Consider the following 57,671-nt stretch of genomic DNA (forward strand, 5'->3'; position numbering starts at 1 on the left):
CGATGCCTTGATAGTCGAAGGCTTTTTCCAGGTCGGTGGTGTCGACGCCGGCGCGCTTTTTCGCCTGGATATCGCGCCAGATGACGATGCGCTGGCGCGGGCTAAGGGTCAGGCCTTTCGAGGGGCAGACCGGTTCGCAGAAACCGCACTCGATGCACTTGTCCACAATCTCGTCCGCCGCTGGCAGCGGTTTCAGGTGCTTGAGGTGGATCTGCGGATCTTCGCTGAGCACCACGTCCGGATTGAGAATGCCGTTGGGGTCGAGCAGGCGTTTGAGCTGCCACATCAGTTGATAGGCGTCGCTGCCCCATTCCAGTTCCACGAACGGCGCCATGTTGCGGCCGGTGCCGTGTTCGGCTTTCAGCGAGCCGCCGAATTCCACCGCGACCAGTTGCGCGACGTCGTCCATGAACGCTTGGTAGCGTGCGATTTCTTCCGGGCTGTTGAAGCCTTGGGTGAAGACGAAGTGCAGATTGCCTTCCAGTGCGTGTCCGAAAAGGATCGCTTCGTCGTAGGCATGTTTGTCGAACAGCTCGATCAGGCGATTGACGCCGATGGCCAGTTGTTCGACCGGGAAGGTCACGTCTTCGATGATTACTGTGGTGCCGGTTTTGCGCACGGCGCCGACGGCGGGGAAGGTGTCTTTGCGGATGGCCCAGAGTCGGGCGTTTTCCACCGGGTCTTCGGTGAAGTCGACCTGCTTCTCTACGGGGAAATCGCGCAGGGACGCCATGATTTGCCCCAGTTGTTCCTGCAGCAATGTCGACGAAGCGGCGCGGGATTCGATGAGCAGCGCGCAGGCATTTTCCGACAGCCGCTGTACGAAAGCGGGCATGCCTTTTTTGTCCTGCACCGAGCGCAGACTGCGTCGATCAAGTAACTCCACCGCTGATACCGGTTGGCTTTTCAGCACGGTGACCGCGTTGCAGCAAGTCTCGACATCGGGGAACACGATCAGCGCCGAGGCCTTGTTCGGGTGATCGATGACGGTGTCGTAAGTCACCGCACTGATAAAGCCGAGGGTGCCCTCGGAGCCGACCAGCAGGTGGATCAGGATATCCACAGGCTCGTCAAAATCGACCAGGGCGTTGAGCGACAGGCCGGTGGTATTTTTCAGACGGTATTTGTGGCGGATTCTTGCGGCCAGTTCGGCGTTGGCGCGGGTCTCGCGGCCTAATGTCGCCAAGCGTTCGAGCAGGTCGCCGTGGCTGGAGCGAAATGCCGCGACGCTGGCAGGGTCTTCGGTATCGAGGCGCGTGCCGTCGGCCAGCACCAGCCGAATTCCGGCCAATGTGTGATAGGTATTCTGCGCAGTGCCGCAGCACATGCCGCTGGCGTTGTTAGCGACGATGCCGCCGATCTTGCAGGCATTGATCGACGCCGGATCCGGGCCGATCTTGCGTCCGAACGGTGCCAACCAGGCGTTGGCCTGCGCGCCGATCACTCCCGGTTGCAGGCGGATTTGCGCGCCCTGGCCGCGGATCTCACGGGCGTTCCAGTTATCCCCAAGCACGATCAGCACGGAGTCGCTGATCGCCTGCCCGGACAGGCTGGTGCCGGCAGCGCGGAAGGTCACCGGCACCTTGTCGCGCTGGGCCAGTTGCAGCAGCGCCACGACTTCGTCCTCAGACTCGACGCGAATCACCAGTTTCGGGATCAGTCGATAGAAACTGGCGTCGGTGCCGAGGGCCAGAGTCGACAGCGGGTCGTCGAAACGCCGGTCTGCTGGAATCAGTCGCTCGGCATCACGCAGGAAAGCAGCAGGAAGACTCATTGATCCTCCAGAATCAGCACGACCAGATCTTTCGGGCCATGCGCACCATACGCCAGCACCTGTTCAATATCGGCAGTCTTCGACGGGCCGGACACCAGCAGCGCGTTGGTCGGCATGCCTTGCGCCCATTCGAACTCCTGTTGCACCTGATAGAAGTTGTCGCGGATTTCGCTGGCCTTGAGTAGGGCAAAATGCACCGGCGGCACCAGGCTCATCAAACGCGGTTCTTCACGGGTTGGCCAGAGAATCAGGCTGCCGGTCGCGGCGATGGCACCGAGGGTGCCGGTAAGGCTGGCCGGGGTGTCGTTGAACAGCTCGGCTTTCCACTCTTCCATTGGCCGGTCGTAGGACTTCAGTTCTGGCAGCTCGAGATTGTTCGCCCAGTGCTGTGTGATGCGTTGCCCATGCGGTGTGGTCGGTGCGATCAGCAGGCTCGGCAATTGGCGGTCGCGCAGCAGTTGCGCCAGTAATTCCGGCCACTCGGCGCCCGAGGTCAGGTGGATTTCGGTGTGCACCGCCTCCATCAGTTTGCGCAGTTGCGGGATGCGTTGCTCAGCGCTGTAGGTGTAGGGCTGGGTGACCAGATCGACATCGAAGTTGTCGGCAATTGGCGTGGTGCCGGTCAGACTTTTCCGCAGCTTGCCGAGGATATTTTGCTTGGCGCTCATCGACGCTCTCCCTGTTTGGCCAGATGCTCGCGGGCCATGTCATGCAGCGAACGCGCGGCCGGTTTTGGCGCGCTGTGGTTTTGCGTCCATGGGCCGACATTGCTCGGCGTAAGGGCGCGCAGGCGCGTGGCGAAAAAAGCGAACAAGCGGTACAGCGTCGGCGAGCTATTGAGTCTGGCCCAGGCGTTCCAGATGAAAAGTTCCTTGCGCGAATACTTGCTGCCCTGACCGCGCATCACCTGATTCGGTGCGTCCGGAGCTTTGACGTTTTCCTCACGCAGACGGCGCAGGATCGCCGGGATCGGAATCTTCACCGGGCAGACTTCACCGCAGGCGCCGCACAGTGAGGACGCGCTCGGGTGGTCCGGAACCTTGGCCAGGCCGACCATATGCGGGGTGATGATCTTGCCGATCGGGCCTGGGTAGACCTCGCCATAGGTGTGGCCGCCGACGCGGGTGTACACCGGGCAATGATTCATGCAGGCGCCGCAGCGGATGCAGTTCAGGGTCTGGCGCAATTCACTGTCGGCGAAGGCCTGGCTGCGACCGTTATCGAGCAGCACCAGATGCACTTCCTGCGGGCCATCGAGTTCGTGTTCCTTGCGCGGGCCGGAGATCATGTTGACGTAAGTGGTGATCGGAATGCCCAGCGCCGAGCGCGTCAGCAATGACAGCAGCGGCACCACGTCGCGCAGGTTTTCCACGACTTTTTCGATGCCGGTAACGGCGATATGCACCGGGGGAACGGTGGTGGTCATGCGCCCGTTGCCTTCGTTTTCCACCAGCAGCAGGGTGCCGGTTTCGGCCACGGCGAAGTTGACGCCGGAGACGCCGATGTCGGCTTCGAAGAATTTCTGCCGCAGGACCCTGCGACCGATCTGAATGAGTTGGTCAACGTCCTTGGTGTATTCCACGCCAAGTTTGTCGTGGAACAAGGACGCGACCTGACCGGCATTCTTGTGGATCGCCGGCATAATGATGTGTGAAGGCTTCTCGTGGTCGAGCTGGACGATGTACTCCCCCATGTCGGACTCCAGACATTCAATGTCCCGAGCCTCGAGGAAATGGTTCATCTCCATCTCTTCGCTGACCATCGATTTGCCCTTGATCACTTGCCGCGCCTCGTGAGCGCGGATGATCGATAAGACGATGCCATTGGCCTCGTCCACCGTTTCCGCCCAGTGCACTGTCACACCGTTGCGGGTCAGGTTCTGTTCCAGTTGCTCGAGCAGGTCGGGCAACTTGGACAGCGCGCGGGCCTTGATCGAATTGCCCAGTGCGCGCAAGTGTTCTCTTTCGTGGGCATCGCTGAAAGCCGCTGCCCGTTTGGTCATCAGTGAATCCATAGCAGTGCGGAAGTTGTTCCGCAGCTGCTGATCACCCAAGGCATTGTGTGCCCGGGTGCGGAAATCTTCTTCTACGGCGACCGTAGGAATAATCGTTGAGGTGCTCATTGTGCACCTCCGGTTCGCTGCCAGAGGAAGCTCGCCAGATGTTGCCCGCGTAACGCGTCCTGCTGTTTCTCCAGCGCGCCGTTGATGTTCATCAAACAGCCGCAGTCGGCACTCAGTACCTTGTGGGCGCCGGACTCTTTCAACGCACGGGTCTTGTCAGCCACCATCGCGCCGGAAATGTCTGGCATACGGACGCTGAATGTCCCGCCGAAGCCACAGCATTCGCTTTCGTGGTCGTGATTGACCCGCTCCACATTGCTCAACTGCGCCAACAACTCGCGGCCGTGCAGGTGGGTGTTCATTTCGCGGCGTGCCGAACACGAGGTGTGCAGCGCGACTTTCACCGGTTCGCCGCTGTCCTTGAGCTGCACCTTGCAGACGAACAGCAGAAACTCGGCCAGTTCATAAGTGCGAGCCGCAAGGGCCTGCACCTGTTTCAACGTTTCCGGCTCGTCCTTGAACAAGTCGGCGTAATGCTCGCGCAGCATGCCGGCGCATGAACCCGACGGCACTACCACCGGATAATCCCCGGCAAACAGCGCCAGTTGTGAGCGCGCTACCGCCCGCGCCTGCTCGGTGTAACCCGAGGTGTAGGCCGGTTGGCCGCAGCAGCTCTGCCCTTGCGGATACTCGACCCGGATCCCTTCACGCTCCAGCAGATGGATCGCGTCCATCCCGGCTTCGGGGTAGAACAGGTCGACCACACACGTGCCGAACAGGTAGACCCGCGACGGTTTCTCGCTGGGGTATTGCCGAGGTTCGGGCAGTGGCGGTGCCACGCGGGTCGCGTTCGGCACAGCGTTGTAAAAAAGCTCGCTCATCAGGCGTGTCTCCGGGTAGGCCCGGTTATCCGTCTGCTGCGGCTGCCGAATATAAAGCGCATTGCTTTCAGCAGCCTTACAGACCCGGTGGTGAATTGCTGACGCCGGATCACGGGCCGGCGTCGGTTATTTCCGTCTTTCTTGTAGGTTTAGTGCACCAGCATGCCGGTGAACCAGTAGGCCTGAGCCAGGGTGATCAAACCGACAATCGTTGCAAAGAATAGGCTGTGCTTGAGGGTGAAGCGGAACAGATCCGATTCCTTGCCGACCAGACCGGTCGCGGCGCAGGCCACGGCGATCGATTGCGGCGAGATCATCTTGCCGGTCACGCCGCCGCTGGTATTGGCCGCCACCAGCAAGGTGTCGTTGACGCCGATCTGGTGGGCGGTGGTCGCTTGCAACGAACTGAACAGCGCGTTCGACGACGTATCCGAACCGGTGAGGAACACGCCCAGCCAACCGAGGAACGGCGAGAAGAACGGGAACGCGGCGCCAGTACCCGCCAGCACCAGGGCCATGGTTGAGGACATGCCGGAGTAGTTGGTGACAAAGGCGAACGCCAGCACCATGCCGATCGAGAGGATTGGCCAGCGCAGTTCGTAGAAGGTCTCTTTCAAAGTGGTCAGACCAGTTTTGAAATTGATCTTCAGTACCAGCATCGAAATCAGCGCGGAGAAGAAAATCGCCGTGCCGGTGGCGGAAATCGGGTCGAGTTTGAATACCGCTGGAATGGCGGTCGGGTTGGCCACGATTGGCGCAGTCTTGATCACCAGTTGATCAAGGTGCGGAATCGCGAAGTTGAACACCCAGCTGTACATCGAGCCGCCGGCAGCGAACATGGCTTTGAAAGGCTTCAGCGTCCAGATCGTCACCAGCACAGTGAGGATCAGGAACGGCGACCACGCCTTGAAAATTTCCCCGAGGCTGTAGGGCGAAGCCACGGTGGTGCGCTTCTGGCCGAAACCGCCGACGCTGGCGCTGACCACCGAAGCGGATACGGCACCAACGATGTGCTGGCCGGCGGCGCGACGTGGTTGCCAGACCTTGAGGAACAGGGTCAGGGAAATCAGGCTGGCCAGTGCCGAGGTGATGTCCGGCAGTTCCGGGCCGATGAAGTTGGAGGTGAAGTATTGGGTGATGGCGAAACTCAGACCTGCCACCAGCGCGGCCGGCCAGGTTTCGCGCACACCGCGCAGGCCGTCCATCATGAACACCAGCCAGAACGGCACGAACAGCGACAGCAGTGGCAGCTGGCGACCGGTCATCGCGCCGATCTTGAAGGCGTCGATGCCAGTGACCTGGCCTGCAACGATGATCGGAATCCCCAGCGCGCCGAACGCCACCGGAGCGGTGTTGGCGATCAGACACAGGCCGGCGGCGTACAGCGGGTTGAAGCCCAGTCCTACAAGGAGTGCGGCAGTAATCGCGACCGGCGCGCCGAAACCGGCGGCACCTTCCAGAAATGCGCCGAAGCAGAAACCGATCAGCAACACCTGCAAGCGTTGGTCATCGGTGATCGACAGGACTGAGCTGCGGATGACCTCGAACTGACCGCTCTTCACCGTCAGCTTGTAGAGGAACACCGCCGCGACAATGATCCAGGCAATCGGCCACAGACCATAAGCGAAACCATAACCAGCGGCGGCGAAGGCCATGTCCACTGGCATCTGGAAGGCGAAAATCGCCACGGCAATCGAAAGCGCGAGGGTGATGCTGCCGGCCACATGGCCTTTGAGACGGAACACCGCCAGGGCGAGAAAGAAGAACACGATGGGAATGACGGCCGCGAGAGCGGAGACGCCGAGACTGCCGAGCGGACTGTAGAGCTGTTGCCAGGTTTGCATGGTGGGGTGGCCCCTAATTGTTGTTGGTCAGGCACTGTGAGCAATCTTGGATAATTGGTAAGACCAATTTACAAGCGCTGTCGGCTAGGGTAAAAGCCTTGATGTCGGTGTGTCAATTTGCCGCTCTGAAACTTTCGTCGAAGATACGGTGCAGAGAGCAACTGATCCGCTTTGGCGAAGTGGTGTCTGGCAGGTGTCGGCGGCGCGCGGATAGGCCAGAATAGACACCCCGGCGAGCGGTCGGGATCGTGGAGAAATGAGTTATGGGCTTTGATCAGATACGTCAGCGCCGTTTGTCTGACGATATTGTCGAGCGCCTCGAGGGGATGATCCTTGAGGGCACGCTGAAGTCGGGCGAACGTCTGCCGGCCGAGCGCACGCTGGCCGAACAATTTGGCGTATCACGCCCGTCCTTGCGCGAGGCGATTCAGAAACTGGCAGCCAAAGGCTTGTTGGTCAGTCGCCAGGGCGGCGGCAATTATGTGGTGGAGGGCCTGGGTTCGACGTTCAGCGATCCGCTGCTGCAATTGCTTGAAAGCAATCCCGAAGCGCAACGTGATTTGCTCGAATTCCGGCACACCTTGGAGGCATCGTGCGCCTACTACGCCGCATTGCGCGCCACCGATGTCGATCGTGAGCGCCTGACCGCTGCGTTCGAAGAGCTGCAGGATTGCTACTCGCGTCACGAAGAAGTCAGCCGGGCGGAAGAGGGCGCGGCGGATGCCAAGTTTCATCTGGCGATTGCCGAGGCCAGCCATAACGCGGTGTTGCTGCATACGATTCGCGGACTATTCGATCTGCTCAAGCGCAACGTCGTGACCAACATCGGCGGCATGTACAAGCAGCGCACGGAAACCCGCGACATGCTGATCTCGCAGCATCGGGAATTGTATCTGGCGATTATCGAAGGGCGTGCCGAGCAGGCGCGAGAAGTGTCCAGCCGACATATTTTGTATGTGCAGGAGGTGCTGGAAGAGGTGCGTCAGGAGGTGCAGCGCATGGCTCGGGCGGAGCGGCGCAAGGGGATGTGATCAGGTGTGTTTGTGTTGATGCTGAAATAGCTTTCGCGAGCAGGCTCGCTCCCACCTTTGAAATGCATTCCAAGGTGGGAGCGAGCCTGCTCGCGAATTGGCGCTAAAGGAGGAAGATCAGTCTTCCTTGCCCTTGTTGCGCACCGCACGCTGCAATTCACGACCGGCATCGCGCTCGCGCTCGGTGTCACGCTTGTCGTATTCCTTCTTGCCCTTGCCCAGAGCGATCTCGCACTTGACCATGTGCTTGCTCCAGTACCAGGACAGGCAGACGCAGGCATAACCCTTCTGCTGCACGGCGGCGGCGAGCTTGTCCAGCTCGCGGCGGTTGAGCAGCAGTTTGCGCGTGCGCACCGGGTCGGCGATGACGTGAGTGCTAGCGGTCATCAACGGCGTGATGTGGCTGCCAAGCAACCATGCTTCGCCGTCCTTGAGCAGCACATAGCTGTCGACCAGCTGCAACTTGCTCGCCCGCAGACTTTTTACTTCCCAGCCGGCCAGGACCAGACCAGCCTCGAACTTGTGCTCGATGAAGTAATCGTGTCGCGCCTTTTTGTTCTGCGCGATGGTCCCTGTTGGGTGTTTCTTCTGTTTAGCCATAGGGGCGGCATTATATGGAGTTGTTCGGCTGTCGGCTACGGTGTTGCTGCGTGCTTGAGCAGGTTGAGTGAATCCCGGACAATGCGGCCTCTTTTTCTAACGCTTGGGCGTGATAAACGATGTCGACAGACAAGGTTTCTGTCCACGGCAGTTGGGCTAGCCGCTGGGTATTCATACTCGCCGCGACCGGTTCGGCCGTGGGACTGGGTAGTATCTGGAAGTTCCCCTACATGGTCGGGGTCTACGGCGGCGGTGCCTTTGTGCTGATGTTCCTGGCGTGCATCGCGCTTATCGGTGTCCCGGTCATGCTCGCGGAAACCCTGATCGGCCGGCGCGCCCGGCAAAGTCCGGCGAATGCCCTGAAGGTGCTGGCACTGGAAGCCGGGCACTCGGCCAAATGGTCGTGGGGCGCGTTCGCCGGGATGATCACGGCCCTGCTGATCCTGTCTTTCTACAGTGTGGTCGGCGGCTGGTCCCTGGACTACATCGTCGACATGGGCCGTGGCGATTTCCAGGGCGCGACGGCTGATCAGGTCGGCGCCTATTTCGGCAATGTCATCTCCAATCCATGGCGCCTGACACTTTGGCACACGATTTTCATGCTGCTGTCGGCCTTCGTGATCGCCAAAGGCGTGGTCGCCGGGCTTGAACGCAGCCTGCGGATCATGATGCCGCTGCTGTTCGTGATGATTCTGGTGCTGCTGGGTTACAGCATGACCACCGGGCATTTCATGGAAGGCGTGCATTTCATGTTCGACTTCCACCCGGAAAAAGTCCTCGACGGCCTGCTGCCAGCGATGGGGCACGCGTTCTTCTCGCTGAGCGTCGGTGTCGGTTCGATCATGATCTACGGCGCCTACATGCCAAAGAACACCTCGTTGTCGGGCACGGTGGTCGGTGTCGCGCTGCTGGATACTTTTGTATCGCTGGTCGCCGGTCTGGCGCTGTTTCCGATTGTGTTCGCTGCTGGCCTGAACCCAAGCGAAGGTCCGGGACTGATGTTCGTCAGCCTGCCATTTGCTTTTGGTAATGTATTTTTCGGCCAGTTGATGGGCGTGGTGTTCTTTGTGCTGGTCGCGGTGGCGGCGTGGAGTTCGGCGATTTCGCTGCTTGAGCCAATGGTGGCTTACCTGGTTGAACGCACTAAAATCAGCCGCATCTGGGTCACGTTCTGGCTGGCGTTCACCTGCTGGTTCGTTGGTCTGGGCACGGTGTTTTCTTTCAATATCTGGAAGGAAGCCAAGTTTTTCGTGAACGAAGGCGGGGCGTTCAGCCTCTATCAATGGGGTGCGCAGAGCGGTCTCGACTTCTTCGGCGTGATCGATTTCTTCACCTCGCGGATCATGTTGCCCCTCGGTGGCTTGTGTTTCGTGCTGTTCGCGGGATGGGTGATGGGGCGTGAAGCGGTGCGGGATGAATTGTCCATCCGTAACCCGGTTCTATTTGCTCTGTCCCTGTTCTTGATGCGCTACGTGGCGCCTATCGGCATTCTTGTAGTCTTTGCCGCTCAGCTCTGGAAGTAACGCTTACATGACGACACATATCCAACGATCCGCGCTCCTGCCGTACCCGGCGCAGTTTCTCTACGACCTGGTCAACGACGTCGCGCGTTACCCGGAGTTTCTGCCGTGGTGCTCGGAGGCTGAAGTGCTGGAAAGCTCCCCAGAACACATGCGCGCCAGTGTCGGCGTAGCGAAGGGCGGCCTCAGTCAGCATTTCGTCACGCGCAATACGCTGGTGCCGGGGCAGTCGATCGAGATGAATCTTGAGGAAGGCCCGTTCACTCAGTTGCACGGCATCTGGGTATTCAAGGCGCTGAACGAAAAGGCCTGCAAGATCAGTCTGGATCTGTCGTTCGATTATGCCGGGCCGTTGGTGCGCGCAACTCTGGGGCCGTTGTTCAATCAGGCGGCTAACCAGCTGGTGGATGCTTTCTGCCAGCGCGCCAAGCAGATGCATGGTTAAGCCGGTGATCGAGATAGAAGTCGTGTACGCAGCGGTTGATCGGCAGGTTATGCGTGCGATCAGCGTGGCTGAAGGCGTTAGCGTTCGTGCTGCGGTGCACGCATCGGGCATCGCGGCCGAGTTTCCTGAGCTGAATCTGGCGCAGTGCCCGCTGGGGATTTTTGGCAAGGTCGTGGCTGACGCGGATTCTCGCCCTGTTCAGGCGGGCGACCGGATCGAAATATATCGACCGCTGCTGGCTGATCCCAAAGAGGTTCGACGTTTGCGTGCGGCCAAGGCTGCCGAGGCCAAAGCACGCAATTCTTGATCAGGCCAAACGGCAGGCAATAAAAAACCCGGAATGTCCGGGTTTTTTATTGCCTCGCCTATTACTGCGGCGAGGTGTCCAGCGGCTCTGGTGTCGGAACCGGTACGGTTTCCACACCATCGACGTCCTTCTGAATCTGATCCAGCAAGGAGCCTGGTTTGGCTGGTTTTTCAGCTTCTGGCTTGTCGGCGTTTTCAGCAGGCGCGGTCACGGTAGTACCGCTGTCCTTGCCGAGAATGGCTTCGTCACGGCTCACGCCGGGCATGAAGTCACCGGACAGGCTGACAAGCTGGTCATTGGAGTTGAAGATAACGCTGATTCGTTCCTGCTGGCGTTCACCGCCACCCGGTTGCAGGCTGTACAGATAATCCCAGCGATCGGCATGGAACGTGTCGGCAAGCAGAGGGTTGCCCATGATAAACCGTACTTGCGGCCGGGTCATTCCCGGGCGTAACTGGTCTATCATGTCCTGCGTGACGACATTGCCCTGCTGGATGTCGATTTTGTAAACCCCGGGGAATGAACAACCGGCGAGTGCGAGCAGTCCCACAAAGGTGAAACTGGTTAGCAAGAGCTTGGTGTTTTGCATCGGTGGGCGACTTCCACTATCTTGGCTGGGACAACGTAAACGCCGATCATACCCGCATTAAGAGAAGCTGCGAAGCAGCATCGCGAGAAAGCTGACCATGGTTGAAAATAGCGAACTACGCAAAGCCGGCCTCAAAGTGACCCTGCCACGGGTCAAGATCCTGCAAATGCTCGACTCTACCGAGCAGCGCCACATGAGTGCCGAGGACGTCTACAAGGCGTTGATGGAAGCTGGTGAGGACGTTGGTCTGGCCACGGTTTACCGTGTACTGACCCAGTTCGAAGCGGCCGGCCTCGTGGTCCGCCACAACTTCGACGGCGGCCACGCGGTCTTCGAACTGGCTGACGGTGGCCACCACGACCATATGGTCAACGTGGAATCGGGTGAAGTGATCGAATTCTTCGACGAAGAAATCGAAAAACTTCAGAAATCGATCGTCGAGAAGCATGGCTTCGAGATGGTTGATCACAACCTGGTGCTGTACGTACGCAAGAAAAAGTAAGCATGTCGCGCGAATTTCACATTCGCTAAACGAACGAAGGCGACCCAAGGGTCGCCTTCGTGCTTTCTACTATTTATTACGCCTTGGCGGTCACCACCATTTTTTTCGCGTGAGCCAGGGATTCCTTGGTCAGATCGATGCCGCCGAGCATGCGCGCGACTTCTTCGATGCGCTCGTTCTTTGTCAGCTTCGCTACAGCGGTGTGAGTCGCCTTCTCGTCGCGAACCTTGTGCACGAACAGATGTTGATGCCCTTGCGCCGCCACTTGCGGCAAGTGCGTCACGGTCAGGACCTGGCCGCGATCACCGAGACGGCGCAGTAACTGGCCGACAATCTCGGCAGTCGGACCGCCAATACCTACGTCCACTTCGTCGAACACCAGCGTCGGCACGCGGGAGGTCTGGGCGGTAATGACCTGAATCGCCAGACTGATCCGCGACAGCTCACCACCGGAGGCGACTTTTGCCAGTGCCTTGAGCGGTTGGCCGGGGTTGGCGCTGACCAGCAGTTCGACCTGTTCCAGCCCGTTCGGCAGCAACTCATCGCTGCTGTTGGCTTTCAGTTCGATGGTAAAGCGGCCGCCGGGCATGCCCAGGCGCTGGATTTCCTGCTCCACTGCACTGGCGAGGCTACCGGCAGCTTGATGACGAAGGTCGCTCAGCTCGCGGGCTTTCTCTTGGTAGTGGCGGGCGTAGGACGCCAGTTCTTCACCCAGGCGTTCGATGGATTCATCGTTGGCGTTGAGGGTTTCGATTTCATCGAGCAGCTTTTGCTGCATCTCGCCGACTTCGGTCGGTTGAATCCGGTGTTTGCGCGCCAAGGTGTAGATCGCGTCGAGGCGCTCTTCGAGGTATTGCAGACGAGCCGGGTCGGCATCGAAGTTGTCGAGGAAGCGATTGAGCTCGCCGACTGCTTCTTCTACCTGAATCTGTGCGCTGGTCAGCAGACTGCTGGCTTCACCCAGCGCCCCCACCGAACTGTTCACGCTGGAAAGTCGATTGAGGCTGGCGGTCAGCGCATTCAGCACATTGCCGGAGTCGCTTTCGCTGCATTGCTCGACCACTTGCCGGCAAATGCCCAGCAAGGTTTCGGCGTTGGTCAGGTTCTTGTGTTCCTGCTCCAGCTGCTCCAGTTCATTTTCGCCGAGGCCGAGGTTTTCCAGTTCTTCGAGCTGATAGCTGAGCAGTTGGTGGCGTGCGCGCTGTTCGTCGCCGGAGTTGGACAGCCGCTCCAGTTCTTGGCGGGTCTGACGCCAGCGTTGCGCGGCAAGCTGCACCTGACGCGCCAGGTCGGTGGCGCCGGCGTACTCGTCGAGCAGGCGGCGATGAGTATCAGTTTTCAGCAGCGATTGATGTTCATGCTGGCTGTGGATATCGATCAGCAGCTCGCCGAGGGCTTTGAGGTCGCCAAGCGGGCAGGGCGTGCCGTTGATATAACCGCGCGAACGACCTTCCGAGGTGATGACCCGGCGCAGGATGCACGGCCCGTCGTTTTCCAGATCGCGCTCGGCCAGCCAGGCGCTGGCTTCAGGGATATCAGCGAGATCGAAGGTGGCGAGAATGTCGGCTTTATCAGCGCCCGGGCGAACCACGCCGCTGTCGGCGCGATCACCCAGGGTGAGGCCCAGGGCATCGAGCATGATCGACTTGCCGGCGCCTGTTTCCCCTGTGATCACGCTCATCCCGCGATCAAGTTCGAGATCGAGATGTTCGACGATGGCGTAGTTATGTACGGACAGGTGCACCAGCATAAAGGCAGCTCCCAGGCTTGAGGTCTGGTTATTTATACAGTGTTTTGTTCAGGCCTGACAATGCCCTCGCTTAGCTCGATTTGCTTGATCGCAAAGTTTTCTTAGCGCATTCAAGAATGACTATTCAGCACTTTTTTGTAAGGACAATCGATTGCAGCCCTTGAAGCCTGATTTTGCGGCCCCATATATCGGGGCAGAAGCGCGAGTCAGGCTCGCGGACGAAATTGAAAGGAGAATTCTATGGCTGACGAACAGACAGTAGATACGCAAAACCCAGAAGCCAATCAGGCGCCCGAAGGTTCGGGTGACGACCTGGCGACCCGTGTGCAAGTGCTCGAAGAGCAATTGGCCGCCGCGCAGGATCAGTCTCTGCGTGTTGCTGCCGATCTGCAGAACGTTCGCCGCCGTGCCGAGCAGGACGTCGAGAAGGCGCACAAGTTTGCCCTGGAAAAATTCGCCAGCGACCTGCTGCCGATCGTCGACAGCCTGGAGCGCGGCCTCGAGCTGTCGAGCCCGGACGACGAAAGCATCCGCCCGATGCGCGAAGGCATCGAGCTGACCCTGAAAATGTTCCACGACACCCTCAAGCGCTACCAGCTTGAAGCGATCGATCCGCATGGCGAACCGTTCAACGCCGTTCACCATCAGGCGATGGCCATGCAGGAAAGTGCCGACGTCGAGCCGAACAGCGTGTTGAAGGTTTTCCAGAAGGGCTACCAGCTCAATGGTCGCCTGCTGCGCCCGGCGATGGTCGTGGTCAGCAAGGCGCCGGCACCGGTTTCGCCTTCGATTGACGAGCAGGCTTGAAATTAGCCGCAAGGCCCCCATTTAGAAGTCAAGCGTTTAAGTGCTACCGCAGTCAGCCACCACTGCTGCGGCAACAAAATCCAAAGTTTCGGGAGAGTGAACATGGGCAAAATTATCGGTATCGACCTGGGGACTACCAACTCCTGCGTCTCCGTGCTGGAAAACGGCAAAGCCAAAGTTATTGAAAACGCTGAAGGCGCGCGTACCACGCCGTCGATCATCGCTTACGCCAACGATGGCGAAATTCTGGTAGGTCAGTCGGCCAAGCGTCAGGCTGTAACCAACCCGCACAACACCCTGTACGCGGTAAAGCGTCTGATCGGTCGTCGTTTTGACGAAGAAGTTGTGCAGAAAGATATCCAGATGGTCCCTTACAAGATCGTCAAGGCTGACAACAATGACGCCTGGGTAGAAGTGAACGGCCAGAAAATGGCGCCGCCACAAATCTCGGCTGAAATTCTGAAGAAGATGAAGAAGACCGCCGAAGACTACCTCGGCGAAGCAGTGACCGAAGCGGTGATTACCGTTCCGGCCTACTTCAACGACAGCCAGCGTCAAGCCACCAAAGACGCCGGCCGCATCGCTGGTCTGGACGTAAAACGCATCATCAACGAACCAACCGCAGCCGCTCTGGCTTACGGTATGGACAAGGCCAAGGGCGATCACACCGTGATCGTTTATGACCTGGGTGGCGGTACCTTCGACGTTTCCGTGATCGAAATCGCTGAGGTTGACGGTGAGCACCAGTTCGAAGTGTTGGCCACCAACGGTGACACTTTCCTCGGCGGTGAAGACTTCGACATTCGTCTGATCGACTACCTCGTTGACGAATTCAAGAAAGAAAGCGGCATGAACCTCAAAGGTGACCCGCTGGCCATGCAGCGCCTGAAAGAAGCCGCTGAGAAAGCCAAGATCGAGCTGTCGTCCGCTCAGTCGACCGACGTCAACCTGCCGTACATCACTGCAGACGCGACCGGTCCTAAGCACCTGAACGTGAAAATCTCCCGTGCCAAGCTCGAAGCACTGGTTGAAGACCTGGTTCAGCGCACCATCGAACCTTGCCGCATTGCCATGAAAGACGCCGGTATCGACGTCAGCGCGATCAACGACGTGATTCTGGTCGGTGGTCAGACTCGTATGCCGCTGGTGCAGAAGCTGGTTACCGATTTCTTCGGTAAAGAAGCGCGTAAAGACGTCAACCCGGACGAAGCCGTTGCCATGGGTGCTGCGATTCAGGGCGCTGTTCTGGCCGGTGACGTTAAAGACGTGCTGCTGCTCGACGTCAGCCCGCTGACCCTGGGTATCGAAACCATGGGTGGCGTGATGACCGCGCTGATCGAGAAAAACACCACGATTCCTACCAAGAAATCGCAAGTGTTCTCGACTGCCGACGACAACCAGGGTGCTGTGACCATTCACGTTCTGCAGGGCGAGCGCAAGCAAGCTGCACAGAACAAATCGCTGGGCAAGTTCGACCTGGCCGACATTCCACCAGCTCCACGTGGCGTGCCGCAGATCGAAGTGACCTTCGACATCGACGCCAACGGCATCCTGCACGTCGGCGCGAAAGACAAGGCTACCGGCAAGACCCAGTCGATCGTGATCAAGGCCAACTCCGGTCTGTCCGACGAAGAAATCGAGCGCATGGTGCGTGACGCCGAGGCGAATGCCGAGGAAGACCGCAAGTTCGAAGAACTGGCTGCTGCCCGTAACCAGGGTGACGCACTGGTGCACTCGACTCGCAAGATGGTCGCTGACGCAGGCGACAAGGTCACCGCTGAAGAGAAGACTGCAATCGAAGCTGCAGTGGTTGCGCTGGAAGCCGCCGTCAAAGGCGACGACAAGGCTGCCATCGAAGCCAAGGTTGAAGAGCTGTCGAAAGTCTCCGCTCCGGTTGCTCAGAAGATGTACGCCGAACAGGCTCAGCCAGCTGATGGCGCAGCCCCGCAAGGCGAATCGGCTGAGAAGGCTGACGACGTTGTCGACGCCGAGTTCGAAGAAGTCAAAGACCACAAGTAAGTTGTTGGTCGCCCGGTTGACTGCCTTGCGGCGGTGACTGGTAGGATGTCGCCGCGCGGGAGCTTGCCTCCCGCGTTGGCGTATCTGGAATACGTGAATTTTTACAGCATGCGACAACGCTCGCGTGTTGGTGGTATGGCTGAAAATGCTCCTGCTTTTCGCGCCGCAGATACCGCATCAATCAAGACCAGGATCGTTGAATTGACGTGAGTTGGGTCCGGGCCTTAATGGGGGCTCAACGAGTTTGGCGAGGCTCAGGAGGGGTTTGCCGAACGTCCTTAAGAGTGCAAAGAACTTATGGCAAAGCGTGACTATTACGAAGTATTGGGTGTCGAGCGGGGCACGAGCGAAGCGGACCTGAAGAAGGCCTATCGCCGCCTGGCCATGAAGCACCACCCCGACCGTAATCCCGGCGACAAAGCTTCCGAAGAAGCATTCAAAGAGGCCAACGAGGCCTATGAAGTGTTGTCCGACGCCAGCAAGCGCGCGGCATACGACCAGTATGGTCATGCCGGCGTCGATCCGAGCATGGGTGGCGGCGGTGCCGGTTTCGGTGGCCAGAACTTCTCGGACATCTTCGGCGATGTCTTCAGTGATTTCTTCGGTGGCGGTCGCGGCGGTGCCCGTGGCGGCGCTCAGCGTGGCAGCGATCTGCGCTACACCCTGGAGCTGAATCTGGAAGAAGCGGTGCGCGGTACGTCGGTGAATATCCGCGTTCCGACACTGGTCAACTGCAAACCGTGCGATGGTTCCGGCGCCAAGAAAGGCTCGTCGCCGACGACGTGCCCGACCTGCGGCGGCATCGGTCAGGTGCGCATGCAGCAGGGCTTTTTCTCGGTGCAGCAGACCTGCCCGCGCTGCCATGGCCAGGGCAAGATCATTTCCGATCCGTGCGACTCCTGCCACGGCGACGGTCGTGTCGAAGAGTACAAAACCCTGTCGGTCAAAGTGCCTGCCGGTGTTGATACTGGCGACCGCATTCGTCTGTCCGGCGAAGGCGAGGCGGGTACCCAGGGCGGGCCGACTGGCGACCTGTACGTTGTGATCAATGTGCGCGAACACGACATCTTCCAGCGTGACGGCAAGCATCTGTTCTGCGAAGTGCCGATCAGCTTCGTCGACGCTGCACTGGGCGGCGAGTTGGAGATTCCGACCCTCGACGGTCGCGTCAAACTGAAAATCCCTGAAGGCACGCAGACCGGCAAGCAATTCCGCGTACGCGGCAAGGGCGTTGCGCCAGTGCGTGGCGGCGGTGCCGGCGACCTGATGTGCCGTGTCGCTGTGGAAACGCCGGTCAACCTCAACCGTCGTCAGCGTGAGCTGCTGGAAGAATTCCGCAGCTCCCTGGCCGACGACAACAGCCACTCGCCGAAAACCACCGGTTGGTTCGACGGTGTGAAGCGTTTCTTCGGCGATTTGTAAGGAGTCGGCATGCGACGTATTGCAGTGATGGGCGCCGCCGGGCGCATGGGCAAGACCCTGATTGAAGCGGTGCAGCAGACGCCGGGCGCCGGTCTGACGGCGGCGGTCGATCGTCCCGACAGCACGCTGGTCGGCGCGGATGCCGGTGAGCTGGCAGCGCTGGGCCGTATCGGCGTGCCGCTGTCCGGTGATCTGGATCGTGTGGTTGAAGAGTTCGATGTGTTGATCGACTTCACTCACCCGACCGTGACCCTGAAGAATCTCGCGTTCTGCCGCAAGCACGGCAAAGCGATGATCATCGGCACCACCGGTTTCAGTGTTGAAGAGAAGCAATTGCTGGCCGATGCGGGCAAGGACATTCCGATCGTCTTCGCCGCCAACTTCAGCGTCGGCGTCAACCTGTGCCTGAAGTTGCTCGACACCGCTGCGCGCGTGCTGGGCGACGATGTCGATATCGAGATCATGGAAGCCCACCACCGCCACAAGGTCGATGCTCCGTCCGGTACGGCGGTGCGCATGGGTGAAGTGATTGCTGATGCGCTGGGGCGTGATCTGAAGAAGGTCGCGGTCTACGGTCGCGAAGGCCAGACCGGTGCGCGTGAGCGTGAAACCATTGGTTTCGCCACCGTGCGTGCTGGCGATATCGTCGGTGATCACACCGTGCTGTTCGCTGCCGATGGCGAGCGCGTCGAGATTACCCATAAGGCATCGAGCCGCATGACCTTCGCCAAGGGCGCGGTGCGTGCGGCGCTGTGGCTGGATGGTCGCGAGCCGGGCCTGTACGACATGCAAGACGTACTCGACCTGCGTTGAGTCGTTGCTGAACCCGGCGCAAACGTCCCGTTTTGCGCCGGTTTTTACCGCTTGGCGACGACCTGTCGCATTCTCCGGCCTTTAAGGCTCTTTAGCGGTGGACCAAAAACGCCCTTTTCTGTAAGCTACAGCTTTAGTGTGTCCACTAAAAGCGCGCAGAATAATTTCAGTGAAGAAGCGGGGTGACGTGTCCATACGTCACTCCGCTTTTTTACAACCTGCGATTGCCCTTTCATGCGTTATTTACGGGAGGTCTTCTTGACTAAGCCAGCCATACTCGCCCTTGCTGATGGCAGCATTTTTCGCGGCGAAGCCATTGGAGCCGACGGTCAGACCGTTGGTGAGGTGGTGTTCAACACCGCAATGACCGGCTATCAGGAAATCCTTACCGATCCTTCCTACGCCCAGCAGATCGTTACCCTGACTTACCCGCACATCGGCAACACCGGCACCACGCCGGAAGACGCCGAGTCCGACCGCGTCTGGTCCGCTGGCCTGGTCATCCGTGACCTGCCGCTGGTAGCGAGCAACTGGCGCAACACGATGTCCCTGTCTGATTACCTGAAAGCCAACAATGTAGTGGCAATCGCCGGTATCGACACCCGTCGCCTGACCCGCATCCTGCGTGAAAAAGGCGCTCAGAACGGCTGCATCATGGCCGGCGACAACATCTCCGAAGAAGCAGCCATCGCCGCTGCGCAGGGCTTCCCGGGCCTGAAGGGCATGGACCTGGCGAAAGTCGTCAGCACCAAGACCCAATACGAATGGCGCTCGACTGTCTGGGATCTGAAAACCGACAGCCACGCGACCATCGAAGCTTCCGAGCTGCCATATCACGTGGTTGCTTACGACTACGGCGTCAAGGTCAACATCCTGCGCATGCTGGTCGAGCGCGGCTGCCGCGTCACCGTAGTGCCTGCGCAGACTCCAGCCGCCGATGTGCTGGCGCTGAAGCCGGACGGCGTGTTCCTGTCCAACGGCCCTGGTGATCCGGAGCCATGCGACTACGCGATCCAGGCGATCAAGGAAGTCCTGGAAACCGAGACGCCGGTATTCGGCATCTGCCTCGGCCACCAACTGCTGGCTCTGGCCTCCGGCGCCAAGACCCTGAAAATGGGCCACGGCCACCACGGTGCCAACCACCCGGTGCAGGATCTGGATACAGGCGTGGTGATGATCACCAGCCAGAACCACGGTTTTGCGGTAGACGAAGCCACCCTGCCAGCCAACGTGCGCGCGATCCACAAATCGCTGTTCGACGGCACCCTGCAAGGCATCGAGCGCACCGACAAGAGCGCGTTCAGCTTCCAGGGTCACCCTGAAGCGAGCCCGGGCCCGAACGATGTCGCGCCACTGTTCGACCGCTTCATCAACGAGATGGCCAAGCGACGCTAAGCGTTCGCCTTGAGACTGTAGAGAGAAGGCCTCGAGGGCGGCCCCGGTACCGGCGGCCCCTTCGGGACTTCAGAAATCGATCAAGACGGCTTGCCGACTGACCTGCGGATTTGAGTGACAAACCATGCCAAAACGTACAGACATTAAAAGCATCCTGATTCTCGGCGCTGGCCCGATCGTGATCGGCCAGGCCTGCGAATTCGACTACTCCGGCGCCCAGGCCTGCAAAGCCCTGCGCGAAGAGGGTTACCGCGTCATCCTGGTGAACTCCAACCCGGCCACCATCATGACCGACCCGGACATGGCCGACGCCACCTACATCGAACCGATCAAGTGGCAGACCGTGGCCAAGATCATCGAAAAAGAGCGTCCGGACGCCGTGCTGCCAACCATGGGTGGCCAGACCGCTCTGAACTGCGCTTTGGACCTGGAGCGCGAAGGCGTTCTGGAGAAGTTCGGCGTAGAGATGATCGGTGCCAACGCCGACACCATCGACAAGGCTGAAGACCGTTCGCGTTTCGACAAGGCGATGAAATCCATCGGCCTGGCGTGCCCGCGTTCCGGCATCGCCCACAGCATGGAAGAAGCCAACGCGGTCCTCGAAACCCTCGGTTTCCCGTGCATCATCCGTCCGTCCTTCACCATGGGCGGCACCGGTGGCGGTATCGCTTACAACCGTGAAGAGTTCGAAGAAATCTGCGCCCGTGGTCTGGACCTGTCGCCGACCAAAGAGCTGCTGATCGACGAATCGCTGATCGGCTGGAAAGAATATGAAATGGAAGTTGTCCGCGACAAAAAGGACAACTGCATCATCGTCTGCTCGATCGAAAACTTCGACCCGATGGGCGTGCACACCGGCGACTCGATCACCGTAGCTCCAGCCCAGACGCTGACCGACAAGGAATACCAGATCCTGCGTAACGCCTCGCTGGCGGTACTGCGCGAGATCGGCGTCGAGACCGGTGGTTCCAACGTTCAATTCGGTATCTGCCCGAACACTGGCCGTATGGTCGTGATCGAAATGAACCCGCGTGTATCGCGTTCCTCGGCACTGGCTTCGAAAGCCACCGGTTTCCCGATCGCCAAGGTCGCGGCCAAACTGGCTGTGGGTTACACCCTTGATGAGCTGTCGAACGACATCACCGGCGGCAAGACCCCGGCGTCCTTCGAACCGTCGATCGACTACGTCGTCACCAAGCTGCCACGCTTCGCCTTCGAGAAATTCGCCAAGGCTGACGCACGCCTGACCACGCAAATGAAGTCGGTCGGTGAAGTCATGGCCATCGGCCGGACCTTCCAGGAATCCCTGCAGAAAGCCCTGCGCGGTCTGGAAGTCGGCGTTTGCGGTCTGGACGAGAAGCTCGATCTGAGCAACCCGGACAGCATGAGCGTGCTCAAGCGCGAACTGACCGTGCCGGGCGCCGAGCGTATCTGGTACGTGGCTGACGCCTTCCGCGCCGGTCTGTCGGTCGAAGACATCTTCGGCATGAACATGATCGACCCGTGGTTCCTGGTGCAGATCGAAGACCTGATCAAGGACGAAGAGAAGGTCAAGACCCTCGGTCTGTCCTCGATCGACCGCGACCTGATGTTCAAGCTCAAGCGCAAAGGCTTCTCTGATCAGCGTCTGGCGAAACTGCTGGGCGTCACCGAGAAAAACCTGCGTACGCATCGTCAGAAGCTGGAAGTGTTCCCGGTCTACAAGCGCGTTGACACCTGCGCCGCCGAGTTCGCTACCGACACCGCTTACCTGTACTCGACCTACGAGGAAGAGTGCGAGGCAGCACCGTCGGGTCGCGACAAGATCATGATTCTGGGTGGCGGTCCGAACCGTATCGGCCAGGGCATCGAGTTCGACTACTGCTGCGTTCACGCTGCGCTCGCCCTGCGCGAAGACGGCTACGAAACCATCATGGTCAACTGCAACCCGGAAACCGTATCCACCGACTACGACACTTCCGACCGTCTGTACTTCGAGCCGGTAACCCTGGAAGACGTACTGGAAATCTGCCGCGTCGAGAAGCCGAAAGGCGTGATCGTCCAGTACGGCGGCCAGACTCCGCTGAAACTGGCTCGTGCTCTGGAAGCTGCTGGCGTGCCGATCATCGGCACTAGCCCTGACGCGATCGACCGCGCCGAAGATCGCGAGCGCTTCCAGCAAATGGTCGAGCGCCTGAACCTGCGTCAGCCGCCAAACGCCACTGTGCGCAGCGAAGATGAAGCCGTTCGTGCTGCGGCGAAGATCGGTTATCCGCTGGTGGTGCGCCCGTCCTACGTGTTGGGCGGCCGTGCGATGGAAATCGTATACAAGGAAGACGAACTCAAGCGCTATCTGCGTGACGCGGTGCAAGTGTCCAACGACAGCCCGGTGCTGCTCGACCACTTCCTCAACTGCGCCATCGAAATGGACGTGGATGCGGTCTGCGACGGCAAAGATGTAGTGATCGGCGCGATCATGCAGCACATCGAACAGGCGGGCGTTCACTCCGGTGACTCCGCGTGCTCGCTGCCGCCGTACTCGCTGCCAGCGCACATCCAGGACGAGATGCGCGAACAGGTCAAGAAAATGGCCCTGGAGCTGGGTGTTGTCGGCCTGATGAACGTGCAATTGGCCTTGCAGGGCGAAGACATCTACGTCATCGAAGTCAACCCGCGCGCCTCGCGTACCGTGCCGTTCGTTTCCAAGTGCATCGGTGTTTCCCTGGCCATGATCGCTGCGCGCGTGATGGCCGGTAAGACCCTGAAGGAAATCGGCTTCACCAAGGAAATCATCCCGAACTTCTACAGCGTGAAAGAGGCGGTGTTCCCGTTCGCCAAGTTCCCTGGCGTTGACCCGATCCTCGGCCCAGAGATGAAGTCGACCGGTGAAGTGATGGGCGTCGGCGACACCTTCGGCGAAGCATTCGCCAAGGCGCAGATGGGTGCCAGCGAAGTTCTGCCGACCGGCGGTACCGCGTTCATCAGCGTGCGCGATGACGACAAGCCACTGGTTGCAGGCGTGGCCCGTGATCTGATCAACTTGGGCTTCGAAGTGGTCGCCACTGCCGGCACTGCCAAGCTGATCGAAGCCGCAGGCCTGAAAGTGCGCCGCGTGAACAAGGTGACCGAGGGTCGTCCGCACGTGGTCGACATGATCAAGAATGACGAAGTCACGCTGATCATCAACACCACCGAAGGTCGTCAGTCGATCGCCGATTCGTACTCCATTCGTCGCAACGCCCTGCAGCACAAGATCTACTGCACCACCACTATTGCTGCGGGCGAAGCGATCTGCGAAGCGCTGAAGTTCGGTCCGGAAAAGACCGTGCGCCGCTTGCAGGATCTACACGCAGGATTGAAGGCATGAGCATAACCAAGTACCCAATGACTGTTCAGGGCGCTCGCGCCCTGGAAGAGGAGCATGCTCACCTGACCAAGGTCGTCCGTCCGAAGCTCAGCCAGGACATCGGTACGGCCCGCGAGTTGGGTGACTTGAAGGAAAACGCTGAATACCATGCTGCCCGCGAACAGCAGGGCATGGTCGAAGCGCGTATTCGTGATATCGAGGGCCGGATTCAGAATCAGGTCATCATCGACGTCACGACCATTCCTCACACCGGTAAAGTGATTTTCGGTACCACCGTCGAGATCGCCAACGTCGAGACTGATGAAAGCGTCACTTACCACATCGTGGGTGAGGATGAGGCTGACTTCAAACTCGGCAAGATCTCCGTCGGTTCGCCGCTGGCCCGCGCCTTGATTGGCAAGGAAGAGGGTGACGTTGTCGCCGTCAAAACGCCAAGCGGCGTGATCGAGTACGAGATTGTTGAAGTTCGTCACATCTGAAAGAAGGCGCCCGCTGCATGCGGGCGCCATGCTTTGGCAACTGACCCAGATGCTTTGGGTCGGTGGCCTATGGTTGATTCATGTCGGTTTGCAGCCGGCGCTGGGTCGGATCGGTCTGGCGCCGCTGTTGATCGACGAAGTGGCCAGTGCTTTCGAAGTGCTGGTGGTGGGATTCGCCGCTCTGTGCGTGATCTTTCAGGCTTTGGTGCTGGTACAGGCCGAGGGCCTTGCCAGTCTATGGCGGGATTTTCGCGGGCAGGTGCTGTTGATGGCGTTGTACGCGTGCGCGATGTATGTCGCCGTGCGTGTCGGCTGGCCGGATGCGCAGCGCTGGCAGGTATTCAGTTATCTGGTGCTGGGTTTTTCCGGGCTGGTGCTGGTCATGCAGCCGGTGCCGGGATGGGGTGGCAGGGTGCGCGAAGCACACCCTTGACCCTGCGCATCACTTGAAGCGATGAACGTTCGACAGCTGCTTGTTGACGCTGAAGTTCTTGCGGTAGACCAGAGCCATCTTGCCGATGACCTGAACCAGGTCCGCTTTGCCGACCTTGCACAGCTCGGCGATGTGCGCGAGGCGCGACTCGCGATCAAGGATATTGAGCTTGATCTTGATCAGCTCGTGATCGGCCAAGGCGCGTTCAAGTTCGGCTAAAACACCTTCAGTCAAACCGTTGTCCGCCACCGTCAACACTGGTTTGAGGTGGTGGCCGATGGATTTGTACTGTTTCTTCTGCTCTGGAGTGAGCGGCATAATCTGACCCTTTCGTCTGGATTCTGTAAAATGGCGGCCATTTTACCCGAGGGTTCGTGGATCCGCCCAACTAATCACGACCCTAATCATCGAGGTGCCCAATGGCGCGTTCCAAGACAAGCCTTGGTTGGCTGAAAAGACATGTCAACGATCCTTATGTGAAGCAGGCGCAGAAGGATGGCTACCGCTCGCGTGCAAGTTACAAGCTTCTGGAGATCCAGGAAAAATACAAACTCATCCGTCCGGGCATGAGCGTGGTCGACCTCGGCGCGGCGCCGGGTGGCTGGTCGCAGGTGACCAGTCGGCTGATCGGTGGCCAGGGGCGTCTGATCGCTTCGGACATTCTTGAAATGGACGGCATTCCGGACGTGACCTTCATTCAAGGTGACTTCACTGAGGACTCGGTGCTGGCTCAAATCCTTGAGGCTGTGGGTAATTCGCAGGTGGACCTTGTGATTTCCGATATGGCCCCCAATATGAGTGGTACGCCCGAAGTGGATATGCCCAAGGCCATGTTCCTGTGCGAGCTGGCGCTGGACCTGGCGGAACGGATCCTCAAGCCCGGTGGCAATTTCGTCATCAAGATTTTCCAGGGCGAAGGGTTCGACGTTTATCTGAAGGATGCTCGGAAGAAATTCGACAAGATCCAGATGATCAAGCCAGACTCTTCCCGTGGCAGCTCCCGAGAGCAGTACATGCTGGCCTGGGGTTATCGCGGTGGTGATGCCTGAAACGAGGTTTTTCGGCGGGGCGATAGGTTTTTCATATTTCGCTCTGCAGGCATAAGCGAATATTGTGTAGAAAGTGTTTCACAAAGGGTTACAGACGGCGCCTGCCAGAGTTGTAGGTAATGTAGTAAGTTAGGCCGGTGAATATCATGCGAAGCGCGCGCCAGTAGCGGAGCTTGCTTCAGAGGGTAGTTAATTGAACGATATGGCAAAGAATCTGATCCTGTGGTTGATCATCGCGGCAGTCCTGGTGACGGTGATGAACAACTTCTCCAGCCCTAACGAGCCGCAGACCCTCAACTATTCCGACTTCATCCAGCAGGTCAAGGATGGCAAGGTCGAGCGCGTAGCCGTTGACGGCTATGTGATTACCGGCAAGCGCACCGATGGCGACAGCTTCAAGACCATTCGTCCGGCAATTCAGGACAATGGCCTGATCGGCGATCTGGTCGACAATCACGTTGTGGTTGAAGGCAAGCAGCCTGAACAGCAAAGCATCTGGACTCAGCTTCTGGTAGCCAGCTTCCCGATCCTGGTGATCATCGCGGTGTTCATGTTCTTCATGCGCCAGATGCAGGGTGGTGCCGGTGGCAAGGGCGGGCCGATGAGCTTCGGCAAGAGCAAGGCGCGCCTGCTCTCTGAAGATCAGGTGAAAACCACTTTGGCTGACGTTGCCGGTTGCGACGAAGCCAAGGAAGAAGTCGGCGAGCTGGTCGAGTTCCTGCGTGATCCGGGCAAATTTCAGCGTCTGGGCGGTCGTATCCCGCGCGGCGTGCTGATGGTCGGCCCGCCGGGTACCGGTAAAACCTTGCTGGCCAAGGCGATTGCCGGCGAAGCGAAAGTGCCGTTCTTCACCATTTCCGGTTCCGACTTTGTCGAAATGTTCGTCGGTGTCGGCGCCAGCCGCGTCCGCGACATGTTCGAGCAGGCCAAGAAGCACGCCCCTTGCATCATCTTCATCGACGAAATTGATGCCGTAGGTCGCCATCGTGGCGCCGGCATGGGTGGCGGTCACGACGAACGTGAGCAGACTCTCAACCAGTTGCTGGTAGAGATGGACGGCTTCGAAATGAATGACGGCATCATCGTGATTGCTGCGACCAACCGTCCGGACGTGCTCGACCCTGCGCTGCTGCGTCCGGGCCGTTTCGACCGTCAGGTGGTGGTTGGCTTGCCAGACATTCGTGGTCGCGAGCAGATTCTGAAAGTGCACATGCGCAAAGTGCCAATGGGCGACGACGTTGCTCCGGCAGTGATCGCGCGTGGTACTCCTGGTTTCTCCGGTGCTGACCTGGCCAACCTGGTCAACGAAGCGTCGCTGTTCGCTGCCCGTAGCGGCAAGCGTATCGTCGAGATGAAAGAGTTCGAACTGGCGAAAGACAAGATCATGATGGGTGCCGAGCGCAAATCCATGGTCATGTCCGAGAAAGAAAAGCAGAACACGGCCTACCACGAAGCTGGCCATGCCATTGTCGGTCGCGTTGTTCCCGAGCATGATCCGGTCTACAAGGTGTCTATCATTCCGCGCGGTCGTGCGCTGGGTGTGACCATGTTCCTGCCGGAAGAAGATCGCTACAGCCTGTCCAAACGTGCGCTGATCAGCCAGATCTGCTCGTTGTACGGTGGCCGTATCGCTGAAGAAATGACCCTGGGCTTCGATGGTGTGACTACCGGGGCCTCCAACGACATCATGCGTGCAAGTCAGATTGCCCGGAACATGGTGACGAAATGGGGGTTGTCGGAAAAACTCGGTCCGCTGATGTATGCCGAAGAAGAGGGTGAAGTGTTCCTCGGTCGTGGCGGTGGTGGTCAGGCTGCCAGCTTCTCCGGTGAGACAGCCAAACTGATCGACTCCGAAGTGCGCAGCATCATTGATCAGTGCTACGGCACCGCCAAGCAGATCCTCACGGATAACCGTGACAAGCTGGATGCCATGGCTGATGCGCTGATGAAGTACGAAACCATCGATGCCGAGCAGATTGACGACATCATGGCCGGCCGCACACCTCGCGAACCTCGCGACTGGTCGGGTGGCACCGGTACGCCTCCGCCGCCTGTCGTGCAGGATGAGCGTCCGGAAAAACCGATTGGCGGTCCGGCTGCTGACGTTTAAGGCTTGAAATGACTTCTGTACAGTCCCTGACCCGGTTGCCTTGTGGCAACCGGGTTCTTGATTTGGCCCAGACGCATGTCATGGGCATTCTCAATGTCACTCCTGATTCCTTTTCCGACGGCGGCCGCTACAGCCAGCTCGATGCGGCGCTGCGCCATGCCGAAGACATGGTGCTGGCTGGCGCGACGCTGATTGATGTCGGCGGCGAGTCGACCCGGCCGGGTGCGCGAGCGGTCTCTCCTCTGGAGGAACTTGAGCGCGTCGCGCCGATTGTCGAGCTGATCAATCGCGAGTTGGATGTCATCATCTCGGTCGATACTTCCACCCCGGCAGTCATGCGCGAAACCGCACGGCTCGGTGCCGGCCTGATCAACGATGTGCGTTCGTTGCGTCGCGATGGCGCGCTGGATGCGGCGGCGGCTACCGGATTGCCGGTCTGCCTCATGCACATGCTCGGCGAACCGGGCGATATGCAGGATAATCCGCAGTATCAGGATGTTACTCGCGAGGTCGCTGAGTTTCTCGCCGAGCGCATGGAGCAGTGCGCGCAGGCGGGTATCCCCGCCGAGCGGATCATTCTTGATCCCGGCTTCGGCTTCGCCAAGACCTTGCAGCACAATCTAAGCTTGTTCAAACACATGGAGGCTCTGCATGCGCTGGGACGGCCATTGCTGGTAGGTGTTTCGCGCAAGAGTATGATTGGCCACGCGTTGAACCGTCCCGTGGGCGAGCGCCTGCACGGCGGACTGGCGCTGGCGGCGCTGGCGTCAGTTAAAGGCGCACGTATATTGCGCGTCCACGATGTGGCGGAAACCGTCGATGTTGTGCGAATGATCGCGGCCGTTGAATCAGCCGAATAAGAATGATGGAGCACTTATGAGCAAGAAATATTTTGGTACCGACGGCATTCGCGGTCGTGTTGGTGAATACCCGATCACGCCTGACTTCATGCTCAAGCTCGGCTGGGCGGCTGGTATGGCTTTCCGCAAGATGGGGGCCTGCAAGGTGCTGGTCGGCAAGGACACGCGGATCTCCGGTTATATGTTCGAATCGGCACTCGAGGCCGGGCTGACCTCGGCGGGCGCCGATGTGATGCTGCTCGGCCCGATGCCGACGCCTGCCATCGCCTATCTGTCGCGTACGTTCCAGGCTGAAGCCGGTATCGTGATAAGTGCCTCGCACAACCCGCATGATGACAACGGCATCAAGTTCTTCTCCGGTAAAGGCACCAAGCTGCCGGATGAGTTGGAGTTGATGATCGAAGAATTGCTCGACACGCCGATGACCGTTGTCGAGTCGAGCAAGATCGGCAAGGTGTCGCGAATCAATGACGCATCGGGTCGCTACATCGAGTTCTGCAAAAGCAGCGTTCCTACTGGCTCCAATTTCGCCGGCCTGAAGATCGTCATCGACTGCGCGCATGGTGCGACTTATAAGGTTGCACCTAGCGTCTTCCGTGAGCTGGGTGCCGAAGTTGTCGTGCTATCTGCCCAGCCGAATGGGTTGAACATCAACGATAACTGCGGTTCCACGCATATGGGGCCGTTGCAGGCCGCCGTTCTGGCTGAGCATGCGGACCTGGGTATCGCCTTCGACGGTGATGGCGATCGGGTACTGATGGTCGATCACACCGGCGCCATTGTTGATGGTGACGACCTGCTGTTTATCATTGCCCGCGATCTGCATGAGCGTGGCAAGTTGCAGGGTGGCGTCGTCGGTACGTTGATGAGCAATCTTGGTCTCGAACTGGCCCTTGCGGATCTGTCGATCCCGTTCGTTCGCGCCAATGTCGGTGACCGCTACGTGATTGCCGAACTGCAAGAGCGCAACTGGCTCGTTGGTGGGGAAAACTCCGGGCATGTGGTCTGCTTCAACCACACCACCACGGGCGACGCGATCATCGCGGCTCTGCAGGTGTTGATGGCTCTGAAATCCCGCAACGAAGGCTTGGCACAAACCCGGCAGGCGTTGCGCAAGTGCCCTCAGGTGCTGATCAACGTTCGCTTTGGCGGCGGTGAAAGCCCGCTGGAGCATCCGGCTGTCAAGGAAGCCAGTGCCCGTGTAACTCAGGCGATGGCGGGGCGCGGTCGCGTGCTTCTGCGCAAGTCCGGCACAGAGCCTCTGGTGCGCGTAATGGTCGAAGGCGAGGACGAAAACCAGGTTCGCGGCTATGCCGAAGAGCTGGCAAAACTGGTAACCGAAGTTTCTGCCTGATACGGCTTGCAAGCCATGATTGTGTTGGGTAACATCTGCGCCCACTTTGACCGACGAGGTACAGCATGCGTCGCCCTATGGTAGCTGGTAACTGGAAGATGCACGGTACCCGCGCCAGCGTCGCTGAGCTGATCAACGGCCTTCGTCATCTGGCCTTGCCTAGCGGTGTTGATGTCGCGGTGTTCCCGCCTTGCTTGTATATCAATCAAGTGATTGATGGCTTGAAAGGCAAGTCGATTTCGGTCGGCGCGCAGAATTCTGCGGTGGAAGCCATGCAAGGTGCGTTGACTGGTGAGATTGCTCCCAGCCAACTGGTGGATGCAGGTTGTTCCCTGGTGCTTGTCGGGCACTCCGAACGCCGCCAGATTATGGGCGAGCGAGACGGGATGCTGAATCGCAAGTTCGCAGCGGCACAGGCATGTGGCTTGACTCCGGTGTTGTGTGTAGGGGAAACCCTCGAGCAGCGCGAAGCCGGAAAAACTCTTGAAGTTGTCGGGCGTCAGCTGGGCAGCATCATCGAGGAGCTGGGTGTCGGTGCCTTTGCCAAGGCAGTGATTGCATACGAGCCGGTCTGGGCCATTGGTACCGGGCTGACTGCAACGCCGCAACAGGCTCAGGATGTGCATAAGGCCATTCGCGAGCAGTTGGCGGCAGAGAATTCTGAAGTCGCACGAGGTGTGCGGCTTCTATACGGCGGCAGCGTGAAGGCGGCCAATGCGGTCGAACTGTTCGGCATGCCGGATATCGATGGGGGGCTCATTGGTGGAGCTTCCCTGAATGCAGATGAGTTCGGTGCGATTTGTCGCGCCGCGGGAAACTGAAAAAATGCTGGAAACAGTCGTAGTCGTTTTTCATCTGCTGGGTGCATTGGGCGTAGTTGCTCTGGTTTTGCTGCAGCAGGGTAAGGGTGCGGACGCTGGCGCGTCTTTCGGAGCAGGTGCTTCAAATACTGTGTTCGGAAGCCAAGGTTCCTCTACCTTTCTTAGTAAGTTTACTGCTATACTTGCCGCCGGTTTCTTCATAACCAGCTTGGGGTTAGGTTACTTTGCTAAAGAGAAAGCTCATCAGCTGACTCAAGCAGGTCTGCCAGATCCAGCAGTGTTGGAAGTACCTAAGCAACAACCGGCTTCTGATGATGTACCGGTGCTTCAAGAGCAAAAGTCGGCTACTCCAGCGACTGACGTGCCTCCAGCTCAAGAGCAGAAGTAAGAAGGGTTTCAAACGTAGTATTGCCGAGGTGGTGGAATTGGTAGACACGCAACCTTGAGGTGGTTGTGCCCATAGGGTGTAGGGGTTCGAGTCCCCTTCTCGGTACCAATTAGTCAGGAGAGCCCGCTGTTGCGGGCTTTCTTGCAGGTGGAAGGTTACATTGACCCTAAAAGGGATCGGTCGTATACTTCCGCCCCAGCTTTGTCGCGGGGTGGAGCAGTCTGGTAGCTCGTCGGGCTCATAACCCGAAGGTCGTCGGTTCAAATCCGGCCCCCGCAACCAGTTTAAGGAGCCCCTTTTAAGGGGCTTTTTGTTAGCTGGATACTTTCAACGCCGCTGTTCGACGGCGTTTCAAGGATGGGCGTTATGCCCATTTTTTTATTTTGCAAAGCATGCACATATCATGCACTAGGGGGTTCAGGTGTCGAGCAAGCTAGAAGAGTTGCAGGCCTTGCTGGCCCCGGTGGTCGTGGCCCTGGGCTATGAATGCTGGGGTATCGAGTTTTCGGCTCAGGGTCGTCACTCGATGTTGCGCGTTTATATCGATAAAGAGGGTGGCGTGCTGGTGGACGATTGCGCCATTGTCAGCCGTCAGATCAGCGGCGTTCTGGATGTTGAAGATCCGATCTCCGTTGAATACACCCTTGAAGTTTCCTCGCCTGGCATGGAGCGCCCGCTGTTCACTCTTGAGCAGTTTGCCAAATTTGCCGGTGAACAAGTGAAGATCAAACTGCGCTCGCCTTTCGAAGGACGACGCAACTTTCAGGGCCTTCTGCGCGGTGTAGAAGAGCAGGACGTCGTGGTGCAGGTAGAAGACCACGAGTTCCTGTTGCCGATCGATATGATCGACAAGGCCAACATTATTCCCAGTTTTGACTGAGACGCGGATCCCGCGGATCCAATGGCTTGCGAAAGGCGAGGCGTACGATGAGCAAAGAAGTACTGCTGGTTGTTGAGTCGGTATCCAATGAAAAGGGTGTACCGGCAAGCGTAATTTTTGAAGCGCTGGAGCTGGCTCTGGCCACTGCTACCAAAAAGCGTTTTGAAGACGAAGTGGACCTGCGTGTGGAAATCAACCGCCACACCGGTTCTTACGAAACCTTCCGTCGCTGGACGGTCGTCGAAGAGAATGATCTCGACGATCCGGCCATCGAGACCTGGCCAAGCAAGGTTGCCGAAACGCATCCTGGTGCCAAGGTCGGTGACGTCGTCGAAGAGAAAATCGAATCCATCGAGTTCGGCCGCATCGCTGCACAGACTGCCAAGCAGGTCATCGTGCAGAAAGTTCGCGAAGCCGAGCGCGCTCAAGTGGTTGACGCCTATCGCGAGCGCCTGGGAGAAATCATCTCTGGCACCGTGAAAAAAGTTACCCGCGACAACGTGATCGTCGATCTGGGCAACAATGCTGAAGCATTGCTGGCCCGTGAAGACATCATTTCTCGCGAAACCTTCCGTGTCGGCGTGCGTCTGCGTGCGCTGCTCAAGGAAATCCGCACCGAGAACCGCGGCCCGCAGCTGATCCTGTCGCGTACCGCGCCGGAAATGCTGATCGAGCTGTTCCGTATCGAAGTGCCGGAAATCGCCGAAGGCCTCATCGAGGTCATGGCCGCCTCCCGTGATCCGGGTTCGCGTGCCAAGATCGCTGTCCGCTCCAAGGACAAGCGCATCGACCCGCAAGGTGCCTGCATCGGTATGCGCGGTTCGCGCGTCCAGGCGGTATCGGGTGAGTTGGGCGGTGAGCGTGTTGATATCGTGCTGTGGGACGACAACCCGGCCCAGTTCGTTATCAACGCCATGTCCCCGGCCGAGGTTGCGGCAATTATCGTTGACGAAGATGCCCATGCCATGGACATCGCCGTTGGCGCAGACAATCTGGCTCAGGCCATCGGTCGCGGTGGTCAGAACGTGCGTCTGGCGAGCCAGTTGACTGGCTGGACCCTGAACGTGATGACCGAATCGGACATCCAGGCTAAGCAGCAAGCAGAAACCGGCGACATCCTGCGCAACTTCATCGACGAGCTGGAAGTCGACGAAGAACTGGCTCAGGTGCTGGTAGATGAAGGCTTCACCAGCCTGGAAGAGATTGCCTACGTACCGGTGGAGGAAATGCTCAACATCGACGGCTTTGACGAGGACATCGTCAACGAGCTTCGTGCTCGCGCCAAGGATCGCTTGTTGACCAAAGCCATCGCTACTGAGGAAAAGCTGGCAGACGCCCATCCGGCCGAAGACCTGCTCTCGCTTGAGGGTATGGACAAGGATTTGGCGATGGAACTGGCGGTGCGCGGCGTAATTACCCGCGAAGACCTGGCCGAGCAGTCTATTGACGACCTGCTCGACATCGACGGCATTGACGATGATCGTGCCGGCAAGTTGATCATGGCCGCCCGAGCCCACTGGTTCGAGTAATTAGGCGCGGCCTGAGGAGAGAAGTGCATGACGCAAGTCACGGTGAAACAACTGGCCGATGAGGTCAAAACACCGGTAGAGCGCCTGTTGCAGCAGATGCGTGAGGCAGGTCTGCCGCACACCGCCGCCGACGAAAATGTGACTGACAGTGAGAAGCAATCCCTGCTGACTCACTTGAAGAGCAGTCACAAGGCGAAAGTGGAAGAACCACGCAAGATCACGCTGCAGCGTAAAACCACCAGCACCCTGCGTGTGGCTGGTAGCAAGAGCATCAGCGTTGAAGTTCGCAAGAAGAAAGTTTTCGTACAGCGCAGCCCGGAAGAAATCGAAGCCGAGCGCAAGCGTGAACTGGATGAGCGTCGCGCAGTAGAAAATGCTGCCCGTCAGAAGGCTGAAGAAGAAGCCAAGCAGCGCGCCGAAGAAGAAGCGCGTCGCCAGCCTGCTGCTGCGCAAACCGCTGCCAGCGACGCCGTTGCGGCACCGGCTGCTGCCGAACCTGTTCGCGAAAGCGCACCGGTGGCTGCTGCTCCTGCTCCATCGGCTGACGTTCGCAACAAGCAGAACGAACAGCGCCGTCCGGACAAGCCACGTGCCGACGATAACAATCGTCGCAGCGGTGGCGGTGATGGCGAGCGCAAAAACGCTCCGCATCGCGCATCGGTCAAAGAAAAAGCCCCGGCACCACGTGTGGCGCCACGCACTACCGACGAAGAAAGCGATGGCTTCCGTCGTGGTGGTCGCGGCAAGGCCAAGCTGAAGAAGCGCAACGCCCACGGTTTCCAGAGCCCGACCGGCCCTGTCGTGCGTGATGTGCAGATCGGCGAGACCATCACGGTTGGCGATCTGGCCAATCAGATGTCGGTCAAAGCGGCTGAAATCATCAAGTTCATGTTCAAACTGGGTACCCCAGCGACCATCAACCAGGTGCTTGATCAGGAAACTGCTCAACTGGTAGCCGAAGAACTGGGCCACAAAGTGACCCTGGTCAGCGACACCGCTCTGGAAGATTCCCTGGCCGAGTCCCTGAAGTTTGAAGGTGAGTCGTTCTCCCGTGCACCAGTCGTGACCGTAATGGGCCACGTTGACCACGGTAAGACTTCCCTGCTCGACTACATCCGTCGTGCCAAGGTAGCTGCTGGCGAAGCCGGCGGTATCACCCAGCACATCGGTGCATACCACGTTGAGACTGATCGCGGCATGGTCACTTTCCTCGACACCCCGGGTCACGCTGCGTTTACCGCAATGCGTGCCCGTGGTGCCAAGGCGACCGACATCGTGATCCTCGTGGTTGCAGCGGACGACGGCGTGATGCCGCAAACCATCGAAGCGGTTCAGCATGCTCAGGCAGCTGGCGTGCCGCTGGTGGTAGCAGTGAACAAGATCGACAAGCCGGGCGCCGATCTCGATCGCATCCGCAGCGAACTGTCGGTTCACGGCGTGACTTCCGAAGACTGGGGTGGCGACACGCCATTCGTACCGGTTTCGGCGAAGATGGGTACTGGCGTGGACGAGCTGCTTGAAGCCGTTCTGCTGCAGGCCGAAGTTCTCGAACTGAAAGCTACACCGTCGGCTCCTGGCCGTGGTGTGGTGGTTGAATCGCGTCTCGACAAGGGTCGTGGCCCGGTGGCAACCGTGCTCGTTCAGGACGGTACGCTGCGTCAAGGCGACATGGTCCTGGTCGGTTCGAACTACGGCCGTGTACGTGCCATGCTCGACGAGAACGGCAAGCCAATCAAGGAAGCCGGTCCATCCATCCCTGTCGAGATCCTCGGCCTGGACGGTACCCCGGACGCTGGCGACGAGATGAGCGTGGTTGCCGACGAGAAGAAAGCCCGTGAAGTGGCTCTGTTCCGTCAAGGCAAGTTCCGCGAAGTCAAACTGGCTCGCGCTCACGCCGGCAAGCTGGAAAACATCTTCGAAAACATGGGTCAGGCCGAGAAGAAGACGCTCAACATCGTCCTCAAATCCGACGTCCGTGGTTCGCTGGAAGCGTTGAACGGTGCCTTGAATGGCCTGGGCAACGACGAAGTACAAGTGCGCGTCGTGGGTGGCGGTGTCGGTGGTATCACCGAATCCGACGCCAACCTGGCACTGGCTTCCAACGCTGTACTGTTCGGCTTCAACGTGCGTGCCGATGCCGGCGCTCGCAAGATCGTCGAGCAGGAAGGTCTGGATATGCGTTACTACAACGTGATCTACGACATCATCGAAGACGTCAAGAAAGCCCTGACCGGCATGCTCGGCAGCGATGTTCGCGAGAACATCCTGGGTGTGGCCGAAGTGCGTGACGTGTTCCGTTCGCCGAAGTTTGGCGCGATCGCCGGTTGCATGGTGATCGAAGGTGTTGTGCACCGTAACCGTCCGATCCGTGTACTGCGTGAAGACATCGTTATCTTCGAAGGCGAGCTGGAATCCCTGCGCCGCTTCAAGGATGACGCTTCCGAAGTACGTGCCGGCATGGAATGCGGTATCGGCGTGAAGAGCTACAACGACGTCAAAGTCGGCGACAAGATCGAAGTCTTCGAGAAGGTTCAGGTTGCTCGCAGCCTCTGACTCGCGCACTTCAAGGGCCACGATGGGCCGTCGCATGCAAATGCACGGCACAGCGTCCGGACTCTAAACGCAACGCCCGGTCTGGCTTTTGTCAGGCCGGGCGTTTGCCGCTTTCAGACCTTGCGGGTTTCACCGCTGGGCAGTAACAGGTAACAAATCATGGCAAAAGAATACAGCCGTACCCAACGTATCGGCGATCAGATGCAGCGCGAGCTGGCGCAACTGATCCGTCGCGAAGTCAAAGACCCGCGCGTCGGTCTGGTCACCATCACTGCTGTGGAAGTGTCCCGTGACGTCGGTCACGCGAAGATTTTCATTACCGTGATGGGTCAGGACAACGCTGAAGACATCGCGCAAAGCATCAAGGTGCTCAATGCCGCCGCAGGCTTCCTGCGCATGCAATTGGCCCGCGAAATGAAGCTGCGCAGCGTGCCGCAACTGCACTTCCACTACGACGAATCCGTCGTGCGTGGCGCGCACCTGTCGGCGCTGATCGAGCGCGCCGTCGCTGAAGACAATCAGCACGTTGCCGCTCCTGCACCTGAAGACACCAAGGAGTAATTCGGTGGCTCAGGTCAAACGTATCCGTCGTAACGTCAGCGGCATCATTCTGCTAGACAAGCCGTTGGGGTTCACCTCCAACGCGGCATTGCAGAAGGTACGCTGGCTGCTCAATGCCGAGAAGGCCGGACACACCGGCAGCCTTGACCCGTTGGCCACCGGCGTGTTGCCGCTGTGCTTCGGCGAGGCGACCAAGTTCTCGCAATACCTGCTCGATTCCGACAAGGGCTACGAGACCCTGGCGCAACTGGGCAAGACCACCACCACGGCCGATGCCGAAGGTGAGGTTTTGCAGGAGCGTCCGGTGACCGTTGGTCGCGCCGATGTCGAAGCGGTTCTGCCGAAATTTCGTGGGCAAATCAGTCAGATACCGCCGATGTACTCGGCACTCAAGCGTGATGGCCAGCCGCTGTACAAACTGGCACGTGCAGGCGAAGTAGTGGAGCGCGAACCGCGTTCTGTTACTATTGCGCGCTTGGAATTGCTGGCCTTCGAAGGCGATACTGCGCGGCTTGCGGTGGACTGCAGCAAGGGCACCTATATTCGGACCCTGGTGGAGGATATCGGTGAGCAACTCGGTTGTGGTGCGTACGTCGCAGAATTGCGTCGGACCCAGGCCGGGCCTTTCACCCTGGCGCAGACTGTTACTCTCGAAGAGCTGGAAGCGGTACATGCCGAAGGCGGCAACGAAGCGATCGATCGCTTCCTGATGCCATCGGACAGCGGCCTGCAGGATTGGCCGTTGCTGCACTTCTCGGAAGCGAGCGCGTTCTACTGGCTCAACGGCCAGCCGGTACGTGCCCCGGATGCACCGAAGTTCGGCATGGTACGAGTACAGGATCACAATGGTCGCTTCATCGGTATCGGTGAAGTGAGCGAAGACGGGCGTATCGCGCCGCGTCGCTTGATTCGGTCAGAATGACCGGAACCGGTCTGCGTTAAGCGGGCCGGCGAGTGTGGCTGTTAACAGGCATGGTCACTACTCATTTATAGATACAGGGATTTGTCCCTGGCCTGTTGAAGCTGTTTCCCTGAAACAGTTTCCTGATAAGGAAGGATTGCCTCATGGCTCTCGACGTTCAAGAAAAAGCTCAAATCGTTGCTGACTACCAGCAAGCTGTTGGTGACACTGGTTCGCCAGAAGTGCAGGTTGCACTGCTGACCGCCAACATCAACAAACTGCAAGGTCACTTCAAGGCCAACGGTAAAGATCACCACTCCCGTCGTGGTCTGATCCGCATGGTTAACCAGCGTCGCAAGCTGCTGGACTACCTGAAAGGCAAGGACGTAAGCCGGTACGCCGCGCTGATCGCTCGCCTGGGTCTGCGTCGCTAATCAGCGATTGCGCTATGAGGTTGGTGGTCTGTCGGGCGTCAGCGGTTTTCCGCTGGCGTCTTGCAGGCTCCCAGCCTCAAGTTTTATCTGCAGCATGGCTTTACCTGTAGCACCCGGACAATTGCCATCGGGCCGATTCCCGAGATTGCCCAAGAATTCGCAAGAAACCGTTTCCCCCAAGAGCCACAAAGAAGGTAGGACACCGTGAACCCGGTAATCAAAAAATTCCAGTTCGGTCAATCGACCGTTACCCTCGAGACAGGCCGTATCGCCCGTCAGGCCTCCGGCGCAGTATTGGTCACCGTTGACGACGACGTCAGCGTGTTGGTGACTGTTGTCGGTGCAAAGCAAGCCGATCCGGGCAAGGGTTTCTTCCCTCTGTCCGTGCACTACCAGGAAAAGACTTACGCTGCCGGTAAGATCCCTGGCGGTTTCTTCAAGCGTGAAGGCCGTCCTTCCGAGAAAGAAACCCTGACTTCCCGACTGATCGACCGTCCGATCCGTCCGCTGTTCCCAGAAGGCTTCATGAACGAAGTGCAGGTTGTCTGCACCGTCGTTTCCACCAGCAAGAAGACCGATCCGGACATCGCTGCGATGATCGGTACCTCGGCTGCCCTGGCCATTTCCGGCATTCCATTCGACGGCCCGATCGGCGCCGCTCGCGTGGCTTTCCACGAAAGCACCGGCTACCTGCTGAACCCGACTTACGAGCAGCAGGCCGCTTCGAGCCTGGACATGGTCGTTGCCGGTACTTCCGACGCCGTGCTGATGGTTGAATCGGAAGCCAAAGAGCTGACCGAAGACCAGATGCTGGGTGCGGTACTGTTCGCTCACGACGAATTCCAGGTTGTGATCAACGCTGTTAAAGAACTGGCTGCCGAAGCCGCCAAGCCAACCTGGAACTGGGCTCCTGCGCCAGAAGCCACCGAACTGCTGGGCGCTATCCGTGCCGAGTTCGGCGAAGCGATCTCCCAGGCTTACACCATCACCATCAAGGCCGACCGTTACGCTCGCCTGGGTGAGCTGAAGGACCAAGTGGTCGCCAAGCTGTCCGGTGAGGAAGGCCAGCCAAGCGCTGCTGAAGTCAAAGCAGCCTTCGGCGAAATCGAATACCGCACCGTTCGCGAAAACATCGTTAACGGCAAGCCACGTATCGACGGTCGCGACACCAAGACTGTACGTCCGCTGAACATCGAAGTCGGCGTTCTGCCGAAGACTCACGGTTCGGCTCTGTTCACCCGTGGCGAGACCCAGGCACTGGTTGTTGCAACACTGGGCACCGCCCGTGACGCGCAACTGCTGGACACCCTGGAAGGCGAAAAGAAAGACCCGTTCATGCTGCACTACAACTTCCCGCCGTTCTCGGTAGGCGAGTGTGGTCGCATGGGTGGCGCCGGTCGTCGCGAAATCGGTCACGGCCGTCTGGCCCGTCGTTCGGTTTCGGCCATGCTGCCAGCCGCTGACGTGTTCCCGTACACCATCCGCGTGGTATCGGAAATCACCGAATCCAACGGTTCGAGCTCGATGGCTTCCGTGTGCGGTGCTTCCCTGGCACTGATGGACGCTGGTGTACCGATGAAGGCACCGGTAGCCGGTATCGCCATGGGTCTGGTTAAAGAAGGCGAGAAGTTCGCCGTCCTGACCGACATCCTCGGCGACGAAGATCACCTGGGCGACATGGACTTCAAGGTAGCCGGTACCGCCAAAGGCGTTACTGCGCTGCAGATGGACATCAAGATCAAGGGCATCACCGAAGAGATCATGGAAATCGCTCTGGGCCAGGCCCTTGAAGCGCGCCTGAACATCCTCGGCCAGATGAACCAGATCATTGGCCAGTCGCGTACCGAACTGTCGGCCAACGCTCCGACCATGATCGCGATGAAGATCGACACCGACAAGATCCGTGACGTTATCGGTAAAGGTGGCGCGACCATCCGTGCGATCTGCGAAGAAACCAAGGCTTCGATCGACATCGAAGACGACGGTTCGATCAAGATCTTCGGCGAAACCAAAGATGCCGCAGAAGCTGCTCGTCAGCGCGTTCTGAGCATCACGGCAGAAGCCGAGATCGGCAAGATCTACGTCGGCAAGGTTGAGCGCATCGTCGACTTCGGTGCATTCGTCAACATCCTGCCGGGCAAGGACGGTCTGGTGCACATCTCGATGCTGAGCGACGCTCGCGTTGAGAAAGTGACCGACATCCTGAAAGAAGGCCAGGAAGTGGAAGTGCTGGTATTGGACGTGGACAACCGCGGCCGTATCAAGCTGTCCATCAAAGACGTGGCAGCTGCCAAGGCTTCGGGCGTTTAATCACCCCAACGCTTTAGCGCAATGAAGATGCCCCCGCCGTGCAAACGGCGGGGGCATTTTTTTATCTGAAATAAAGAAATTGTGGCGAGGGGATTTATCCCCTCGCCACAAATGTGGTTCTCAAAAGAAAACCATCAGACAACCCACAAATTTGCTGCAGTTCGAGTCCGGTGCTAGGTTTAGCCCACCGCCCGTGTAGCTCAGCCGGTAGAGCAGCGCACTCGTAACGCGAAGGTCGCAGGTTCGATTCCTGTCTCGGGCACCAACTCCTCAGCGCGCCACATCGATTCATGTTCCGCAGGTCAGCTTTTTGTGCAAGAGATGTAAAGAGCCGTGTAATTCGTCATGCAAACGTCCTATATTCGGTGCCTGCATGAGCATCGCTTAGCAGTTTTCAGATGATCCCGAATGGTTCCGAAGGCCGGCCAGTCCGCGTCAGAGAGATCCTTGATGATCCAGATCCATCCTCCATTCCTAAGATCAGCGAGAACCCCATGACTGAATTGACCCAAGAGCAACGCCACGAACAAGCGCTGGAAAAATACCTTCTGGATGTGCCGGACCTGAAGGATGAGATCAAGGACCTGAGTCCCGATGATCAAAAAGACCAGATCCAGTGGGCCTTCGAAGACGAAGCCGAAGCGCAGGGCTTGCAGCCGTGGGAGCTGACGCTCAAGTACACGAGCTCGCCGGAAGAGTTCGAGGCGCAGCGCCTCGTGCTGCACAAGGAAGCGGCAGAAGTATTGGGTGTCGAGTGGGAAGAGTACTGCGAGATGAACAATCTCGTCGTATAAGAGCAGCTGCGAGCTTCTAGCTACAAGCTGCAAGTCAAAGCAGAGTCGCTTGGCTTGTAGCTTGTAGCTTGCCGCTGCGTTTAGAGGCTTAGTCGCATCGACAGATCCACCGCTTTGACATCCTTGGTCATCGCACCGATAGAAATGTAATCCACGCCCGTTTCGGCGATCGGCAGCAGCGTGCTTTCGTTGATGCCGCCGCTGGCTTCCAGTTTCGCCTTGCCGGCGGTCAGGCGTACGGCTTCGCGCATGTCATCCAGGCTCAGTTCGTCGAGCATGATGATGTCGGCGCCGGCTTCCAGCGCTTGCTTCAATTCCTCAAGACTTTCCACTTCGATTTCCACCGGTTTGCCCGGGGCGATCTTGTGCGCGGCGGCCACGGCTTCGGCGATGCCACCACTGGCGGCGATGTGGTTTTCCTTGATCAGGAAGGCATCGTAGAGACCGATCCGGTGGTTGTGACAGCCGCCGCAGGTCACTGCGTATTTCTGCGCCATCCGCAGGCCCGGCAAGGTTTTGCGCGTGTCGAGCAACTTGACCTGCGTCTCGCCGACGAAGTCCGCCAGGTACTGCGCGCGCGTCGCTACGCCGGACAGCAACTGCAGGAAGTTCAACGCGCTGCGTTCACCGGTCAGCAGTGAGCGCGCCGGGCCTTCCAGGTGAAACAGCGGCTGATTGGCTTTGACCCGCTGGCCGTCGACCACTTGCCAATGCACGGCCACGCGCGGATCGAGCTGGCGAAACACCGCATCGACCCACGCGGTGCCGCAGATGACGGCGGCGTCACGGGTGATGATGGTGGCTTTGGCCAGGCGTTCGGCCGGGATCAGTTGCGCGGTGATGTCGCCGCTGCCGACGTCTTCGAGCAACGCACGGCGCACGTTGTTTTCGATTTCGGCGGTCAGATCGGCGAGACGTAGATTCGGCATAACGGACTCCACAAACAAAGTGGTTCGATTATAGGGGCAGGGCGCGAGCCAACCCAAGGCGAGAACGTTCGTGCCTGACGCATCTGGTCGATTTTCCTGCGCTGAGTGCGAGGTGTATGGCGTATAGGGGAAACCCTGAGGCCTATAGCATCGCTGGCCTGTTTTGCCAGATAATCCGCCTTGTATTTGACGTCATGGCTTTGACGAACGAGTCCAGTTGGGCAGTGTCAAAGCGACGAACCGAATCACCGTTCCAGGAGGCTTGGATGCGCAACGACGGGAAAGTGGTGCCTTTGCACCGGGCGACTGCCGATTTGGCGGACCACTCGCCGCTTGCCCGCTTGCCGGTGATTCTGCTGCAGGTTCGCGACAAGGCTGCGCAGCAACTGCGCCACGATTTGCAGGAATTGTTCGATAACGCTGACGACACGCTGTTCGAAATGGCCGACCGGGCGCGCAACGATGTCGATCAGAACATTTTTTTTGAAGCCATGCGCGACCTGCGCCTCAAGCGCAAGAACATCGAGCGTGGCTTTCTCGAATTGTTTTTCGAAGCCTTCGCCGGCCTTACCCAATACGACCCCGCCGCCAATACCCTGCCACGCACGCCGGTGGTCGAAGAGTCGGCGCCGCGCACCGATGCCATGGAGCGCACCGTCGCCGTGCAGACCATGGTCAGCCGTGTGCTTAAGCGCGACGGCTTCGCTCTCGACCAACTGACCGCACGCTTCAGCTCGATGCTCGGCAAGCGTCTGGACGATCAGCACAACCCGCTGAGTCCGGCGATGCTCTGCGAATATTTCCTGCAGGCCGGACGTAACCTCGGCGTCGAGATCAAGGTCAAGCTGATCCTGCTCAAGCTGTTCGAACGCTATGTGCTGGCTGACACCGAACAGTTGTATGGCGAGGCCAATCAGTTGTTGCTCGCCACCGGCGTGTTGCCACATCTGAAACCCGCCGTGGCTCGTCGCATGGTCGAGCCTGCGGACAGCGACACATTGATTGAAGATCTCGACGAGCCGCCAGCGGACGAAGGCATCGAGGAAGTGTTCGCCGCGATGCAGCAATTGCTCGCCCAGGTCCGCGGCCGCGTCACACCGACCCTGGAGCCCGGCGCCCCGGCGCATCCGATCAACACCCGCGACCTGCTGCGGTTGTTGTCGCACTTGCAGCAATACGTACCGGCGCTGGAGGCTCAGGAAGATTTCGATCTGCGTCATCAGCTCGAACAGTTGCTGACCCGAGTCAGCGTCAGAAGCGGCAGGTCCCGCGTTGTCGCGACTGCCGACGAAGATGTGATCAACCTGATCGCCATGGTTTTCGACTGCATCCTCGACGATCGCAACGTGCCTGACGCGCTCAAGGCGCTGATCGGCCGATTGCAGATTCCGATGCTCAAGGTTGCGGTGTTGGACAAGAGTTTCTTCAGCCGCAGCACGCACCCGGCGCGGCGCCTGCTCAACGAAATCGCCGAGGCCGCAATGGGCTGGAGCGATTGCGACGGCGCTGAGCGCGACAACCTCTATGTGCGCATCGAGCAAGTGGTACAGCGCTTGCTCAGCGAGTTTGTCGACGACCCGGCGATCTTCTCCGAACTGCTCGCCGACTTCCTCGCCTTCACTCAGGAAGAACGTCGTCGCACTGAACTGCTGGAACAACGCTTGCGTGATGCCGAGGAAGGCCGGGCAAAAGCCGAACTGGCTCAGCATCGCGTTGCACAGGCGTTGCAGCAGGCTCTGCTGGGCCAGGTGCTGCCGGCGACGGTGGTCAGTTTCGTCCAGCAGGCCTGGAGCAAAGTGCTGTTGCTGACCTGCCTCAAGCACGGTGATCAGTCCGCCGAATGGCACGCCGACGTGCAGACCATGGAGCAGTTGGTCTGGAGCGTGCAGTGCCATGACGACGGCGAATCCAGCCTGCGCCTGCTGGCGCTGGTGCCGGGCTTGCTCAAGTCGCTGCGCGATGGCCTGAGCAGTACCGCGTTCGACCCGTTTGCCACCAGCGAATTTTTCAGCGAACTGGAGGCTCTGCACGTACGCGTGCTGGAACGTTCCGACGATGCCGAGCACAGCGCCATGCCGCTGATCGAAGTCACGCCCGAGGTCTTGCAGCACAGTGCCGACCAGGCAGCAGCCACCCCGGCGCCGCGCCTGGCGCAAGACGCTGCCGCTCTGTCTCAGGTCGAGCAGTTGCGTGTGGGCAACTGGGTGGTGTTCGACGCAGACGAGGAACAGACCTTGCGTTGCAAACTCGCCGCGATCATCGAAGAGACCGGCAAATATGTCTTCGTCGACCGCACCGGGACGAAAGTGCTGGAGCACAGCCGCACCGACCTCGCCTTGGCTTTCAGCCGTGGCGCCGCGCGCGCACTGGATGACACCTTGCTGTTCGACCGCGCACTGGAATCGGTGCTGGGCGACCTGCGGCGACTCAATCGCGGCAAGTGATCGCGCGGTGAGGGCGGATCGCGGCATACTGGGCGCCCACATGGTCGGCGTTGAAGGAATCGGTATGCAGTTGGATCCCGCGAGCGGGTGGTGTCATGGCGTGCAGATCTGCCCGTCGCCCAACTTCAATGAGCGCCCGGCGGGCGAAGTGTCCCTGTTGGTCATCCACAACATCAGCCTGCCGCCGGCGCAATTCGCCACGGGCAAGGTGCAGGAATTTTTCCAGAATCGTCTGGATGTCACCGAACACCCGTACTTTGCAGGCATCGCTGACCTGCGCGTCTCGGCGCATTTTCTGATCGAACGTGACGGCAACGTCACCCAGTTTGTCTCCTGTCTGGAACGGGCGTGGCATGCCGGCGTTTCGATGTTCGAAGGCCGTGAAACCTGCAACGATTTTTCCGTGGGCATCGAGCTGGAAGGCACCGATGATCTGCCGTTCACCGACGAGCAATATCGCGCGTTGACTGCGCTGACCCGGCAGTTGCAGAAACGCTTTCCGGCGATCACCGATCAGCGCATCTGCGGCCACAGCGATATCGCGCCGGGGCGCAAGACCGATCCGGGACCGGCATTCGACTGGGCACGCTACCGCGCCGCCCTGGCAAAAGAGGAAGGACAATGAGTTTTCTGGTGTTACTGCTGGCGGTGTGGATCGAGAAGTTTTCGGCTCTGCGCCATCGGCTTCAACGCGACGGCGGATGGATCCGCGAACTGCACAAACTCGAAAACAGCAAACGGCTGGCCAGGCAACCGTGGCTGGTGCTGACGATTCTGGTGCTGTGCCCGGTGGCGTTGCTGGCGCTGTTGCTGCTGGTGCTGGAACCTGTGGCGTACGGTTTGCTGGCGCTGCCGGTGCATTTGCTGGTGGTGATCTACAGCCTCGGACGCGGCGATCTGCTCGGCGGCCTCGGCCCGTTCCGCGATGCCTGGCGCCGTGAGGATCTGCAAGCGGCGGCGCACGTCGCCAAGCGCGATCTGGATATCTGCGCCGACAACGGCGAGCAGTTGCTCGAGCGGGTGCAAGGGCATCTGCTGTGGCAGGCCTATCAGAGTTTCTTCGCGGTGATCTTCTGGTACTTCCTTCTCGGCCCCGTGGCGGCATTGGCCTATCGTTTGCTGGCGCTGGCCGAAGAGCACGGCTGCAATCCGGCGCTGGTCGAGCGTGCTGCGCAATTGCGTCACGCTTTCGATTGGGTGCCGGTGCGTTTGCTGGCGGCAAGTCTTGCGTTGGTCGGCAACTTCGTCGCGGTCAGCCGGGTGATGCTGCATGAGCTGCTCAACTGGAACATCAGCGCTGCGCAGTTGATCAACAAGGTCGGCCTGGCAGCCGGGGAAGTTCCACCGCCAGTGGTCGGCCCGGACGGCATCAACACCCTCGATTGCCTGTGGGAACTGCTGCTGCGTGCGGCGGTGCTGTGGTATGCCGGGTTTGCCTTGTGGACGGTTCTGGTTCACTGATTACAGCAAGATCAAAAGATCGCAGCCTTCGGCAGCTCCTACCTTGGAACGCATTTCCCTGTAGGAGCTGCCGAAGGCTGCGATCTTTTTGCTTTTGATTTGGCGATCACTGCATTGCCATTAACCTTAAGTTACAAAACCTCCCGCCGATTTACGCTATACAGAGATAGCGCCCGATAGTGGCTATCTGCTCTCGTCCCGCGCCTGCCAATAAAAACAAGAAAAACCAAGGGAGACTTCCAGTGAAGAGCTTGCTCTATCCCGCCGTCTCGCTGATGAACCGTCTGAGCTTCGGCATGAAGTTCAGCCTGATCAGCGTGCTGTTCCTGGTGCCGATGCTGGTGACCAATTTCTATCTGGTACGCGATTCCTATCGCGAATTTCAGGGCACTCGCGTCGAATTGCAGAGCCTCGACCTGCTGGGCAGCAGCCTGACCCTGCGCCGGGATCTGGAGACCTTGAACAATCTGGTGCAGATCGACGTCACCCTCGGCCAGTCCGGCAAGGCCGGCAATGTCGAGGCGCAGATCCAGACGCTGGAGCAAGCAGTGCTCGCGCGGCTCGAAGGGCTGACGGCGATGACCGAAGACCCCGAGCAGATCAAGCAATTCGAGGCCAAGCGCGATGAAATGATCGCCGCGTTCAAGGCCCAGCAAGCAGAGAGCTCGCTGCAAAGCAAAAGCGCGTTGATCGGCAAGTTGCTGGCCAGTGCGCAGATTTTCAGCCAGATCATCACCAGTCAGGCCGGGTTGAGCCGCGACAACCAGAGCGACATTCGTCAGCTCAGCGAACTGGTTACGCTGATCACCCCCAGCGTCACGCAAACCCTCGGCGAAGGCCGGGCGATGGGTTCGTATTCGTTGGGCCAGGGCTTTCTCAACAGTTCCTCGAGCACGCGTTTCGACGAGTTGCTGGTGCAGATCGAAAAACTCCAGGCCGAGTACGCCCTGAAACTGCAAGACGCCCTCGGTTCCAGCAGTGCTGCGCGCGAATCCCTCAGTGCCCAGGCCGACACCAGCAAGGCTTCGCTCAAGCAGGCCAGCGAGCTGTTCGAAGAACAAGTGGTGATGGCCGACACCCTCGATGCGCCGTGGCAGGCATTCTACGATCAGGTCACCGGGCTGATGGAACACACCTACCAGCTCAATCAGGCCACGCTGAAATTCCTCGACAGCCAGTTGCAGCAGCGTCTGGCGCAGAACCGCACGCACATGATTCTGCAAGCCTCGGCGTTGTCGGTGGTGTTCGTGCTGATTTTCTATCTTTATGGCGGTTTCTACGCCTCGACCCGGACCACCCTGAAAAGCCTGGGCGCGATGATGGACAAGGTCGCGGCCGGTGACATGACCGTCAACTTCAAGGCCAGCAGCCGTGATGAACTGGGCGAGTTGGGCGAGGTGTTCAACGGTACGGTGAAGAAGATTCACGACTTGATCGAACGCGTGGGCCACACCGTGGGTGAGGTCGAGCGCCAGGCCGGGCAGGTGGAGAGCGTGTCGGCGCAGAGCAATCAGGCCGTGGCCGGGCAGCGCTCGCAGATCGAACAAGTGGCGACGGCGATGAACCAGATGTCGGCGACCTCAATGGAAGTCGCTCGCAGTGCCGCCGCTGCGGTGAGCAGCGCCCACAGCGTCAACGACGAAACCCTCAGCGGACGCGGGCTGGTGGAATCGCAGCAGGGCAGCATTGCCGCGCTGGCCAGCGAAATCGATCAGTCGGTGCTGGTGATCAATCAACTGGCCAGCGACAGCCAGTCGATCAGCCGTGTACTGGAAGTGATCAAGAGCATCGCCGAACAGACCAACCTGCTGGCGCTCAACGCCGCTATCGAAGCCGCGCGAGCCGGCGAGCAGGGGCGCGGTTTTGCCGTGGTCGCCGACGAAGTACGCACCTTGGCCAAACGCACCCAACAATCGACCGAAGAAATCGAGCAGATGATCGCCAAACTGCATGGCGGCGTCGGCGCGGCGGTGAAGGCCATGGGCGTCAGCCATCAGATGGCCAACGGCACGGTGGGCCAGTCGGAGAAGGTCCAGCAGGCGCTGGAAAACATCCTTGGCGCGGTGGGCATGATCGTCGATCAGAACCAGCAGATCGCCGCCGCCGTCGAACAGCAGACCGCCGTGGCCCACGACATCGACCAGAATATCGTCGAGATCAACCGTGCCGGCGAACGCACGGCACAAGGCGCGCACCAGACCGAAGATGCCAGCCGCGCGCTGTCGGCGCAGGTGGTTGAACTCAAACAACTGATCAGCGCGTTTCGCGTCTGAATCCCACATCATCCCTCTGTAGGAGCTGACGAGTGCAACGAGGCTGCGATCTTTTGACTTTGCCTCTGAAGATCAAAAGATCGCAGCCTCGTTGCACTCGTCAGCTCCTACCCGGGTACGTGTTACCAGCCGAAGACTTCGCAGCAGTTGGCGGTGCTGGCGTTGGCCAGTTGTTCAGGCGTGATATTCATCAGCTCGGCCAGCGCCGCGCAAATCGCCGGCAGATGCGCCGGGCTGTTGCGCTGGCCGGGGAACATGGCGGGGGCCATGTCCGGTGAGTCGGTTTCCAGTACCACCGATTGCAGCGGCAGTTCCGGCAGGACCCGATGCATGCGCAACGCCTGCGGCCAGGTCGGAGCACCGCCGAGACCCAGTTTGAACCCGAGCTTGAGGTATTCCCGCGCTTCCTCACGGCTGCCGGCGAAGGCGTGGATGATGCCGGCGCGTTTGAGCTTGAAGCGCTTGAGCGTGGCGATCACCGCCGCGTGGCTGCGGCGTACGTGGATCAGCGCCGGCAGCTCGAAGTCCGCCGCCAGTTGCAGCTGCGCTTCGAACAACGACTGTTGCCGCTCGCGATCGAGGTTTTCGAGGAAGTAATCCAGGCCTATCTCGCCCACCGCACACAACTGCCGATGCCCGCGCAGGCGTGTCAGCCAGTCACCCAGTGCGAGCAAATCCTCGGAGCGATGCTGATCGAGGAACACCGGATGCAGACCGAACGCGGCGTACAGGTCGGCATCGCTCTGCACCAGGTCCCACACCCGTTGCCAGTTGCCCTGATGCACGCCCAGCACGACGATGCGCCGCACGCCGAGGGCGCGGCTTTCGGCCAGCAACTCTGCGCGATCGGCGTCGAAGTCGGGGAAGTCGAGGTGGGTGTGGCTGTCGATCAGCTCCACGCTTCAGTCCCGATGAATACGCTGCTTGAAGGTCCGCGCAATGGCTTGCACGCCCGGTTGGTAGTCGTCCTGCTCGACGGCGGCCAGGGCCAGTTCCAGGGCCTTGTCGGCGATCAACTGGTGTTGCTGGGACATGGCGTTGACCGGCAACGGCAGGAAATCCAGCAACTGCGTGTCGCCGAACGTGCCCAAGCGCAGCGGCCGCGATTTCAGCGGGAAATCATGCAGCGCATCGAACACGCCTTGCAGCAGCACGTAGGACGTTGTCACCAGCGCGTCAGGCAAATGCCCCAGACGCTGCAGGAGTTCTTCCATCAATTGCTTGCCGCACTCGCGGCTGAACGACTCGGCGTGCTCGATCAGCACCTCACCTTTGAAGTCTTTGAGCGCTGCGCGGAAACCGGCGGCACGCTCCTGGCTGATGCTCAGCTCCGGGCGTGCGCCTAGCAGGACGATCTGCTTTGGCTGCGGATCGAGCAGGCTCTGGGTCAGATGCAGGCTGGCCTCGCGGTCGTCGCTGATCACCGAGCAGAAATGCTCCGGTTCCATGACCCGGTCGATGGCGATGATCGGCAGACCCTTGGCCTGCAACTGGCGATAGCTGTCATCACCGGCCGGCAGGCAACTGGCGACGATCAGCGCATCGCATCGGCGCGCGCGGAACAGTTGCAGCAACTGGCGCTCGCTGTCCGGCGCATCGTCTGAGCTGGCGATCAGCAATTGATAACCGCGAGCCCGCGCGCCTTGTTCGAGCAACTTGGCGATCCGCGCGTAACTGGGGTTTTCCAGATCCGGCAGGATAAAGCCCAAGGTGCGCGTGTGCCGACTGCGCAGGCCGGCCGCTTGCGGATTGGGCGTAAAGCCGTGCAGATCGACCACCGCGCGCACGCGCTCGACGGTCGCGTTGCTGATGCGTTGCTGTTCGGCCTTGCCGTTGATGACGTAGCTGGCGGTGGTGACGGAGACGCCGGCCAACCGCGCGATATCACTGAGTTTCAACCCGGTATTTCCTTGTTTTTCGAGCATGCCGCGACATTTTCGCCAATCCTACCCGATAAGGGCAGTCGACTTATTGCCTGGGCAGATCCGACCAGTTGGACTTCAAGGATGAGACATTATCGAGTAACGTGCCGATCAATCTAGATTAAACGTTTCAGCAAGCGTATTTTCTACGTTTTAGACGCCTTTGGCCGGTCCTGCCGTGAAACCGCCAAAACTGCCGCTGAAAAGCGCGGCAGAGCGCCTAAGCTGTGAACCATTCAAAACAATACCTGGCGTTGAACTGCGCCAAAAAGGAGATCGCATGCTCGAGCTCACTATAGAGCAGATATCCATGGGCCAGTCGGCCGTGGATAAACCCGCTGCCCTGCAATTGCTGGCCAGTCATCTGGTCGCCGATGGTCTGGTTGCCGACGGCTACCTCGCCGGCCTGCAGGCCCGGGAAGCCCAGGGCTCGACCTTTCTCGGTCAAGGCATCGCCATTCCCCACGGTACGCCGGAAACCCGCGATCAGGTATTCGCCACCGGCGTGCGCCTGATGCAGTTCCCTGACGGCGTTGATTGGGGCGATGGCCAGATCGTTTATCTGGCGATCGGCATCGCGGCGAAATCCGATGAACACCTGCGCCTGCTGCAACTGCTGACCCGCGCCCTCGGCGAGACCGATCTGGGCCAGGCCCTGCGTCGCGCCAGCTCGCCCGAAGCGCTGCTGAAGCTGCTGCAAGGCGCGCCGCAGGAACTGGCGCTTGATGCGCAGATGATCGGCCTCGGCGTGTCGGCCGATGATTTCGAAGAACTGGTCTGGCGCGGCGCACGTCTGCTGCGTCAGGCCGATTGTGTGAGCAACGGCTTTGCCGGCGTGTTGCAGCAGGTTGAAGCGCTGCCACTGGGCGACGGCCTGTGGTGGCTGCACAGCGAGCAGACCGTGAAGCGTCCGGGACTGGCGTTCGTCACCCCGGACAAACCGATGCGCTACCTCGGCCAGCCGCTTAGCGGTCTCTTCTGCCTGGCGAGTCTGGGCGAAGCGCATCAGGCGCTGCTCGAGCGTTTGTGCGCGTTGCTGATCGAAGGTCGCGGCCACGAACTGGGCCGCGCCACCAGCAGCCGCAAAGTCCTCGAAGTGCTGGGCGGTGAATTGCCCGCCGACTGGCCGAGCGCGCGTATTGCCCTGGCCAACGCCCACGGTCTGCATGCGCGCCCGGCGAAGATCCTTGCGCAACTGGCGAAGAGTTTTGACGGCGAAATTCGCGTGCGCATCGTCGACAGCCAAGACAGTGCCGTGTCGGTGAAAAGCCTGAGCAAACTGCTCAGCCTCGGCGCCCGGCGCGGTCAGGTGCTGGAGCTGATTGCCGAACCGAGCATCGCCGCCGATGCCTTGCCGGCCCTGCTCGCGGCGATTGAAGAAGGCCTCGGTGAGGAAGTCGAGCCGCTGCCGGCCGTGAGTCAGCAGCGCGAAGTGATCGCCGACATCGCCGAAGTGCTGATCGCGCCGGCCTCCGGCAGCCTGTTGCAGGCGATTCCTGCCGCACCGGGCATCGCCATCGGCCCTGCGCACATTCAGGTGCTTCAAGCCATCGATTACCCGTTGCGCGGCGAATCTGCCGCGATCGAGCGCGAGCGCCTCAAGCAAGCGCTTAGCGACGTGCGCCGCGACATTCAAGGCTTGATCGAACGCAGCAAGGCCAAGGCGATTCGCGAGATTTTCATTACTCACCAGGAAATGCTCGACGACCCGGATCTGACCGATGAAGTCGACACCCGCCTCAAGCAAGGCGAAAGCGCCGAAGCGGCGTGGATGGCGGTGATCGAAGCGGCGGCCAAACAGCAGGAATCGCTGCAGGACGCTTTGCTCGCCGAGCGTGCCGCCGATCTGCGCGACATCGGTCGCCGGGTGCTGGCGCAATTGTGTGGCGTGCAGACCGCGAACGAACCTGAGCAACCGTACATTCTGGTGATGGACGAAGTCGGCCCGTCCGATGTCGCGCGTCTGGATCCTGCGCGGGTTGCGGGGATTCTCACCGCGCGCGGCGGCGCTACCGCGCACAGCGCCATCGTCGCTCGTGCCCTCGGTATTCCAGCACTGGTCGGCGCGGGTGCAGCGGTGCTGTTGCTCGAGCCGGGCACGCCGCTATTGCTCGACGGTCAGCGTGGCCGTCTGCATGTCGACGCCGATGCCGCGACCCTCAAACGTGCCGCTGAAGAGCGCGACACCCGCGAGCAACGCCTGAAGATCGCCGCCGAACAACGCCATCAACCGGCACACACCACCGACGGCCACGCCGTCGAAGTGTTCGCCAACATCGGCGAAAGCGCTGGGGTGACCAGCGCGGTGGAGCAGGGCGCCGAAGGCATTGGCCTGCTGCGCACCGAACTGATTTTCATGGCCCACCCGCAGGCGCCGGATGAGGCGACCCAGGAAGCCGAATACCGTCGCGTCCTCGATGGTCTGGCCGGACGGCCGCTGGTGGTGCGCACGCTCGACGTCGGCGGCGACAAACCGCTGCCGTATTGGCCGATCGCCAAGGAAGAAAACCCGTTCCTCGGCGTGCGCGGCATTCGCCTGACCCTGCAGCGTCCGCAGATCATGGAAGCGCAACTGCGCGCCTTGCTGCGTTCGGCCGACAACCGTCCGCTGCGGATCATGTTCCCGATGGTCGGCAGCGTCGAAGAGTGGCGCCAGGCCCGCGACATGACCGAACGCTTGCGTTTGGAAATTCCAGTCGCCGACCTGCAACTGGGGATCATGATCGAGGTGCCGTCCGCCGCGTTGCTTGCGCCAGTGCTGGCCAAGGAAGTGGATTTCTTCAGCGTCGGCACCAACGACCTGACCCAATACACCCTGGCCATCGACCGTGGTCATCCGACGCTGTCTGCACAAGCGGACGGCTTGCACCCGGCGGTCCTGCAACTGATCGACATCACCGTGCGTGCCGCCCATGCCCATGGCAAATGGGTGGGTGTCTGCGGCGAGCTGGCGGCGGATCCGCTGGCGGTGCCGGTGCTGGTTGGCCTCGGTGTCGACGAGCTCAGCGTGTCCGGGCGCAGCATTGCCGAAGTCAAGGCGCGCATCCGTGAACTCAGCCTGCCCCAGGCGCAAACCCTCGCTCAACAGGCCCTGGCCGTGGGCAGCGCGAATGAAGTGCGCGCATTAGTGGAGGCCCTGTAATGGCCAAGATTCTCACCCTGACACTCAACCCGGCACTCGACCTCACCGTCGAGCTGTCGCGGCTGGATGCCGGTCAGGTCAATCGCAGCGAGGAGATGCACACCCACGCTGCGGGCAAAGGCGTCAACGTCGCCCAGGTGCTGGCGGATCTCGGCCATCAGGTCACCGTCAGCGGTTTTCTCGGCGAAGACAATCTGCAAGCGTTCGAAACCCTGTTCGCCAAGCGTGGTTTTGTCGACGCGTTCATCCGCGTGCCGGGCGAGACGCGCAGCAACATCAAGGTCGCCGAACAGGACGGACGCATCACCGACATCAACGGTCCGGGGCCAATGGTCGATGCAATGGCGCAGCAAGCTTTGCTTGATCGCTTGCTGCAGATCGCACCGGGGCACGATGCGGTGGTGGTCGCCGGCAGTCTGCCGCGTGGCGTCACTGCGCAATGGTTGCGCGAGCTGATTGAAAGCTTGAACGCGCTCGGCTTGAAAGTCGCCCTCGATTCCAGTGGTGAAGCCTTGCGCGTCGCGTTGCAGGCCAGCCCCTGGCTGATCAAACCGAACACCGAAGAATTGGCCCACGCCCTCGGCTGCGAAGTGGTGTCGCCGATCGCCGAAGCACAAGCCGCCGCACGTTTGCATGCGCAAGGCATCGAGCACGTGGTGATCTCTCACGGCGCTGACGGGGTCAACTGGTTCAGTGTCGGCTCGGCCCTGCATGCCTCGCCGCCGAAAGTCAGCGTGGCCAGCACGGTCGGTGCCGGCGATTCATTGCTGGCTGGCATGCTCCACGGTCTGCTCAGTGCTGATACGCCGGAGCAAACCCTGCGCACCGCCACCGCGATTGCGGCAATGGCGGTGACCCAGATCGGTTTTGGCATCAACGACGCTGCGCAACTGGCGCAGCTCGAACAGGGCGTGCGCGTGCGCCCCCTGACAGAACAATAAGAGGGTTTGTCATGAAGTTAGCCATTGTTACGGCTTGCCCGAACGGCATGGTCACCAGTGTGCTGTGCGCGCGCCTGCTCGATGCAGCGGCGCAGCGCCAGGGCTGGAGCACCAGCGTTGAAGTGGTCGATCCGGCACATCCGGAACGCGAGTTGTCGGCGGCGACCATCGAAGCCGCCGAGTGGGTGTTGCTGGTCACCACTGGCGCGGTGGACATGAGCCGGTTTGTCGGCAAGCGCGTGTTCCAGATCGCTCCGGCGCAGGCGCTGCAGGATGTCGAAGCGGTACTGCGTCGCGGTGCTGAAGAAGCCGAAGTCTACGTGGCCAGCGCAGTCGAACCGGCGATTGACGCGCCACGTGCGCCACGCATCGTCGCCATCACGGCCTGCCCGACCGGCGTCGCCCACACCTTCATGGCCGCCGAAGCGTTGCAGCAGACCGCCAAGCGTCTGGGTTATGAATTGCAGGTCGAAACCCAAGGCTCGGTCGGCGCGAAAACACCACTCAGCGCAACGGCCATCGCCGAGGCTGACGTGGTGTTGCTGGCGGCGGATATCGACGTCGCCACCGAGCGTTTCGCCGGCAAGAAAATCTATCGCTGCGGCACGGGCGTTGCGCTGAAGCAGTCTGAAGCGACTTTGAAAAAAGCCTTGGCCGAAGGCGCTGTCGAAAGTGCGGCAAGCGACGGCAAGGCCCCGACCAAGTCCGAGAAAACCGGCGTCTACAAGCACCTGCTCACGGGTGTGTCGTACATGCTGCCAATGGTGGTGGCGGGTGGTTTGCTGATCGCGTTGTCCTTCGTGTTCGGCATCACCGCTTACAAGGAAGAAGGCACGCTGGCGGCGGCGTTGATGCAGATCGGCGGCGACACCGCGTTCAAGCTGATGGTGCCGCTACTCGCCGGTTACATCGCCTACTCGATCGCCGATCGCCCGGGCCTTGCGCCGGGGATGATCGGCGGTTTGCTCGCAGGCACTCTGGGCGCCGGATTCATCGGGGGGATCATTGCTGGTTTCATTGCCGGTTACGCTGCCAAAGCCATCGCCCGCTATGTGAAATTGCCGCAGAGCCTGGAAGCGCTGAAGCCGATTCTGATCATCCCGTTGCTGGCCAGTCTGGTCACCGGCCTGGTGATGATTTACGTGGTCGGCAAACCGGTCGCCGGCATGCTCGCCGCGCTTACCCAGTTTCTCGACAGCATGGGCACCACCAACGCGATTCTGCTCGGCGTATTGCTCGGCGGCATGATGTGCGTCGACCTCGGCGGGCCGATCAACAAGGCTGCCTATGCGTTCTCGGTGGGGCTGCTGGCCTCGCAGAGTTACGCACCGATGGCCGCGACCATGGCCGCCGGCATGGTGCCGCCGATTGGCCTGGGTATCGCCACCTTCATTGCCCGGCGCAAGTTCGCGCAGACCGAGCGCGAGGCCGGCAAAGCAGCGTTCGTGCTGGGCCTGTGCTTTATCTCGGAAGGGGCGATTCCGTTTGCCGCGAAAGATCCGCTGCGGGTGATTCCAGCGAGCATCGCTGGCGGCGCGCTGACCGGTGCCTTGTCGATGTACTTCGGCTGCAAACTGATGGCGCCGCACGGTGGCTTGTTCGTGCTGGCGATCCCCAATGCGATCAACCATGCGCTGCTGTATCTGCTGGCGATTGTTGCGGGGAGCCTGGTCACGGCGGTGGTGTATGCGCTGCTCAAACGGCCTGAGGCTGTCGAGCTGCCGCTGGAGCCCGCCAAGGCCTGACCGACAACACCAAATCCCTGTGGGAGCGAGCAGGCTCGCTCCCACAGGAGTCTGCATTGTCATAGCGGATTCATACACCCGTGCTTAAGTTTTCCCTTTTGCAGGGAGAACACCATGAGCGATTTCAATCTCGGTCGGCGTCGCGTCATGCAAGCGGTCGGCGCCGGGCTGTTGCTGCCGGGGCTGGCGCCGGCGGTGATTGCCTCGGTCAAGGATCGTCCGCAGCTCACCGACGGCGTGCAGTCCGGCGACCTGCTCGGCGACCGCGCGATGATCTGGAGTCGCAGCGATCGGCCGGCGCGCATGGTGGTCGAGTGGGACACCGGCAGCCTGTTCGGCAACCCGCGCAAATTCGTCTCGCCACTGGCCGATGCGCGCAGCGATTTCACCGCCCGCGTCGAACTCACCGGCCTGCCGGCCAACCAGGCGATTTTCTATCGCGTGCACTTCGAAGATGCCCAGAGCGGGGTCGCCAGCGAGCCGTGGTTCGGCCATCTGCGCAGCGTGCCAACGACAAAACGCGACATCCGTTTTGTCTGGAGCGGTGACACCGTCGGCCAGGGCTTCGGGATCAACCCGGACATCGGCGGCATGCGCATCTACGAAGCCATGCGCCTGCGCCTGCCGGACTTCTTTATTCACAGCGGCGACACCATCTACGCCGACGGCCCGGTGCCCGCGCAACTGACCACAGAAAGCGGGCGCATCTGGCGCAATGTCACCACTGAAGCCAAAAGCAAAGTCGCGCAGACCCTCGACGATTATCGCGGCAACTATCGCTACAACCTGATGGACGAAAACATCCGCCGCTTCAACGCCGAAGTGCCGCAGATCTGGCAGTGGGACGACCACGAAGTGGTCAACAACTGGTCGCCGGGCAAGCAGATGGATGAACGCTATCAGGAGAAAGATATCCACAAGCTGGTCGGCCGCGCGCGGCAGGCGTGGCTGGAATATGCGCCGATGCGTTTGCAAGCGGCGGACGGCGGCGGGCGGATTTATCGCAAGCTCAGCTACGGGCCGATGCTCGACGTATTCGTGCCGGATATGCGCAGCTATCGCGAAGCCAACGATGCCAACCTTGGCGCGGCAAAACCGTTTCTCGGCCGCGAGCAGCTGGACTGGCTCAAGCGTGAATTGCAGGCATCGAAGGCGCAGTGGAAAGTCATCGCCGCCGACATGCCCATCGGCCTTGGCGTGCCGGACGGCGAGGTCAGTCCGGGCGTTGCGCGTTGGGAAGCCGTGGCCAACGGCGACCCCGGCCCGGCGCAGGGGCGAGAGCTGGAAATCGCCGAGCTGCTCGGATTCCTGCGCGCGCAGCAGGTGCGCAATTTCGTGTTTCTGACGGCGGACGTGCACTACTGCGCGGCGCATCACTATCATCCGGACCGCGCGGCGTTTCAGGATTTCGAACCGTTCTGGGAATTTGTTGCCGGACCGTTGAACGCCGGCAGTTTCGGGCCGAATCCGTTGGACAAGACGTTTGGCCCAGAGGTGGTGTTCGAGAAAGCACCGCCCGCACAGAACACTTCGCCGTTTGCCGGGTTTCAGTTTTTTGGTGAGGTGAATATCGAAGGGCAGAGCGGCGAGATGAGCGTGGTGTTGCGGGATCTGGATGGTGTAGCAGTGTTTGAGCAGAAGTTGCAGCCTGTTTAATCACGCTGGATCAAAAGCCCCTCACCCCAGCCCTCTCCCGGAGGGAGAGGGAGCCGACCGAGGTGTCTCGCGTTAAGCATCGACCTCGAAGACCGAGGTGATTGTGGCTTTGGATTCAGTGAAGAACGCTCAGGTCGGCGTCGATTTCAAGCATCACCCAATCAGTCACCTCGCCCTCTGGGAGGGAGAGGGCCGACCGAAGTGTCTTGCGTCATGCATAGACCTGGAAGACCGAGGTGATTGTGGCTTTGGATTCAGTGAAGAATGCTCAGGTCGGCGTCGATCTCAAGCATCACCCAATCAGTCACCTCGCCCTCTGGGAGGGAGAGGGCCGACCGAAGTGTCTTGCGTCATGCATCGACCTGGAAGACCGAGGTGATTGTGGCTTTGGATTCAGTGAAGAACGCTCAGGTCGGCGTCGATCTCGAGCATCCCCCAATCAGTCCCCTCTCCCTCTGGGAGAGGGCTAGGGTGAGGGCATTTTCCGCTCTGCCGCAACTCTGATGATCTGCTCTAATACATCATCCATCTGCTGAAGCACCTCAAGATTGCTGAATCGCACGACTTCAATGCCTTGTTGAGACAGGAAGTTCGA

The 57,671-nt window shown here is 59.9% G+C and carries 48 protein-coding genes and 3 tRNA genes (2 of these 51 cut by a window edge); 38 read left to right on the forward strand and 13 right to left on the reverse strand.

Features of this window, described 5'->3' with window-relative positions; all coding sequences use genetic code 11:
• The 5 genes from AB4N41_RS12525 to AB4N41_RS12545 form a co-directional block, all read right to left on the reverse strand.
• On the reverse strand, positions 1–1,774 hold the 5' portion of the coding sequence (locus tag AB4N41_RS12525; protein ID WP_252877426.1) for an FAD-binding and (Fe-S)-binding domain-containing protein. It extends 1,037 nt beyond the left edge of the window; only the first 1,774 of its 2,811 coding nucleotides appear in the window; the start codon lies at positions 1,772–1,774; its stop codon lies beyond the left edge, outside the window.
• Complete coding sequence (locus AB4N41_RS12530) at positions 1,771–2,442, reverse strand: LutC/YkgG family protein (RefSeq protein ID WP_252877427.1); 672 nt, start codon at positions 2,440–2,442, stop codon at positions 1,771–1,773. Before AB4N41_RS12530 ends, AB4N41_RS12525 begins: the two co-directional genes overlap by 4 nt.
• A complete protein-coding gene (locus AB4N41_RS12535; RefSeq protein WP_252877428.1) occupies positions 2,439–3,896 on the reverse strand; it encodes a LutB/LldF family L-lactate oxidation iron-sulfur protein in 1,458 nt (485 codons plus the stop codon). Before AB4N41_RS12535 ends, AB4N41_RS12530 begins: the two co-directional genes overlap by 4 nt.
• On the reverse strand, positions 3,893–4,717 hold the full coding sequence (locus tag AB4N41_RS12540; protein ID WP_252877429.1) for a (Fe-S)-binding protein: 825 nt from the start codon (positions 4,715–4,717) through the stop codon (positions 3,893–3,895). Before AB4N41_RS12540 ends, AB4N41_RS12535 begins: the two co-directional genes overlap by 4 nt.
• A 149-nt stretch (positions 4,718–4,866) precedes the next feature.
• Positions 4,867–6,561 carry a lactate permease LctP family transporter gene (locus tag AB4N41_RS12545; RefSeq protein ID WP_016771776.1) on the reverse strand — a complete coding sequence of 565 codons (1,695 nt, stop codon included), beginning with the start codon at positions 6,559–6,561 and terminating at the stop codon, positions 4,867–4,869.
• 263 nt (positions 6,562–6,824) lie between these two features.
• On the opposite strand from AB4N41_RS12545, the gene AB4N41_RS12550 reads away from it, so the two are divergent.
• Entirely contained in the window at positions 6,825–7,592 is a 768-nt protein-coding gene (locus AB4N41_RS12550; RefSeq protein ID WP_016771775.1) for an FCD domain-containing protein, read from the forward strand.
• 117 nt (positions 7,593–7,709) lie between these two features.
• Here AB4N41_RS12550 and smpB read toward each other — a convergent pair whose 3' ends face one another.
• On the reverse strand, positions 7,710–8,192 hold the full coding sequence (smpB, locus tag AB4N41_RS12555) for an SsrA-binding protein SmpB (RefSeq protein ID WP_007953781.1): 483 nt from the start codon (positions 8,190–8,192) through the stop codon (positions 7,710–7,712).
• A 119-nt stretch (positions 8,193–8,311) separates the two neighbouring features.
• On the opposite strand from smpB, the gene AB4N41_RS12560 reads away from it, so the two are divergent.
• From AB4N41_RS12560 to AB4N41_RS12570, 3 genes are read left to right on the forward strand one after another with little or no spacing between them, the layout of a single operon-like run.
• The gene (locus tag AB4N41_RS12560; protein ID WP_016771774.1) at positions 8,312–9,715 is read left to right on the forward strand and encodes a sodium-dependent transporter; all 1,404 of its coding nucleotides are present in this window, start codon (positions 8,312–8,314) and stop codon (positions 9,713–9,715) included.
• 7 nt (positions 9,716–9,722) lie between these two features.
• Positions 9,723–10,157, forward strand: a complete 435-nt coding sequence (locus AB4N41_RS12565; RefSeq protein WP_016771773.1) for a type II toxin-antitoxin system RatA family toxin — start codon at positions 9,723–9,725, stop codon at positions 10,155–10,157.
• Positions 10,150–10,464, forward strand: coding sequence for an RnfH family protein (locus AB4N41_RS12570; protein WP_252868784.1), 315 nt, complete (start codon positions 10,150–10,152; stop codon positions 10,462–10,464). Before AB4N41_RS12565 ends, AB4N41_RS12570 begins: the two co-directional genes overlap by 8 nt.
• Positions 10,465–10,525: 61 nt before the next feature.
• On the opposite strand, the gene AB4N41_RS12575 is transcribed toward AB4N41_RS12570, so the two are convergent.
• The gene (locus AB4N41_RS12575) at positions 10,526–11,053 is read right to left on the reverse strand and encodes an outer membrane protein assembly factor BamE (RefSeq protein WP_016771771.1); all 528 of its coding nucleotides are present in this window, start codon (positions 11,051–11,053) and stop codon (positions 10,526–10,528) included.
• A 97-nt stretch (positions 11,054–11,150) separates the two neighbouring features.
• On the opposite strand from AB4N41_RS12575, the gene fur reads away from it, so the two are divergent.
• Positions 11,151–11,555, forward strand: a complete 405-nt coding sequence (gene fur, locus AB4N41_RS12580; RefSeq protein ID WP_016771770.1) for a ferric iron uptake transcriptional regulator — start codon at positions 11,151–11,153, stop codon at positions 11,553–11,555.
• Positions 11,556–11,631: 76 nt separating this feature from the next.
• On the opposite strand, the gene recN is transcribed toward fur, so the two are convergent.
• Positions 11,632–13,305: a DNA repair protein RecN gene (recN, locus tag AB4N41_RS12585; protein ID WP_016771769.1), complete on the reverse strand. Its 1,674-nt coding sequence runs from the start codon at positions 13,303–13,305 to the stop codon at positions 11,632–11,634.
• A 240-nt stretch (positions 13,306–13,545) separates the two neighbouring features.
• Here recN and grpE point away from each other — a divergent pair, with 240 nt between their 5' ends.
• From grpE to AB4N41_RS12625, 8 genes are all read left to right on the forward strand, one after another.
• Positions 13,546–14,112: a nucleotide exchange factor GrpE gene (gene grpE, locus AB4N41_RS12590; RefSeq protein ID WP_016771768.1), complete on the forward strand. Its 567-nt coding sequence runs from the start codon at positions 13,546–13,548 to the stop codon at positions 14,110–14,112.
• 102 nt (positions 14,113–14,214) lie between these two features.
• Complete coding sequence (gene dnaK, locus AB4N41_RS12595; RefSeq protein WP_024011565.1) at positions 14,215–16,131, forward strand: molecular chaperone DnaK; 1,917 nt, start codon at positions 14,215–14,217, stop codon at positions 16,129–16,131.
• Positions 16,132–16,428: 297 nt separating this feature from the next.
• Positions 16,429–17,553 carry a molecular chaperone DnaJ gene (gene dnaJ, locus AB4N41_RS12600; protein ID WP_016771767.1) on the forward strand — a complete coding sequence of 375 codons (1,125 nt, stop codon included), beginning with the start codon at positions 16,429–16,431 and terminating at the stop codon, positions 17,551–17,553.
• A 9-nt stretch (positions 17,554–17,562) separates the two neighbouring features.
• Positions 17,563–18,366 carry a 4-hydroxy-tetrahydrodipicolinate reductase gene (dapB, locus tag AB4N41_RS12605; RefSeq protein WP_041477928.1) on the forward strand — a complete coding sequence of 268 codons (804 nt, stop codon included), beginning with the start codon at positions 17,563–17,565 and terminating at the stop codon, positions 18,364–18,366.
• Between the two features lie 258 nt (positions 18,367–18,624).
• Complete coding sequence (carA, locus tag AB4N41_RS12610) at positions 18,625–19,761, forward strand: glutamine-hydrolyzing carbamoyl-phosphate synthase small subunit (RefSeq protein ID WP_016771765.1); 1,137 nt, start codon at positions 18,625–18,627, stop codon at positions 19,759–19,761.
• Between the two features lie 124 nt (positions 19,762–19,885).
• Positions 19,886–23,107 carry a carbamoyl-phosphate synthase large subunit gene (gene carB / locus AB4N41_RS12615; protein ID WP_016771764.1) on the forward strand — a complete coding sequence of 1,074 codons (3,222 nt, stop codon included), beginning with the start codon at positions 19,886–19,888 and terminating at the stop codon, positions 23,105–23,107.
• A gap of 2 nt (positions 23,108–23,109) precedes the next feature.
• On the forward strand, positions 23,110–23,586 hold the full coding sequence (greA, locus tag AB4N41_RS12620) for a transcription elongation factor GreA (RefSeq protein ID WP_038861135.1): 477 nt from the start codon (positions 23,110–23,112) through the stop codon (positions 23,584–23,586).
• 28 nt (positions 23,587–23,614) lie between these two features.
• Positions 23,615–24,019: an MFS transporter gene (locus tag AB4N41_RS12625; protein ID WP_150636055.1), complete on the forward strand. Its 405-nt coding sequence runs from the start codon at positions 23,615–23,617 to the stop codon at positions 24,017–24,019.
• A gap of 9 nt (positions 24,020–24,028) precedes the next feature.
• On the opposite strand, the gene AB4N41_RS12630 is transcribed toward AB4N41_RS12625, so the two are convergent.
• Entirely contained in the window at positions 24,029–24,337 is a 309-nt protein-coding gene (locus AB4N41_RS12630) for a YhbY family RNA-binding protein (RefSeq protein WP_003221534.1), read from the reverse strand.
• Positions 24,338–24,438: 101 nt separating this feature from the next.
• Here AB4N41_RS12630 and rlmE point away from each other — a divergent pair, with 101 nt between their 5' ends.
• The 17 genes from rlmE (at position 24,439) to AB4N41_RS12715 (ending at position 40,563) form a co-directional block, all read left to right on the forward strand.
• Positions 24,439–25,068 carry a 23S rRNA (uridine(2552)-2'-O)-methyltransferase RlmE gene (gene rlmE / locus AB4N41_RS12635; protein WP_056782866.1) on the forward strand — a complete coding sequence of 210 codons (630 nt, stop codon included), beginning with the start codon at positions 24,439–24,441 and terminating at the stop codon, positions 25,066–25,068.
• A 202-nt stretch (positions 25,069–25,270) separates the two neighbouring features.
• Positions 25,271–27,178, forward strand: coding sequence for an ATP-dependent zinc metalloprotease FtsH (ftsH, locus tag AB4N41_RS12640; RefSeq protein WP_016771759.1), 1,908 nt, complete (start codon positions 25,271–25,273; stop codon positions 27,176–27,178).
• 8 nt (positions 27,179–27,186) lie between these two features.
• Positions 27,187–28,038, forward strand: coding sequence for a dihydropteroate synthase (gene folP / locus AB4N41_RS12645; protein WP_460138409.1), 852 nt, complete (start codon positions 27,187–27,189; stop codon positions 28,036–28,038).
• A gap of 16 nt (positions 28,039–28,054) precedes the next feature.
• The gene (glmM, locus tag AB4N41_RS12650) at positions 28,055–29,392 is read left to right on the forward strand and encodes a phosphoglucosamine mutase (RefSeq protein ID WP_041477931.1); all 1,338 of its coding nucleotides are present in this window, start codon (positions 28,055–28,057) and stop codon (positions 29,390–29,392) included.
• A gap of 65 nt (positions 29,393–29,457) precedes the next feature.
• On the forward strand, positions 29,458–30,213 hold the full coding sequence (gene tpiA / locus AB4N41_RS12655) for a triose-phosphate isomerase (RefSeq protein WP_056782873.1): 756 nt from the start codon (positions 29,458–29,460) through the stop codon (positions 30,211–30,213).
• Positions 30,214–30,217: 4 nt separating this feature from the next.
• Entirely contained in the window at positions 30,218–30,601 is a 384-nt protein-coding gene (secG, locus tag AB4N41_RS12660; protein ID WP_016771756.1) for a preprotein translocase subunit SecG, read from the forward strand.
• A gap of 22 nt (positions 30,602–30,623) precedes the next feature.
• A tRNA-Leu gene (locus AB4N41_RS12665) sits at positions 30,624–30,709 on the forward strand.
• Positions 30,710–30,806: 97 nt separating this feature from the next.
• A tRNA-Met gene (locus AB4N41_RS12670) sits at positions 30,807–30,883 on the forward strand.
• Between the two features lie 139 nt (positions 30,884–31,022).
• On the forward strand, positions 31,023–31,481 hold the full coding sequence (gene rimP, locus AB4N41_RS12675; RefSeq protein ID WP_007973115.1) for a ribosome maturation factor RimP: 459 nt from the start codon (positions 31,023–31,025) through the stop codon (positions 31,479–31,481).
• A gap of 47 nt (positions 31,482–31,528) precedes the next feature.
• Positions 31,529–33,010, forward strand: coding sequence for a transcription termination factor NusA (gene nusA, locus AB4N41_RS12680; RefSeq protein WP_024011569.1), 1,482 nt, complete (start codon positions 31,529–31,531; stop codon positions 33,008–33,010).
• Between the two features lie 27 nt (positions 33,011–33,037).
• Positions 33,038–35,563 carry a translation initiation factor IF-2 gene (gene infB / locus AB4N41_RS12685; protein WP_041477933.1) on the forward strand — a complete coding sequence of 842 codons (2,526 nt, stop codon included), beginning with the start codon at positions 33,038–33,040 and terminating at the stop codon, positions 35,561–35,563.
• 159 nt (positions 35,564–35,722) lie between these two features.
• Positions 35,723–36,124: a 30S ribosome-binding factor RbfA gene (gene rbfA / locus AB4N41_RS12690; protein WP_016771753.1), complete on the forward strand. Its 402-nt coding sequence runs from the start codon at positions 35,723–35,725 to the stop codon at positions 36,122–36,124.
• Between the two features lie 4 nt (positions 36,125–36,128).
• Positions 36,129–37,046, forward strand: a complete 918-nt coding sequence (gene truB, locus AB4N41_RS12695) for a tRNA pseudouridine(55) synthase TruB (protein WP_150636060.1) — start codon at positions 36,129–36,131, stop codon at positions 37,044–37,046.
• A gap of 143 nt (positions 37,047–37,189) precedes the next feature.
• Positions 37,190–37,459 (forward strand): 30S ribosomal protein S15, encoded by a 270-nt coding sequence (gene rpsO, locus AB4N41_RS12700; RefSeq protein WP_016771751.1) that lies wholly within the window; start codon positions 37,190–37,192, stop codon positions 37,457–37,459.
• A 204-nt stretch (positions 37,460–37,663) separates the two neighbouring features.
• Positions 37,664–39,769 carry a polyribonucleotide nucleotidyltransferase gene (gene pnp, locus AB4N41_RS12705; RefSeq protein WP_024011572.1) on the forward strand — a complete coding sequence of 702 codons (2,106 nt, stop codon included), beginning with the start codon at positions 37,664–37,666 and terminating at the stop codon, positions 39,767–39,769.
• 189 nt (positions 39,770–39,958) lie between these two features.
• A tRNA-Thr gene (locus tag AB4N41_RS12710) sits at positions 39,959–40,034 on the forward strand.
• A gap of 229 nt (positions 40,035–40,263) precedes the next feature.
• Positions 40,264–40,563: a DUF6388 family protein gene (locus AB4N41_RS12715; RefSeq protein ID WP_041477935.1), complete on the forward strand. Its 300-nt coding sequence runs from the start codon at positions 40,264–40,266 to the stop codon at positions 40,561–40,563.
• An 80-nt stretch (positions 40,564–40,643) separates the two neighbouring features.
• Here the strand turns inward: AB4N41_RS12715 and nadC are convergent, their stop codons facing one another.
• Positions 40,644–41,492, reverse strand: coding sequence for a carboxylating nicotinate-nucleotide diphosphorylase (nadC, locus tag AB4N41_RS12720; RefSeq protein WP_252877431.1), 849 nt, complete (start codon positions 41,490–41,492; stop codon positions 40,644–40,646).
• Between the two features lie 266 nt (positions 41,493–41,758).
• Here nadC and AB4N41_RS12725 point away from each other — a divergent pair, with 266 nt between their 5' ends.
• From AB4N41_RS12725 to AB4N41_RS12740, 4 genes are all read left to right on the forward strand, one after another.
• Complete coding sequence (locus AB4N41_RS12725; RefSeq protein WP_252877432.1) at positions 41,759–43,936, forward strand: DUF1631 domain-containing protein; 2,178 nt, start codon at positions 41,759–41,761, stop codon at positions 43,934–43,936.
• Positions 43,937–44,000: 64 nt separating this feature from the next.
• Complete coding sequence (ampD, locus tag AB4N41_RS12730) at positions 44,001–44,561, forward strand: 1,6-anhydro-N-acetylmuramyl-L-alanine amidase AmpD (RefSeq protein WP_095180353.1); 561 nt, start codon at positions 44,001–44,003, stop codon at positions 44,559–44,561.
• Positions 44,558–45,397 (forward strand): regulatory signaling modulator protein AmpE, encoded by an 840-nt coding sequence (gene ampE, locus AB4N41_RS12735; protein ID WP_252877433.1) that lies wholly within the window; start codon positions 44,558–44,560, stop codon positions 45,395–45,397. The genes ampD and ampE overlap by 4 nt, the downstream gene beginning before the upstream one ends.
• A gap of 1,583 nt (positions 45,398–46,980) precedes the next feature.
• Entirely contained in the window at positions 46,981–47,670 is a 690-nt protein-coding gene (locus AB4N41_RS12740; RefSeq protein WP_370695133.1) for a methyl-accepting chemotaxis protein, read from the forward strand.
• 122 nt (positions 47,671–47,792) lie between these two features.
• Here the strand turns inward: AB4N41_RS12740 and AB4N41_RS12745 are convergent, their stop codons facing one another.
• Together AB4N41_RS12745 and cra are read right to left on the reverse strand one after the other, a co-directional pair.
• Complete coding sequence (locus AB4N41_RS12745) at positions 47,793–48,569, reverse strand: TatD family hydrolase (protein ID WP_252877435.1); 777 nt, start codon at positions 48,567–48,569, stop codon at positions 47,793–47,795.
• A gap of 3 nt (positions 48,570–48,572) precedes the next feature.
• Positions 48,573–49,568, reverse strand: a complete 996-nt coding sequence (gene cra, locus AB4N41_RS12750; RefSeq protein ID WP_122699955.1) for a catabolite repressor/activator — start codon at positions 49,566–49,568, stop codon at positions 48,573–48,575.
• 304 nt (positions 49,569–49,872) lie between these two features.
• Here cra and ptsP point away from each other — a divergent pair, with 304 nt between their 5' ends.
• The 4 genes from ptsP to AB4N41_RS12770 all read left to right on the forward strand — a co-directional run bounded on the left by ptsP (position 49,873) and on the right by AB4N41_RS12770 (position 57,076).
• Entirely contained in the window at positions 49,873–52,734 is a 2,862-nt protein-coding gene (ptsP, locus tag AB4N41_RS12755; RefSeq protein WP_122610853.1) for a phosphoenolpyruvate--protein phosphotransferase, read from the forward strand.
• Positions 52,734–53,675: a 1-phosphofructokinase gene (pfkB, locus tag AB4N41_RS12760; RefSeq protein WP_252877436.1), complete on the forward strand. Its 942-nt coding sequence runs from the start codon at positions 52,734–52,736 to the stop codon at positions 53,673–53,675. Before ptsP ends, pfkB begins: the two co-directional genes overlap by 1 nt.
• Before the next feature lie 11 nt (positions 53,676–53,686).
• Positions 53,687–55,420 (forward strand): PTS fructose-like transporter subunit IIB, encoded by a 1,734-nt coding sequence (locus AB4N41_RS12765; RefSeq protein WP_252877437.1) that lies wholly within the window; start codon positions 53,687–53,689, stop codon positions 55,418–55,420.
• 114 nt (positions 55,421–55,534) lie between these two features.
• The gene (locus AB4N41_RS12770) at positions 55,535–57,076 is read left to right on the forward strand and encodes an alkaline phosphatase D family protein (protein ID WP_252877438.1); all 1,542 of its coding nucleotides are present in this window, start codon (positions 55,535–55,537) and stop codon (positions 57,074–57,076) included.
• Between the two features lie 466 nt (positions 57,077–57,542).
• On the opposite strand, the gene AB4N41_RS12775 is transcribed toward AB4N41_RS12770, so the two are convergent.
• On the reverse strand, positions 57,543–57,671 hold the final stretch of the coding sequence (locus AB4N41_RS12775; protein WP_252877439.1) for an endonuclease domain-containing protein. Its footprint extends 240 nt past the window's final position; the window shows 129 of its 369 coding nt (coding positions 241–369); its start codon lies off the right edge, out of view — the gene reads right to left on this strand; the stop codon is at positions 57,543–57,545.

The organism is Pseudomonas sp. S2_A10 (assembly GCF_054668465.1).

Coding starts and splice junctions, on each gene's coding strand:
- AB4N41_RS12530 (WP_252877427.1), bottom strand. CDS start 2,442: ATGAGCGCCAAGCAAAATATCCTCGGCAAGCTGCGGAAAAGTCTGACC.
- AB4N41_RS12535 (WP_252877428.1), bottom strand. CDS start 3,896: ATGAGCACCTCAACGATTATTCCTACGGTCGCCGTAGAAGAAGATTTC.
- AB4N41_RS12540 (WP_252877429.1), bottom strand. CDS start 4,717: ATGAGCGAGCTTTTTTACAACGCTGTGCCGAACGCGACCCGCGTGGCA.
- AB4N41_RS12545 (WP_016771776.1), bottom strand. CDS start 6,561: ATGCAAACCTGGCAACAGCTCTACAGTCCGCTCGGCAGTCTCGGCGTC.
- AB4N41_RS12550 (WP_016771775.1), top strand. CDS start 6,825: ATGGGCTTTGATCAGATACGTCAGCGCCGTTTGTCTGACGATATTGTC.
- smpB (WP_007953781.1), bottom strand. CDS start 8,192: ATGGCTAAACAGAAGAAACACCCAACAGGGACCATCGCGCAGAACAAA.
- AB4N41_RS12560 (WP_016771774.1), top strand. CDS start 8,312: ATGTCGACAGACAAGGTTTCTGTCCACGGCAGTTGGGCTAGCCGCTGG.
- AB4N41_RS12565 (WP_016771773.1), top strand. CDS start 9,723: ATGACGACACATATCCAACGATCCGCGCTCCTGCCGTACCCGGCGCAG.
- AB4N41_RS12570 (WP_252868784.1), top strand. CDS start 10,150: ATGGTTAAGCCGGTGATCGAGATAGAAGTCGTGTACGCAGCGGTTGAT.
- AB4N41_RS12575 (WP_016771771.1), bottom strand. CDS start 11,053: ATGCAAAACACCAAGCTCTTGCTAACCAGTTTCACCTTTGTGGGACTG.
- fur (WP_016771770.1), top strand. CDS start 11,151: ATGGTTGAAAATAGCGAACTACGCAAAGCCGGCCTCAAAGTGACCCTG.
- recN (WP_016771769.1), bottom strand. CDS start 13,305: ATGCTGGTGCACCTGTCCGTACATAACTACGCCATCGTCGAACATCTC.
- grpE (WP_016771768.1), top strand. CDS start 13,546: ATGGCTGACGAACAGACAGTAGATACGCAAAACCCAGAAGCCAATCAG.
- dnaK (WP_024011565.1), top strand. CDS start 14,215: ATGGGCAAAATTATCGGTATCGACCTGGGGACTACCAACTCCTGCGTC.
- dnaJ (WP_016771767.1), top strand. CDS start 16,429: ATGGCAAAGCGTGACTATTACGAAGTATTGGGTGTCGAGCGGGGCACG.
- dapB (WP_041477928.1), top strand. CDS start 17,563: ATGCGACGTATTGCAGTGATGGGCGCCGCCGGGCGCATGGGCAAGACC.
- carB (WP_016771764.1), top strand. CDS start 19,886: ATGCCAAAACGTACAGACATTAAAAGCATCCTGATTCTCGGCGCTGGC.
- AB4N41_RS12625 (WP_150636055.1), top strand. CDS start 23,615: ATGCTTTGGCAACTGACCCAGATGCTTTGGGTCGGTGGCCTATGGTTG.
- AB4N41_RS12630 (WP_003221534.1), bottom strand. CDS start 24,337: ATGCCGCTCACTCCAGAGCAGAAGAAACAGTACAAATCCATCGGCCAC.
- rlmE (WP_056782866.1), top strand. CDS start 24,439: ATGGCGCGTTCCAAGACAAGCCTTGGTTGGCTGAAAAGACATGTCAAC.
- ftsH (WP_016771759.1), top strand. CDS start 25,271: ATGGCAAAGAATCTGATCCTGTGGTTGATCATCGCGGCAGTCCTGGTG.
- folP (WP_460138409.1), top strand. CDS start 27,187: ATGACTTCTGTACAGTCCCTGACCCGGTTGCCTTGTGGCAACCGGGTT.
- glmM (WP_041477931.1), top strand. CDS start 28,055: ATGAGCAAGAAATATTTTGGTACCGACGGCATTCGCGGTCGTGTTGGT.
- tpiA (WP_056782873.1), top strand. CDS start 29,458: ATGCGTCGCCCTATGGTAGCTGGTAACTGGAAGATGCACGGTACCCGC.
- secG (WP_016771756.1), top strand. CDS start 30,218: ATGCTGGAAACAGTCGTAGTCGTTTTTCATCTGCTGGGTGCATTGGGC.
- nusA (WP_024011569.1), top strand. CDS start 31,529: ATGAGCAAAGAAGTACTGCTGGTTGTTGAGTCGGTATCCAATGAAAAG.
- infB (WP_041477933.1), top strand. CDS start 33,038: ATGACGCAAGTCACGGTGAAACAACTGGCCGATGAGGTCAAAACACCG.
- rbfA (WP_016771753.1), top strand. CDS start 35,723: ATGGCAAAAGAATACAGCCGTACCCAACGTATCGGCGATCAGATGCAG.
- rpsO (WP_016771751.1), top strand. CDS start 37,190: ATGGCTCTCGACGTTCAAGAAAAAGCTCAAATCGTTGCTGACTACCAG.
- AB4N41_RS12715 (WP_041477935.1), top strand. CDS start 40,264: ATGACTGAATTGACCCAAGAGCAACGCCACGAACAAGCGCTGGAAAAA.
- nadC (WP_252877431.1), bottom strand. CDS start 41,492: ATGCCGAATCTACGTCTCGCCGATCTGACCGCCGAAATCGAAAACAAC.
- AB4N41_RS12725 (WP_252877432.1), top strand. CDS start 41,759: ATGCGCAACGACGGGAAAGTGGTGCCTTTGCACCGGGCGACTGCCGAT.
- ampD (WP_095180353.1), top strand. CDS start 44,001: ATGCAGTTGGATCCCGCGAGCGGGTGGTGTCATGGCGTGCAGATCTGC.
- ampE (WP_252877433.1), top strand. CDS start 44,558: ATGAGTTTTCTGGTGTTACTGCTGGCGGTGTGGATCGAGAAGTTTTCG.
- AB4N41_RS12740 (WP_370695133.1), top strand. CDS start 46,981: ATGGAAGTCGCTCGCAGTGCCGCCGCTGCGGTGAGCAGCGCCCACAGC.
- ptsP (WP_122610853.1), top strand. CDS start 49,873: ATGCTCGAGCTCACTATAGAGCAGATATCCATGGGCCAGTCGGCCGTG.
- pfkB (WP_252877436.1), top strand. CDS start 52,734: ATGGCCAAGATTCTCACCCTGACACTCAACCCGGCACTCGACCTCACC.
- AB4N41_RS12765 (WP_252877437.1), top strand. CDS start 53,687: ATGAAGTTAGCCATTGTTACGGCTTGCCCGAACGGCATGGTCACCAGT.
- AB4N41_RS12770 (WP_252877438.1), top strand. CDS start 55,535: ATGAGCGATTTCAATCTCGGTCGGCGTCGCGTCATGCAAGCGGTCGGC.